At 52.7% G+C, this 56,180-nt stretch carries 51 protein-coding genes, 17 tRNA genes and 2 rRNA genes (2 of these 70 cut by a window edge); 49 read left to right on the plus strand and 21 right to left on the minus strand.

The annotated features are described in order from the left end of the window. Positions 1 to 32, plus strand: the 3' portion of a protein-coding gene (locus tag AC2TF6_RS05605; RefSeq protein WP_370001321.1) for a Fur family transcriptional regulator. 403 nt of this gene lie to the left of the window's left edge; the window shows 32 of its 435 coding nt (coding positions 404–435); its start codon lies off the left edge, out of view; its stop codon occupies positions 30 to 32. Positions 33 to 142: 110 nt separating this feature from the next. Next, on the plus strand, positions 143 to 1,846 hold the full coding sequence (locus tag AC2TF6_RS05610; protein WP_491310265.1) for a glycosyl hydrolase family 18 protein: 1,704 nt from the start codon (positions 143 to 145) through the stop codon (positions 1,844 to 1,846). Between the two features lie 140 nt (positions 1,847 to 1,986). Here AC2TF6_RS05610 and AC2TF6_RS05615 read toward each other — a convergent pair whose 3' ends face one another. Continuing rightward, positions 1,987 to 2,400, minus strand: coding sequence for a DUF2614 family zinc ribbon-containing protein (locus tag AC2TF6_RS05615; RefSeq protein ID WP_491310266.1), 414 nt, complete (start codon positions 2,398 to 2,400; stop codon positions 1,987 to 1,989). Between the two features lie 411 nt (positions 2,401 to 2,811). Between AC2TF6_RS05615 and AC2TF6_RS05620 the strand changes: the two genes are divergently transcribed. The 20 genes from AC2TF6_RS05620 (at position 2,812) to AC2TF6_RS05715 (ending at position 10,310) form a co-directional block, all read left to right on the plus strand. Then, a complete protein-coding gene (locus AC2TF6_RS05620; protein WP_491310267.1) occupies positions 2,812 to 3,399 on the plus strand; it encodes a hypothetical protein in 588 nt (195 codons plus the stop codon). 461 nt (positions 3,400 to 3,860) lie between these two features. Beyond that, positions 3,861 to 5,414, plus strand: a 16S ribosomal RNA gene (locus tag AC2TF6_RS05625). A gap of 248 nt (positions 5,415 to 5,662) precedes the next feature. Beyond that, positions 5,663 to 8,579, plus strand: a 23S ribosomal RNA gene (locus AC2TF6_RS05630). Together the 16S and 23S rRNA genes with 17 tRNA genes alongside form the textbook arrangement of a ribosomal RNA operon. A gap of 153 nt (positions 8,580 to 8,732) precedes the next feature. Then, positions 8,733 to 8,808 (plus strand) — tRNA-Asn (locus tag AC2TF6_RS05635). Positions 8,809 to 8,811: 3 nt separating this feature from the next. Further along, positions 8,812 to 8,901 (plus strand) — tRNA-Ser (locus tag AC2TF6_RS05640). Between the two features lie 9 nt (positions 8,902 to 8,910). Next, positions 8,911 to 8,985, plus strand: a tRNA-Glu gene (locus tag AC2TF6_RS05645). A gap of 53 nt (positions 8,986 to 9,038) precedes the next feature. Next, positions 9,039 to 9,114 (plus strand) — tRNA-Val (locus AC2TF6_RS05650). Positions 9,115 to 9,130: 16 nt separating this feature from the next. Then, a tRNA-Met gene (locus AC2TF6_RS05655) sits at positions 9,131 to 9,204 on the plus strand. A gap of 5 nt (positions 9,205 to 9,209) precedes the next feature. Beyond that, a tRNA-Asp gene (locus tag AC2TF6_RS05660) sits at positions 9,210 to 9,286 on the plus strand. A gap of 41 nt (positions 9,287 to 9,327) precedes the next feature. Then, a tRNA-Phe gene (locus tag AC2TF6_RS05665) sits at positions 9,328 to 9,403 on the plus strand. A gap of 15 nt (positions 9,404 to 9,418) precedes the next feature. Next, a tRNA-Thr gene (locus AC2TF6_RS05670) sits at positions 9,419 to 9,494 on the plus strand. A gap of 5 nt (positions 9,495 to 9,499) precedes the next feature. After that, positions 9,500 to 9,585, plus strand: a tRNA-Tyr gene (locus tag AC2TF6_RS05675). Between the two features lie 5 nt (positions 9,586 to 9,590). Beyond that, a tRNA-Trp gene (locus tag AC2TF6_RS05680) sits at positions 9,591 to 9,664 on the plus strand. A gap of 22 nt (positions 9,665 to 9,686) precedes the next feature. Next, a tRNA-His gene (locus tag AC2TF6_RS05685) sits at positions 9,687 to 9,762 on the plus strand. Between the two features lie 29 nt (positions 9,763 to 9,791). Continuing rightward, a tRNA-Gln gene (locus AC2TF6_RS05690) sits at positions 9,792 to 9,863 on the plus strand. A gap of 8 nt (positions 9,864 to 9,871) precedes the next feature. Next, positions 9,872 to 9,946: transfer RNA gene (locus AC2TF6_RS05695), tRNA-Gly, on the plus strand. A gap of 9 nt (positions 9,947 to 9,955) precedes the next feature. Next, a tRNA-Cys gene (locus tag AC2TF6_RS05700) sits at positions 9,956 to 10,029 on the plus strand. 9 nt (positions 10,030 to 10,038) lie between these two features. After that, positions 10,039 to 10,127 (plus strand) — tRNA-Leu (locus AC2TF6_RS05705). An 18-nt stretch (positions 10,128 to 10,145) separates the two neighbouring features. Then, positions 10,146 to 10,222 (plus strand) — tRNA-Arg (locus tag AC2TF6_RS05710). A gap of 5 nt (positions 10,223 to 10,227) precedes the next feature. Further along, a tRNA-Leu gene (locus AC2TF6_RS05715) sits at positions 10,228 to 10,310 on the plus strand. A gap of 144 nt (positions 10,311 to 10,454) precedes the next feature. Here AC2TF6_RS05715 and AC2TF6_RS05720 read toward each other — a convergent pair. Further along, positions 10,455 to 11,240: an alpha/beta fold hydrolase gene (locus AC2TF6_RS05720; protein WP_491310268.1), complete on the minus strand. Its 786-nt coding sequence runs from the start codon at positions 11,238 to 11,240 to the stop codon at positions 10,455 to 10,457. 1,028 nt (positions 11,241 to 12,268) lie between these two features. On the opposite strand from AC2TF6_RS05720, the gene AC2TF6_RS05725 reads away from it, so the two are divergent. The 5 genes from AC2TF6_RS05725 (at position 12,269) to AC2TF6_RS05745 (ending at position 16,958) form a co-directional block, all read left to right on the plus strand. Continuing rightward, positions 12,269 to 13,219, plus strand: coding sequence for a fumarylacetoacetate hydrolase family protein (locus AC2TF6_RS05725; protein ID WP_491310269.1), 951 nt, complete (start codon positions 12,269 to 12,271; stop codon positions 13,217 to 13,219). Positions 13,220 to 13,525: 306 nt separating this feature from the next. Continuing rightward, entirely contained in the window at positions 13,526 to 13,897 is a 372-nt protein-coding gene (locus AC2TF6_RS05730; RefSeq protein WP_016423567.1) for a hypothetical protein, read from the plus strand. A 118-nt stretch (positions 13,898 to 14,015) separates the two neighbouring features. After that, on the plus strand, positions 14,016 to 14,702 hold the full coding sequence (locus AC2TF6_RS05735) for an MOSC domain-containing protein (protein WP_491310270.1): 687 nt from the start codon (positions 14,016 to 14,018) through the stop codon (positions 14,700 to 14,702). Next, entirely contained in the window at positions 14,699 to 15,709 is a 1,011-nt protein-coding gene (moaA, locus tag AC2TF6_RS05740; protein ID WP_491310271.1) for a GTP 3',8-cyclase MoaA, read from the plus strand. The genes AC2TF6_RS05735 and moaA overlap by 4 nt, the downstream gene beginning before the upstream one ends. 49 nt (positions 15,710 to 15,758) lie before the next feature. Then, positions 15,759 to 16,958: a GNAT family N-acetyltransferase gene (locus AC2TF6_RS05745; protein ID WP_491310272.1), complete on the plus strand. Its 1,200-nt coding sequence runs from the start codon at positions 15,759 to 15,761 to the stop codon at positions 16,956 to 16,958. A 228-nt stretch (positions 16,959 to 17,186) separates the two neighbouring features. Here the strand turns inward: AC2TF6_RS05745 and AC2TF6_RS05750 are convergent, their stop codons facing one another. Both AC2TF6_RS05750 and AC2TF6_RS05755 read right to left on the minus strand, forming a co-directional pair. Then, positions 17,187 to 18,125, minus strand: a complete 939-nt coding sequence (locus AC2TF6_RS05750; RefSeq protein ID WP_491310273.1) for a hypothetical protein — start codon at positions 18,123 to 18,125, stop codon at positions 17,187 to 17,189. Between the two features lie 132 nt (positions 18,126 to 18,257). Continuing rightward, positions 18,258 to 18,875, minus strand: a complete 618-nt coding sequence (locus tag AC2TF6_RS05755; protein ID WP_491310274.1) for a hypothetical protein — start codon at positions 18,873 to 18,875, stop codon at positions 18,258 to 18,260. Positions 18,876 to 19,189: 314 nt separating this feature from the next. Between AC2TF6_RS05755 and liaF the strand changes: the two genes are divergently transcribed. Genes liaF through AC2TF6_RS05770 form a run of 3 tightly spaced genes read left to right on the plus strand, consistent with a single transcriptional unit; the run spans position 19,190 to position 21,590 of the window. Then, complete coding sequence (liaF, locus tag AC2TF6_RS05760; RefSeq protein ID WP_491310275.1) at positions 19,190 to 19,852, plus strand: cell wall-active antibiotics response protein LiaF; 663 nt, start codon at positions 19,190 to 19,192, stop codon at positions 19,850 to 19,852. Positions 19,853 to 19,890: 38 nt separating this feature from the next. After that, complete coding sequence (locus AC2TF6_RS05765; protein WP_491310276.1) at positions 19,891 to 20,949, plus strand: sensor histidine kinase; 1,059 nt, start codon at positions 19,891 to 19,893, stop codon at positions 20,947 to 20,949. Positions 20,950 to 20,954: 5 nt separating this feature from the next. Then, complete coding sequence (locus AC2TF6_RS05770; protein WP_036739861.1) at positions 20,955 to 21,590, plus strand: response regulator; 636 nt, start codon at positions 20,955 to 20,957, stop codon at positions 21,588 to 21,590. A gap of 49 nt (positions 21,591 to 21,639) precedes the next feature. Here AC2TF6_RS05770 and AC2TF6_RS05775 read toward each other — a convergent pair whose 3' ends face one another. After that, positions 21,640 to 22,098: a hypothetical protein gene (locus tag AC2TF6_RS05775; RefSeq protein WP_491310277.1), complete on the minus strand. Its 459-nt coding sequence runs from the start codon at positions 22,096 to 22,098 to the stop codon at positions 21,640 to 21,642. 453 nt (positions 22,099 to 22,551) lie between these two features. Here AC2TF6_RS05775 and AC2TF6_RS05780 point away from each other — a divergent pair, with 453 nt between their 5' ends. Continuing rightward, positions 22,552 to 22,989, plus strand: a complete 438-nt coding sequence (locus AC2TF6_RS05780) for a GNAT family N-acetyltransferase (protein WP_491310278.1) — start codon at positions 22,552 to 22,554, stop codon at positions 22,987 to 22,989. Between the two features lie 87 nt (positions 22,990 to 23,076). Here the strand turns inward: AC2TF6_RS05780 and AC2TF6_RS05785 are convergent, their stop codons facing one another. Further along, a complete protein-coding gene (locus AC2TF6_RS05785; protein ID WP_491310279.1) occupies positions 23,077 to 23,397 on the minus strand; it encodes an LSm family protein in 321 nt (106 codons plus the stop codon). A gap of 159 nt (positions 23,398 to 23,556) precedes the next feature. On the opposite strand from AC2TF6_RS05785, the gene zwf reads away from it, so the two are divergent. From zwf to AC2TF6_RS05815, 6 genes are all read left to right on the plus strand, one after another. After that, a complete protein-coding gene (gene zwf / locus AC2TF6_RS05790) occupies positions 23,557 to 25,074 on the plus strand; it encodes a glucose-6-phosphate dehydrogenase (RefSeq protein ID WP_491310280.1) in 1,518 nt (505 codons plus the stop codon). A 138-nt stretch (positions 25,075 to 25,212) separates the two neighbouring features. Then, positions 25,213 to 25,923, plus strand: a complete 711-nt coding sequence (locus AC2TF6_RS05795) for a response regulator transcription factor (RefSeq protein ID WP_491310281.1) — start codon at positions 25,213 to 25,215, stop codon at positions 25,921 to 25,923. Then, entirely contained in the window at positions 25,916 to 27,028 is a 1,113-nt protein-coding gene (locus AC2TF6_RS05800) for a sensor histidine kinase (RefSeq protein ID WP_491310282.1), read from the plus strand. Before AC2TF6_RS05795 ends, AC2TF6_RS05800 begins: the two co-directional genes overlap by 8 nt. Positions 27,029 to 27,142: 114 nt before the next feature. Further along, on the plus strand, positions 27,143 to 27,919 hold the full coding sequence (locus tag AC2TF6_RS05805; protein ID WP_009673076.1) for an ABC transporter ATP-binding protein: 777 nt from the start codon (positions 27,143 to 27,145) through the stop codon (positions 27,917 to 27,919). Further along, on the plus strand, positions 27,894 to 29,831 hold the full coding sequence (locus AC2TF6_RS05810; protein WP_491310283.1) for an ABC transporter permease: 1,938 nt from the start codon (positions 27,894 to 27,896) through the stop codon (positions 29,829 to 29,831). Before AC2TF6_RS05805 ends, AC2TF6_RS05810 begins: the two co-directional genes overlap by 26 nt. 193 nt (positions 29,832 to 30,024) lie before the next feature. Continuing rightward, positions 30,025 to 30,588, plus strand: coding sequence for a GNAT family N-acetyltransferase (locus tag AC2TF6_RS05815; RefSeq protein WP_491310284.1), 564 nt, complete (start codon positions 30,025 to 30,027; stop codon positions 30,586 to 30,588). Between the two features lie 47 nt (positions 30,589 to 30,635). On the opposite strand, the gene AC2TF6_RS05820 is transcribed toward AC2TF6_RS05815, so the two are convergent. Further along, positions 30,636 to 32,102, minus strand: a complete 1,467-nt coding sequence (locus AC2TF6_RS05820) for a methyl-accepting chemotaxis protein (RefSeq protein WP_491310285.1) — start codon at positions 32,100 to 32,102, stop codon at positions 30,636 to 30,638. A 190-nt stretch (positions 32,103 to 32,292) separates the two neighbouring features. Between AC2TF6_RS05820 and AC2TF6_RS05825 the strand changes: the two genes are divergently transcribed. Beyond that, complete coding sequence (locus tag AC2TF6_RS05825; protein WP_491310286.1) at positions 32,293 to 33,375, plus strand: metallophosphoesterase family protein; 1,083 nt, start codon at positions 32,293 to 32,295, stop codon at positions 33,373 to 33,375. 67 nt (positions 33,376 to 33,442) lie between these two features. Beyond that, positions 33,443 to 35,032 carry a peptide chain release factor 3 gene (locus tag AC2TF6_RS05830; RefSeq protein WP_491310287.1) on the plus strand — a complete coding sequence of 530 codons (1,590 nt, stop codon included), beginning with the start codon at positions 33,443 to 33,445 and terminating at the stop codon, positions 35,030 to 35,032. Positions 35,033 to 35,131: 99 nt separating this feature from the next. Here AC2TF6_RS05830 and AC2TF6_RS05835 read toward each other — a convergent pair whose 3' ends face one another. Then, a complete protein-coding gene (locus AC2TF6_RS05835; protein ID WP_491310288.1) occupies positions 35,132 to 35,836 on the minus strand; it encodes a hypothetical protein in 705 nt (234 codons plus the stop codon). Positions 35,837 to 36,011: 175 nt separating this feature from the next. On the opposite strand from AC2TF6_RS05835, the gene AC2TF6_RS05840 reads away from it, so the two are divergent. Beyond that, positions 36,012 to 36,761 carry a YheC/YheD family protein gene (locus AC2TF6_RS05840; protein ID WP_491310289.1) on the plus strand — a complete coding sequence of 250 codons (750 nt, stop codon included), beginning with the start codon at positions 36,012 to 36,014 and terminating at the stop codon, positions 36,759 to 36,761. Between the two features lie 118 nt (positions 36,762 to 36,879). On the opposite strand, the gene AC2TF6_RS05845 is transcribed toward AC2TF6_RS05840, so the two are convergent. Together AC2TF6_RS05845 and AC2TF6_RS05850 are read right to left on the minus strand one after the other, a co-directional pair. Further along, complete coding sequence (locus tag AC2TF6_RS05845; RefSeq protein ID WP_491310290.1) at positions 36,880 to 38,370, minus strand: ATP-binding protein; 1,491 nt, start codon at positions 38,368 to 38,370, stop codon at positions 36,880 to 36,882. A gap of 1 nt (position 38,371) precedes the next feature. Next, positions 38,372 to 39,097 carry a winged helix-turn-helix domain-containing protein gene (locus AC2TF6_RS05850; protein ID WP_491310291.1) on the minus strand — a complete coding sequence of 242 codons (726 nt, stop codon included), beginning with the start codon at positions 39,095 to 39,097 and terminating at the stop codon, positions 38,372 to 38,374. Between the two features lie 359 nt (positions 39,098 to 39,456). Here AC2TF6_RS05850 and AC2TF6_RS05855 point away from each other — a divergent pair, with 359 nt between their 5' ends. Together AC2TF6_RS05855 and AC2TF6_RS05860 are read left to right on the plus strand one after the other, a co-directional pair. Further along, entirely contained in the window at positions 39,457 to 40,500 is a 1,044-nt protein-coding gene (locus tag AC2TF6_RS05855; protein ID WP_491310292.1) for a LacI family DNA-binding transcriptional regulator, read from the plus strand. Between the two features lie 213 nt (positions 40,501 to 40,713). Next, complete coding sequence (locus AC2TF6_RS05860; protein WP_491310293.1) at positions 40,714 to 41,436, plus strand: MtnX-like HAD-IB family phosphatase; 723 nt, start codon at positions 40,714 to 40,716, stop codon at positions 41,434 to 41,436. Between the two features lie 111 nt (positions 41,437 to 41,547). On the opposite strand, the gene sspI is transcribed toward AC2TF6_RS05860, so the two are convergent. Further along, positions 41,548 to 41,751 (minus strand): small acid-soluble spore protein SspI, encoded by a 204-nt coding sequence (sspI, locus tag AC2TF6_RS05865; RefSeq protein ID WP_491310294.1) that lies wholly within the window; start codon positions 41,749 to 41,751, stop codon positions 41,548 to 41,550. A 114-nt stretch (positions 41,752 to 41,865) separates the two neighbouring features. Here sspI and AC2TF6_RS05870 point away from each other — a divergent pair, with 114 nt between their 5' ends. Together AC2TF6_RS05870 and AC2TF6_RS05875 are read left to right on the plus strand one after the other, a co-directional pair. Further along, entirely contained in the window at positions 41,866 to 42,525 is a 660-nt protein-coding gene (locus AC2TF6_RS05870; RefSeq protein WP_009673141.1) for a potassium channel family protein, read from the plus strand. 7 nt (positions 42,526 to 42,532) lie between these two features. Then, a complete protein-coding gene (locus AC2TF6_RS05875) occupies positions 42,533 to 43,354 on the plus strand; it encodes a TrmH family RNA methyltransferase (protein WP_491311597.1) in 822 nt (273 codons plus the stop codon). Positions 43,355 to 43,456: 102 nt separating this feature from the next. Here AC2TF6_RS05875 and AC2TF6_RS05880 read toward each other — a convergent pair whose 3' ends face one another. Continuing rightward, positions 43,457 to 43,945 (minus strand): hypothetical protein, encoded by a 489-nt coding sequence (locus AC2TF6_RS05880; protein WP_491310295.1) that lies wholly within the window; start codon positions 43,943 to 43,945, stop codon positions 43,457 to 43,459. A gap of 145 nt (positions 43,946 to 44,090) precedes the next feature. Between AC2TF6_RS05880 and yunB the strand changes: the two genes are divergently transcribed. Continuing rightward, positions 44,091 to 44,903, plus strand: a complete 813-nt coding sequence (yunB, locus tag AC2TF6_RS05885; RefSeq protein WP_491310296.1) for a sporulation protein YunB — start codon at positions 44,091 to 44,093, stop codon at positions 44,901 to 44,903. 274 nt (positions 44,904 to 45,177) lie between these two features. Here the strand turns inward: yunB and AC2TF6_RS05890 are convergent, their stop codons facing one another. Beyond that, complete coding sequence (locus AC2TF6_RS05890; RefSeq protein ID WP_491310297.1) at positions 45,178 to 46,215, minus strand: M23 family metallopeptidase; 1,038 nt, start codon at positions 46,213 to 46,215, stop codon at positions 45,178 to 45,180. Positions 46,216 to 46,472: 257 nt separating this feature from the next. On the opposite strand from AC2TF6_RS05890, the gene lipA reads away from it, so the two are divergent. Further along, positions 46,473 to 47,357, plus strand: coding sequence for a lipoyl synthase (gene lipA, locus AC2TF6_RS05895; protein WP_491310298.1), 885 nt, complete (start codon positions 46,473 to 46,475; stop codon positions 47,355 to 47,357). 32 nt (positions 47,358 to 47,389) lie between these two features. Then, complete coding sequence (locus tag AC2TF6_RS05900) at positions 47,390 to 48,142, plus strand: YutD family protein (protein WP_491310299.1); 753 nt, start codon at positions 47,390 to 47,392, stop codon at positions 48,140 to 48,142. A 112-nt stretch (positions 48,143 to 48,254) separates the two neighbouring features. Here the strand turns inward: AC2TF6_RS05900 and AC2TF6_RS05905 are convergent, their stop codons facing one another. The 5 genes from AC2TF6_RS05905 to ylbJ all read right to left on the minus strand — a co-directional run bounded on the left by AC2TF6_RS05905 (position 48,255) and on the right by ylbJ (position 53,272). After that, on the minus strand, positions 48,255 to 48,608 hold the full coding sequence (locus AC2TF6_RS05905) for a DUF3243 domain-containing protein (RefSeq protein WP_491310300.1): 354 nt from the start codon (positions 48,606 to 48,608) through the stop codon (positions 48,255 to 48,257). Positions 48,609 to 49,070: 462 nt separating this feature from the next. Beyond that, positions 49,071 to 49,934 carry a CPBP family glutamic-type intramembrane protease gene (locus AC2TF6_RS05910; protein WP_491310301.1) on the minus strand — a complete coding sequence of 288 codons (864 nt, stop codon included), beginning with the start codon at positions 49,932 to 49,934 and terminating at the stop codon, positions 49,071 to 49,073. Positions 49,935 to 50,254: 320 nt separating this feature from the next. After that, positions 50,255 to 51,067 (minus strand): NAD kinase, encoded by an 813-nt coding sequence (locus AC2TF6_RS05915; protein ID WP_491310302.1) that lies wholly within the window; start codon positions 51,065 to 51,067, stop codon positions 50,255 to 50,257. A gap of 11 nt (positions 51,068 to 51,078) precedes the next feature. Then, a complete protein-coding gene (locus tag AC2TF6_RS05920) occupies positions 51,079 to 51,759 on the minus strand; it encodes a PilZ domain-containing protein (protein ID WP_491310303.1) in 681 nt (226 codons plus the stop codon). A 286-nt stretch (positions 51,760 to 52,045) separates the two neighbouring features. Continuing rightward, positions 52,046 to 53,272: a sporulation integral membrane protein YlbJ gene (gene ylbJ / locus AC2TF6_RS05925; RefSeq protein ID WP_491310304.1), complete on the minus strand. Its 1,227-nt coding sequence runs from the start codon at positions 53,270 to 53,272 to the stop codon at positions 52,046 to 52,048. A gap of 345 nt (positions 53,273 to 53,617) precedes the next feature. Here ylbJ and AC2TF6_RS05930 point away from each other — a divergent pair, with 345 nt between their 5' ends. Next, entirely contained in the window at positions 53,618 to 54,004 is a 387-nt protein-coding gene (locus AC2TF6_RS05930) for a globin domain-containing protein (RefSeq protein ID WP_491310305.1), read from the plus strand. Between the two features lie 92 nt (positions 54,005 to 54,096). On the opposite strand, the gene AC2TF6_RS05935 is transcribed toward AC2TF6_RS05930, so the two are convergent. The 3 genes from AC2TF6_RS05935 to AC2TF6_RS05945 are packed head-to-tail and all read right to left on the minus strand — an operon-like array spanning position 54,097 to position 55,668. Next, entirely contained in the window at positions 54,097 to 55,212 is a 1,116-nt protein-coding gene (locus tag AC2TF6_RS05935; protein WP_491310306.1) for a GGDEF domain-containing protein, read from the minus strand. Between the two features lie 38 nt (positions 55,213 to 55,250). Continuing rightward, positions 55,251 to 55,487: a hypothetical protein gene (locus tag AC2TF6_RS05940; RefSeq protein WP_231392066.1), complete on the minus strand. Its 237-nt coding sequence runs from the start codon at positions 55,485 to 55,487 to the stop codon at positions 55,251 to 55,253. A 4-nt stretch (positions 55,488 to 55,491) separates the two neighbouring features. Continuing rightward, on the minus strand, positions 55,492 to 55,668 hold the full coding sequence (locus tag AC2TF6_RS05945) for a YycC family protein (RefSeq protein WP_491310307.1): 177 nt from the start codon (positions 55,666 to 55,668) through the stop codon (positions 55,492 to 55,494). Positions 55,669 to 55,896: 228 nt separating this feature from the next. Here AC2TF6_RS05945 and AC2TF6_RS05950 point away from each other — a divergent pair, with 228 nt between their 5' ends. Next, positions 55,897 to 56,180: the beginning of a M3 family oligoendopeptidase gene (locus AC2TF6_RS05950; protein WP_491310308.1), read on the plus strand. Its footprint extends 1,519 nt past the window's final position; 284 of the gene's 1,803 nt are visible here — the first part of the coding sequence; its start codon is at positions 55,897 to 55,899; the stop codon falls past the right edge of the window.

The raw sequence follows: 56,180 nt of genomic DNA on the forward strand, positions 1-56,180 counted from the left end.
GTCCGGATTGTGCAGGAAAGGCGACGCATTGATTCGTCGTTTTCCAACTTCCATACACGTTATCACGCGAACGTATTAGCCGCTCTTCGTTATCGGGCGTGCCGATACGTTTTTCTTTTTCTGAAAGGATGTGCAGAAGCTTTTGAAGCAGCCCTACATGCGCGGCTCGAAGCGCAAAAAGAGCCGGTTCCGTTCTTTTATACTCTTGCTTATCGTATTGGCGGCCATCGCTTACCTGGTCATGAACCGGCTGCCCAATAACAATCATCTAACGCCATTTTACGCTAAACTGGACAAGCCGGTCTTCTATCAGGGGGAAGCTTACGAAAGCTCCGCCTTGGGGTCCAAAGAGGCCATGAAACTCCCCTTGGGACTCATAGCCGAGTGGATCGACCCGGCTGTCCGCAGCGAGGCTTCCGGCAATTCCGTTATTTTGACGACGGAACAGGTCGTAGTGCGGCTTCAGGCCGACAAAGCCACCGCGTCCCGGAACCTCAAAGAAATCCCCCTTGTATCGCCCATGACAAAGCAGGAAAAAGAGTTCTACGTACCCGTTTCCGTCCTTAAGGAGCTGTACGGTATACAACTCAGGGAGGATGAGGTAACCGGCGCCGTATCGCTTTTTAATCCCGGGGAGAAGATACGCTGGGGGACTTTTCGCGGAAAAGAAGGAGGCGAACTGCGCAGCGGCAGCTCGATTCGTAATCCGATCACGGGCAGCTTGGGGGATGGCGAGCGTGTCATGATTTGGGGCGAACAGAACGGCTGGTACAAAGTTCAGCAGACCGGCGGACGTGCCGGTTTCGTTAAGGCCTCTCTTGTGACGGAAGAAAAAGGAGAGGTGATTCCCGAGTTTCAGCCTCCCGCCGCGAAGCCGCGATGGAAACCCCAAGGCAAGCTCAATATGACATGGGAACATGTCGTCACGGCAACGCCCAAAACGGCCTCCATTCCTGAGATGCCCGGCCTCAATGTCGTGAGTCCTACCTGGTTTCATCTCGCTGACGAGAAGGGGACCATCAAGAATCAGGCCGACCCCGATTACATCAAATGGGCGCACGGCCGCAATTACCAGATCTGGGCCCTTTTCGACAACTCTTTTGAACCGAAAATGACGGGCAAGGCGCTGGAAAGCTACGAAACCCGGCTGAACATGATCAACCAGCTTCTGTCTTTTGCTAAGCAGTATAATTTGCAGGGCATCAACATTGATTTTGAGAACATGAACAAATCGGACGGGCCTAATCTGGTCCAATTCGTGAGAGAAATGGCTCCGCTGCTCCATGAGCGGGGATTGATTCTGTCCATCGATGTGACGGCAAAATCGGGCAGCGATGCCTGGAGCCGCGTATATGACCGGCCCGCTCTGGCCGCTGCCGTGGACTACATGATGCTCATGGCCTATGACGAGCACTGGGCATCGAGTCCGAAGTCGGGCTCAGTCGCGTCTCTCCCATGGGTGGAGCGTTCTCTCAAGCAGATTCTGGATGAAGACAAAATACCGCCTTCCAAACTTGTGTTGGGCATTCCTTTTTATACGCGCATATGGACCGAGGAACAGAAGGATGACGGTACGAAAGTCAGCTCTAAGGCTGTATTTATGGAGAAACCCCGCAAGATTATACAGGAGAAAGGCCTGACTCCCGAATTCCGTGAAGACACCGGGCAAAATTACGTCGAGTACAAAGAAGACGGAAAACTCAACCGGATCTGGCTGGAGGACGAAACGTCCGTCAAAGCCCGTCTGGAGATTGTGAGTAAATACAAATTGGCGGGGGTCGCTTCCTGGCGGCGCGGTTTTGAAGAACCGGCCATATGGAAGGTCATAGCCGATGCCCTGCAGTAGGATTAGGCCGCTCAGCCTTATCTTGGGAAAGACTGAATCCAGGTAAGTTTAAAATTTCTGCTTGCTGGCCGCACCGCCCGAAATCATTAAATTTCTACAAAAAAAAGCTGTCATCCGTAATGGATGGCAGCTTTTTTACATTAATTTTTAGATGAGTCGATTGCGGACGGGGTGGAGCCGGTTTCCGGCTTGCGGATATTTCCTTCTTCCGCGATTTCGGCTTCCGCGGGTGCCATCGAAGGGTCGACCGTCAAAATCGTTTTGCAGAACATGCAGCGGTCCGTTTTACCGATCATCTTTGTTCTTTTGCCGCACTCAGGGCAATCGAGCGCCACGGCGGAGGTTGACATCATGCCCGCCCAGAAGTAAATGGCCATACTTCCGAGCATGCTGATCATCCCGAGAATCAAGAAGATAACGGCAATAATTCGCCCGACGGCGCCCCAGTCGAACACGACTCCGGCCAGGCCGATGATCATAATAAGCATGCCGCCCATGGTCAGCAGCAGACCCCATAAGCGAAATTCATTGATTTTGCTTGATTTTAAAAGCAACGGTGTTCCCCTCTTTCTACAGGCATTTTCGGAATTAAAACACAATTCGTTCTCATGTAAGCAGGAAACGGCTAAGGAAAGTAGAATTACTTTTCTAACGAACGAATGATGGCTTCGGAGACCCTGCGAATACTCTTGCGAGGAGGCTATCTTAGCGTGTATTTCCCGGACTCCGTTACAGCGTGGTAATTCGTTTCGCTATCCGCAGCAGGTTGCTTTCATCACAGAAGGATGTGCGATCCTTCTGCTGGTTTACTACCAATCATCCGGACACTTACAACTCCATACATCATTATATAGAAGACAATCATCGTATACAAGGAAGATGGTTGAATTCGTCCGTACTTGAACAGGGCTGCTGCAGCGATTAGATCGAATATCGTTAACGGTCTTTTGAAAGGGGAGATCCAATTGGATCGTCAATTGTACTTGGAAGACTCTCGGGAGCGTACGCATTCTCTGCCGGAAGAGCTGCGCGACCGTCAGCTGCTGTCGGAATTCTCGCTTTTTCTGAACAAGTATTTGAAGAGCAAATCCTACATACTCGAGGAACACCTGCTCGACGCTTACCAGAACGTGCTGGAAGCTTTGAAACACTGGGCGCGCATTGTCATCATCGAAGAAGGGGAAACTGTCCAGGAAGCGGTCTGGAATCAAGTCCGTCCAATAAACAGCGGCGTATACAAATTGTATGAAGAGCTGACCACGAGCAAGGAAACGCTGAAACAAAGAATCCAGCTTGTCCTTCTGGCATGCGAATTTTCGGTCATGTCCAAAATGGAGCGCTGCTGCAAGCCGCTCATCCAGCGTCTGGACTCGAGGCCGGAGCCGTGGAGTGCAGATGAACTTCTGGAGCAGCCCGAGATTAAAATTCTGGGAAACAATCTTCAGCAGCTTCTTAATAAACTCGTCAAAAAAACATTGGTCAAAGAAGTGGCTGTTCCTGCGGACGCGGAATGTTCACAGCTCTTGCTACGGTATACGTTGTTCAAAAATTAACTTCAACCGAAACGGGTTGAGGAAGTCAGGCGGCCCTTAAAGGCTGTCTTTTTCTTTTTTGAAGCTTCAAAACCCTTGATAAATAAGGCGATAGGATCAGTAATGTTTTTCCAATGTGCAAAAGGGTTGACTTCATAATAGGTTTCATGGTAAATTAATTTTCGCCCCTTCGGAAGGCAAGTTGCTAACAAAGGACAAGCCGCTAACAACGAACGGAGCGCTTGAAAAAAAGTACTTGCATTACTAAGTCCAAATGTGGTATAGTAGTCAAGTCGCCGCCAAACGAGGCAAAGCGACAAAGTACGATAGAAACTTACAAATTGTCCTTTGAAAACTGAACAACGAGTGATTGAAGCGTCTCAAGTAATTGAGACATTAAATGAGAAGAAATTCTCGTCAGCAACGAATTTTTGAGCTTAATCAGCTTGAGATAAACCGCTGGCCTTAGGGTCGGCACAACTTTATCGGAGAGTTTGATCCTGGCTCAGGACGAACGCTGGCGGCGTGCCTAATACATGCAAGTCGAGCGGACTTGATGAGAAGCTTGCTTCTCTGAGAGTTAGCGGCGGACGGGTGAGTAACACGTAGGCAACCTGCCTGTAAGATCGGGATAACTACCGGAAACGGTAGCTAAGACCGGATAATCGGTTTCTCCGCATGGAGGGATCGTGAAACACGGAGCAATCTGTGGCTTACGGATGGGCCTGCGGCGCATTAGCTAGTTGGTGAGGTGACGGCTCACCAAGGCGACGATGCGTAGCCGACCTGAGAGGGTGAACGGCCACACTGGGACTGAGACACGGCCCAGACTCCTACGGGAGGCAGCAGTAGGGAATCTTCCGCAATGGACGCAAGTCTGACGGAGCAACGCCGCGTGAGTGATGAAGGTTTTCGGATCGTAAAGCTCTGTTGCCAGGGAAGAACGCCAAGGAGAGTAACTGCTCTTTGGGTGACGGTACCTGAGAAGAAAGCCCCGGCTAACTACGTGCCAGCAGCCGCGGTAATACGTAGGGGGCAAGCGTTGTCCGGAATTATTGGGCGTAAAGCGCGCGCAGGCGGTTTTTTAAGTCTGGTGTTTAATCCCGAGGCTCAACCTCGGTTCGCACCGGAAACTGGGAGACTGGAGTGCAGGAGAGGAAAGTGGAATTCCACGTGTAGCGGTGAAATGCGTAGAGATGTGGAGGAACACCAGTGGCGAAGGCGACTTTCTGGCCTGTAACTGACGCTGAGGCGCGAAAGCGTGGGGAGCAAACAGGATTAGATACCCTGGTAGTCCACGCCGTAAACGATGCATGCTAGGTGTTAGGGGTTTCGATACCCTTGGTGCCGAAGTTAACACAGTAAGCATGCCGCCTGGGGAGTACGCTCGCAAGAGTGAAACTCAAAGGAATTGACGGGGACCCGCACAAGCAGTGGAGTATGTGGTTTAATTCGAAGCAACGCGAAGAACCTTACCAGGTCTTGACATCCCTCTGATCGGCTTAGAGATAAGCCTTTCCTTCGGGACAGAGGTGACAGGTGGTGCATGGTTGTCGTCAGCTCGTGTCGTGAGATGTTGGGTTAAGTCCCGCAACGAGCGCAACCCTTGAACTTAGTTGCCAGCAGGTTAAGCTGGGCACTCTAAGTTGACTGCCGGTGACAAACCGGAGGAAGGCGGGGATGACGTCAAATCATCATGCCCCTTATGACCTGGGCTACACACGTACTACAATGGCCGGTACAACGGGAAGCGAAGGAGCGATCTGGAGCCAATCCTAGAAAAGCCGGTCTCAGTTCGGATTGCAGGCTGCAACTCGCCTGCATGAAGTCGGAATTGCTAGTAATCGCGGATCAGCATGCCGCGGTGAATACGTTCCCGGGTCTTGTACACACCGCCCGTCACACCACGAGAGTTTACAACACCCGAAGTCGGTGAGGTAACCGCAAGGGGCCAGCCGCCGAAGGTGGGGTAGATGATTGGGGTGAAGTCGTAACAAGGTAGCCGTATCGGAAGGTGCGGCTGGATCACCTCCTTTCTATGGAGACTCGGGTCCTGAAACGGACCCAGTCAAGAAGGCATAGCCTTCAACCTTCAATCACTCGTTGTCAGTTTTGAAAGGAGAATTTCCTTCTCTTTTCAAACGTTGATCCTTGAAAACTAGATAGCGAAACATGTAACTAGAATCATCCAAAACCTTTTGGTTTGATGTAAAGCGAAGTTATATGGCGGATGAGCGATTTGGCAAGCTTGCTTGCTAGCGCGAATCGGCATATGACAAGCACTGGTCAAGCTAATAAGGGCACACGGAGGATGCCTAGGCGCTAGGAGCCGAAGAAGGACGTGGCGAACGACGAAATGCCTCGGGGAGCCGTAAGCAGGCTTTGATCCGGGGATGTCCGAATGGGGGAACCCAGCTGTGGTAATGCGCAGTTACCATGCAGTGAATACATAGCTGCATTGGAGGCACACCCAGGGAACTGAAACATCTAAGTACCTGGAGGAAAAGAAAACAATAGTGATTCCGTCAGTAGCGGCGAGCGAACGCGGATTAGCCCAAACCAAGGAGCTTGCTCCTTGGGGTTGTAGGACGTCAATGTGGCAAAAGTTCATTAGGTGAAGTGATCTGGAAAGGTCCGCTGGAAGAGGTAACAGCCCTGTAGCCGAAAGTGAACGTATGCCTAGACGGATCCTGAGTACGGCGGGACACGTGAAACCCCGTCGGAATCCGGCAGGACCATCTGCCAAGGCTAAATACTCCCTAGCGACCGATAGTGAAGCAGTACCGTGAGGGAAAGGTGAAAAGCACCCCGGGAGGGGAGTGAAAAAGAACCTGAAACCGTGTGCCTACAAGAAGTCAGAGCCCGTTAATGGGTGATGGCGTGCCTTTTGTAGAATGAACCGGCGAGTTACGTTTGCATGCGAGGTTAAGCTGAAGAGGCGGAGCCGCAGCGAAAGCGAGTCTGAATAGGGCGAATGAGTATGCAGGCGTAGACCCGAAACCGTGTGATCTACCCCTGTCCAGGGTGAAGGTGCGGTAACACGCACTGGAGGCCCGAACCCACGAATGTTGAAAAATTCGGGGATGAGGTGGGGGTAGCGGAGAAATTCCAATCGAACTCGGAGATAGCTGGTTCTCCCCGAAATAGCTTTAGGGCTAGCCTCGGGGGATGTGTCGTGGAGGTAAAGCACTGATTGGGTGCGGGGCCCGCCAAGGGTTACCAAGTCCAGTCAAACTCTGAATGCCACAGACATTACCCCGGGAGTCAGACAGTGAGTGCTAAGATCCATTGTCAAGAGGGAAACAGCCCAGATCATCAGCTAAGGTCCCCAAGTGTGTGTTAAGTGGGAAAGGATGTGGAGTTGCACAGACAACCAGGATGTTGGCTTAGAAGCAGCCACCATTTAAAGAGTGCGTAATAGCTCACTGGTCGAGTGACTCTGCGCCGAAAATGTAACGGGGCTAAACACACCACCGAAGCTATGACTTGCACCTTGTGTGCATGGGTAGGGGAGCGTTCTGTACGGAGTGAAGGTAGATCGTGAGGACTGCTGGACTGTACAGAAGTGAGAATGCCGGTATGAGTAACGAAAAGATCAGTGAGAATCTGATCCGCCGAAAGCCTAAGGGTTCCTGAGGAAGGTTCGTCCGCTCAGGGTAAGTCGGGACCTAAGGCGAGGCCGAAAGGCGTAGTCGAAGGACAACAGGTTGAAATTCCTGTACCACCGTAAGCCGTTACGAGCAATGGAGTGACGCAGCAGGGTAGGGACGCGGACTGATGGATGTCCGTCCAAGCAGTGAGGCTGATGTGTAGGCAAATCCGCACATCGTGAAGGCTGGGCTGTGATGGGGAGCGAAAATTACAGTAGCGAAGGTCTTGATCTCACACTGCCGAGAAAAGCTTCTAGCCAGGCGAAGGTGCCCGTACCGCAAACCGACACAGGTGGGCGAGAAGAGAATTCTAAGGCGCGCGGAAGAACTCTCGTTAAGGAACTCGGCAAAATGACCCCGTAACTTCGGGAGAAGGGGTGCCCCGGTAGTGTGAATAGCACGAGGGGGCCGCAGTGAAAAGGCCCAAGCGACTGTTTAGCAAAAACACAGGTCTATGCGAAGCCGCAAGGCGAAGTATATGGGCTGACGCCTGCCCGGTGCTGGAAGGTTAAGGGGAGCGGTTAGGAGCAATCCGAAGCTGTGAACCGAAGCCCCAGTAAACGGCGGCCGTAACTATAACGGTCCTAAGGTAGCGAAATTCCTTGTCAGGTAAATTCTGACCCGCACGAATGGCGTAACGACTTGGGCGCTGTCTCAACGAGAGATCCGGTGAAATTTTAATACCTGTGAAGATGCAGGTTACCCGCGACAAGACGGAAAGACCCCATGGAGCTTTACTGCAGCTTGATATTGGACTTTGGTACGATCTGTACAGGATAGGTGGGAGCCTTTGAAGCCTGAGCGCCAGCTTGGGTGGAGGCGCCGTTGGGATACCACCCTGATCGTATCGGAGTTCTAACCTACTACCGTTAACCGGTAGAGGGACCGTGTCAGGTGGGCAGTTTGACTGGGGCGGTCGCCTCCTAAAGAGTAACGGAGGCGCCCCAAGGTTCCCTCAGAATGGTTGGAAATCATTCGAAGAGTGCAAAGGCATAAGGGAGCTTGACTGCGAGACATACAGGTCGAGCAGGGACGAAAGTCGGGCTTAGTGATCCGGTGGTACCGCATGGAAGGGCCATCGCTCAACGGATAAAAGCTACCCTGGGGATAACAGGCTTATCTCCCCCAAGAGTCCACATCGACGGGGAGGTTTGGCACCTCGATGTCGGCTCATCGCATCCTGGGGCTGAAGTAGGTCCCAAGGGTTGGGCTGTTCGCCCATTAAAGCGGTACGCGAGCTGGGTTCAGAACGTCGTGAGACAGTTCGGTCCCTATCTGTCGCGGGCGCAGGAAATTTGAGAGGAGCTGTCCTTAGTACGAGAGGACCGGGATGGACGTACCGCTGGTGTACCAGTTGTCTCGCCAGAGGCATAGCTGGGTAGCTATGTACGGAAGGGATAAGCGCTGAAAGCATCTAAGCGTGAAGCCCCCCTCAAGATGAGATTTCCCAATTAGTAAGACCCCTTGAAGACGACGAGGTAGATAGGTTGGAGGTGGAAGCACAGCAATGTGTGGAGCTGACCAATACTAATCGGTCGAGGGCTTGACCACAAGGCTTTTCCGACAGGAAAGGCCGCATCGAAAGCATACGCGACGAGCACACGTTAGTGTCTGACATCGGAAGCATATGCACCACAAGATCTTTGGATGGATCGACTGCACGTTTCGCTGCTAGTTTTCAGGGAGCAACCCTGATAGTTTTATTCCCTGATAGCTCAGTTGGTAGAGCACTCGACTGTTAATCGAGTTGTCACAGGTTCGAGTCCTGTTCGGGGAGCCATATGGAGAGGTGTCCGAGTGGTCGAAGGAGCACGATTGGAAATCGTGTAGGCGAGAAATCGTCTCGAGGGTTCGAATCCCTCTCTCTCCGCCATCTATATATGGCCCGTTGGTCAAGGGGTTAAGACACCTCCCTTTCACGGAGGTAACAGGGGTTCGAATCCCCTACGGGTCACCATCATAATTTTACCTTTGACAAGATTAATAATTATGATTATAATGTAAATCTATGGACGCTTAGCTCAGCTGGGAGAGCATCTGCCTTACAAGCAGAGGGTCGGCGGTTCGATCCCGTCAGCGTCCACCATATAAGTTTTTACTGACGCGGGGTGGAGCAGCCCGGTAGCTCGTCGGGCTCATAACCCGAAGGCCGCAGGTTCAAATCCTGCCCCCGCAATACTTGGAGCTGTGGTGTAGAGGCCTAACATGCCTGCCTGTCACGCAGGAGACCGCGGGTTCGAATCCCGTCAGCTCCGCCATTTTTATCTCTGTATACAAATGGATTTTAAGAACATAATAAGGCTCGGTAGCTCAGTCGGTAGAGCAGAGGACTGAAAATCCTCGTGTCGGCGGTTCGATTCCGTCCCGAGCCACCATTGATAATTACATATGCCGTTGTAGCTCAATTGGTAGAGCAACTGACTTGTAATCAGTAGGTTGGGGGTTCAAGTCCTCTCGACGGCACCATTCCTGGAGGCTTAGCGAAGTGGCCAAACGCAGCAGACTGTAAATCTGTTCTCTTACGAGTTCGGTGGTTCGAATCCATCAGCCTCCACCAGTTTTAGGGGCATAGTTTAAAGGTAGAACAGCGGTCTCCAAAACCGTTAGTGTGGGTTCAATTCCTGCTGCCCCTGCCAATTAGCTTTAAAACCTTATATGGCGGTCGTGGCGAAGTGGTTAACGCATCGGTTTGTGGATCCGACATTCGGGGGTTCAATTCCCCTCGTCCGCCCCACTTAATACTCACTGACAATTGCAAGATGTTGGGGGTTAGCCAAGCGGTAAGGCAACGGACTTTGACTCCGTCATGCATAGGTTCAAATCCTATACCCCCAGTATGATATGCGGAAGTGGCTCAGCGGTAGAGCATCGCCTTGCCAAGGCGAGGGTCGCGGGTTCGATTCCCGTCTTCCGCTCCATTATAATAAGGCGCCATAGCCAAGTGGTAAGGCAGAGCTCTGCAAAAGCTTTACCCCCAGTTCGAGTCTGGGTGGCGCCTCCACCATTCTTTGCCGGAGTGGCGGAATCGGCAGACGCACAGGACTTAAAATCCTGCGGTAGGTGACTACCGTACCAGTTCAAGTCTGGTCTTCGGCACCAAAAGTGCTAAATAAATTTGTGCCCTTAGCTCAGCTGGATAGAGCGTTTGACTACGAATCAAAAGGTCAGGAGTTCGAATCTCTTAGGGCACGCCATACAAGCCGGTGTGGCGGAATGGCAGACGCGACGGACTCAAAATCCGTTTCTCGCAAGGGAGTGGGGGTTCAAGTCCCTTCACCGGCATCATAAAAGCCTGGTTCCAGTTTTACTGGAGTCGGGCTTTTTCCTTTCATAATATAGAATTTATGTAAAGGTTTAAATACAGAAAGAAAAGACAGAGGGCTTTTGTACAGTTATGTACAGTAGGCTCCCTGTCTTTCTTCGTTGTTAAGAATGAAGATGGCTTAAGTAATCCGTAATCGCTTTGTTTACTTGATCCGGATGTTCCCGAACGGTAAGATGAGCGGAATTTTTAATTTCGGTATAGGTTGCATTCGGAATGGAATCGGCCATTTTTTTCATGATCGCCGGGGGTGTGATCGAATCCTTTTCACCACCGATGACAAGGGTAGGGGCTTGTATGGTAGGCAGAAGCTCCGTAGAGTCTTTCCTGAAAGCCATGGCTAAAGATGCGTGGACAAGTCCCAATGGATTCATTCCGTCAATCTGATCTTGTAGTTCGCCGGCTAGTGCGGAGCCTTCTCCTTCGGATAGAAGTTTAGGGATCATGGCTTTTGATGCTGCTTGGGGACCCTGTTCAAGAAGGGAAGCCGCCATTTTCATCCGGTTGATTTGTCCTTCCAGAGGGTCGGCATCCGGGCGTGTATTCGCCAGTATAAGTCCATTGAAACGATCCGGTGCTTTTCGAAGGAGATTAAACGCTACATACCCGCCCATGGAGAAACCGGCAAGAACCGCTTTTTCCACTTGGAGTTGGTCCAGAAGAAGCAGAAGTTCATCTGCCATATGCTCCAGCGTAATCAGGTCCTTGTGAGGCTCTGATTGGCCAAAACCTCTAAGGTCGGGAGCAATGACCCTGTAGTTCGATTCTAACGCCGCAATCTGTTCCTGCCACATCCGATGGTCCAGAGGGAAGCCATGAAGAAGTAAGACGGCCGGACCGCTTCCCCGTTCTTCATAAAAAGTTTTCAAGCCATGGATAGTTGTAAACATAACGCATCTCTCCTTAGTTAGTAGAATTCTTTATATGTATGAAAAAAATGCTGATGCACGCAAGTTGGAACAGTTAAGCAGCTGTTCTAAGTATTGATACTCCTTAAATACAAAAAAGTTTGTTTTAAACAAGGAACATCATTCAGCAAATGGTACGGACTTGGCTTCAGAACGGCCAGAACATGCAAACAGCTTCTTAACAAAAGTTGAGGCCTAATTGCAAGGAATGAGCAGTTGGTTGTATGACAGGCGTCTAGAGTTTATTGCCGGATGGGTGATCCCTACGGAAAGGAAATGTCTTATTGCTATCTTGCTCTTTAATTTCCTCTTTAGTCATCCTTGAGGATAACGACAAATGCTTAGAAGATTTAGTAATAAATTTTAAGCCGCAGAGAGCCTCGGAATGTCTCGAAATTTCTTGTGCATTTGATGTCTTCCGGCGAAGAAATCATACCAAAGAGAAAAAATGGTTCAGTTTTGGTGTTTTAAAAAAAGACTCTGAAGAGTCTTATAATCGGAAAGGTTGTATATGATTCTCATAGTCCGCTTAGTCTGGAAGGCAGGGGAGTTAAAAGGGATCTCCCCCCTAGATCACTTTGTCATATCCCTAAATTATTTCCCCGGAAATTTTTGACATATTACCATGTAATTTAAGAAAATCACGCGAATCATGCAAAAACGCCCATCTAAGATAATACCCGTTTAACGATGGAATGAAACTCCTCGACAAGATATTTTAAAATGAATTTTCTTCATCGTTTTTTAGCCAGGAAGAGCACACGTATAGGTAATAGAAAAGACTTGGTAAGAGAGATAAAACCCTATGCACCATTAAAGCAAAAGCGGTTGTGGGCCAGTGATGGCGGCTGGAATAAGGATAATAAGCCACGCATACGAATTGTTCCGACTTGCTTATAGGCTTCGGCAATGTTTGTGGAAATTTGGGGAGGGGTAATAAAGAGGATAGCGAATAATGTTTAAGACAGATTCGATAACAAACAAGTGTGCTTATAGGAGGAGGATTATCCATGAAACTGCTTACTTTTCTAGGGGAACATGGACCGAGGCTAGGCATCAGACTGGAACAAGGTGTTCTGGACGTTGCCGAAGCATTAAAAAATATGAAGGGTTACGAGGAAGGCAGTGTGCCTACCCATATGGGTCAAGTTATTAAGGGAGGGCCGGAGGCGATTCAGTCTTTGCAAAAGCTTATCGGTGATCTTCCGGGCACTTCCGAAAATGAGCCTTATCTGTTAGAGGAGTCTCCCTTAGTGTTCGCGCCCTGCGTAACGGAGCCTGGTAAAATCATTTGTGTAGGTTTGAACTATCAGAAGCATGCGGAAGAGACAAAATCTCCGGTTCCGGAGCACCCCGTGCTGTTTAATAAATTCAATAATGCTCTGACCGGGCATAAATGCGATGTTTCCCTGCCTAACGTAACTTCCGAGCTGGATTACGAAGCTGAGCTGGTGATCGTCATCGGTCAAAAAGCGAAAGATGTGTCGAAGGAAGAGGCAGCGAAATATATCTTCGGCTACACCTGCGGAAACGACTTGTCTGCGCGAGATTTACAAAGAAGGACCAACCAGTGGCTGCTGGGTAAATCTTGCGATGGTTTTCTTCCGTTAGGCCCGTACATCGTCACGGGAGATGAGATCGGGAACCCGAACGAGCTGAAGATCCGCTCTCTCGTCAATGGAGAGCAGCGTCAAAGCTCGACGACAGCGGATATGATTTTCAAGGTGGAGGAACTGGTCAGTTACATTTCGCGGCATATGACGCTTTTGCCTGGTGATATCATTCTTACCGGGACGCCTGAAGGGGTGATAATAGGCTATCCGCGGGAAAAGCGTATCTATCTGAAGGACGGGGATCAACTGAGTGTCGAAATCGAAAAAATAGGCACTTTGTCTAATAAAGTAGTCGCGGAAGCTAAAGTCGAAGAAGGCAAACCGGTTGGGCGTACGCTGGGTGTCTAAACACTTGTCATTAATGATGGAGAAATTGTTAAGAAAATTTATTGAAATTAAATGGTGCTATTTGGAAAATTGTTTAAAGTTGTAAAAGAAGCTTTTCATTTATTTGAAAAGCTTCTTTTTTTATAACTAAAAAAGGCTTATATAATAGAGATTTCTGCCACATTTTTACTTACTTCGAATGTCTTTTTCCTTTTAAGGGGGCAGCATTACATTTTCCTAAAACTTCTTTAACAATTTATTGCTATCCTTTAGTTACCGGAACGTTGGTCACAACGAATACGACAAATGAACGGGGATGATGTGTGTATGGCGAAAAAATCTTGGTCGACACAGGAGATGGAAAGACTCTGTATGCTTTCCAAAGAATGCCCTCCATCGGTAATTGCCAAGGAACTTGCCCGCCCGGTTACCTCCGTACGGAAGAAGCTGCGTGAGATCGGCGTCACGTATGTAAAGGGAGACGAGTGGAAGCGGAAGCAGGTTCAAATGCTGATCTCTGACGAAGCACGCGGTGAACTTCCACGCCGAAACAAGCAAGAGTTGACCGAGGAAGCACAAGTTTTGAATGAGTTTTGGACAACGCTGCTGTCCATGGCCAGCGTAGCCAAGAAAAAAGGAAAAAGAGTGGACGTTTTGTCCTTTATAGATACGTACCGTAAAATTAAGCTAGGCGGTTGAATAAGCATCTCTTGCGGAACCTTTTGAGGTTTTTGCAGGAGATTTTTTTATGGGGAGAAGACTTCCTCCGTCATTCTTTGGTATAGTGGATAAAAAAAGAAGGGAGAGGAGTGTTCCCGTGACGCCTCGGATCGTTTCCATAAACGTAGGAAAACCGAAGAAAATCGTGTATCAGGGAAAAGAAGTGGAAACTGGTATTTACAAAGAGCCGGTTAATCAGCCCTTGTTTTTGTCGAAAACACAGCTTGAGGGAGACGGCCAAGCGGATCTGAAAGTCCACGGAGGCCCCGACAAAGCGCTTTGCGTATACAGTGCGGACCATTATGATTACTGGGAAAAGGAACTGGGGCAACCTCTTTCTTTCGGAGCATTCGGAGAAAATATCACGGTAAGCGGTCTTAAAGAAGAAGAGATATGTATCGGGGATATTTATGAGTTGGGAGAAGCCTTGGTTCAGGTTTCGCAGCCGAGACGTCCTTGTTTTAAGCTTAGTGTCCGTTATTCGGATGTAAAACTCCCCGTAAAGCTGCAGGATACGGGCTATACCGGCTTCTACTTCCGTGTGCTGAAAGAAGGCATTATTCCCGAAAACCCTGTCTTTAGACTGGTGACGAAACATGCTCAGGGTTTAACGGTTGAGTTTGTAAATACATGCAAATATCACGATAAGAACAATATTCCCGGTATCCGGATAATTTTGGCGAACGAAGCGCTCGCGGAAAGCTGGAGAGGATCTTTTGAGAAAAAGCTTGCTGAAGCGGAGGATTTGACGGATCCTACGCAAAGCGGCGGGGTGAAGGAATGACATCTTCCGGTATACTAAAAGATAAATTTAACCGCATTCACGATTACTTGCGCATTTCGGTTACCGACCGCTGCAATTTGCGCTGTGTCTACTGCATGCCGGAGGAAGGGATGACCTTCGAACCGGATGAGCGTCTGCTGAATTATGACGAGATTACGGAAGTTGTCCGGGTATTGGCGGGGATGGGAGTGCGCAAACTGAGGATTACGGGCGGCGAGCCGCTTGTCCGAAGAGATTTGTATGTGCTGATCCGGCAGCTGGCGGCTGTCCCGGGCATCGAAGATATCGCTTTGACGACGAATGCCGTTTTTTTCGCCCAGCAGGCCGAGCGGTTAAGAGAAGCCGGACTGACGCGGATTAATATCAGTCTCGATTCTCTTCGTCCGGACCGTTTTAAGCTTATTACAAGGGGCGGAGACGTTACCCGTGTGATGGCGGGAATAGAGGCTGCCCAGCGGGTCGGGCTGTATCCCGTAAAGCTGAATGTCGTACTTATGCAGGGACTGAACGACGACGAAATCGACGATTTCCTGCAAATGACGGTCGATAAGGACATACAGGTGCGTTTTATCGAATATATGCCGATAGGGCATCAGGATGATACCTGGAAACTCCGGTATGTTCCTCTTTCGTCCGTGTTGGACAGGTGTTCCGAACGCGGGTGGAAAGTGGAAGAGATACAGTCCGTAAAAGGGAACGGTCCTTCTCAAAATTACCGGATCGCGGGAGCTAAAGGGTCATTCGGCCTCATACATCCGGTGAGCGACCATTTCTGCGCTTCCTGCAACCGGCTGCGGCTGACGGCGGACGGTAACATCAAGCCGTGCTTGTACTGGTCCCACGAGTTTAACGTGAGGCCGCTGATCGGGGATGACCAGGCTATCAGGGAGTTATTTTATAAAGCATTGGATGTAAAGCCCGAAAGCCATGAAATGGCGAAAGCGCTCCAGGGGGACGAACCGTCCCATCTGCCAACCGTGAGACGTATGTCTCAAATTGGGGGCTAAAGCCGGAGACGCGCCGCGTTATTTTTTAGCTTTAGAAGGAGGTCAACCTATGAGTGAAATAAGAAGACTGCGCCGGGAAGAACTCCGGGACAGCTTGGATTTGTCGATGTATGCTTTTCAATACGAGCTGCAGGAGGAAGAGCTTGTCGAAAGACTCGCAATCATGAATCCCGAGGAAACCTGGGGATATTTTATCGATGGGAAACTGGCCTCGAAATTAACCCTCCTGGATTTTACAACTTGGATAAACGGGAAAAAGCTGAAAATGGGCGGGATCGCCGGCGTTGCAAGCTGGCCGGAAAATCGCAGACAGGGAATGGTGGGACAGCTGCTGTCGAAAGCGCTGGAAGTGATGAAAGAGAACGGGCAGACCCTTTCGTATCTCCATCCGTTTTCATTCGCGTTTTACCGGAAGTATGGTTGGGAGCTGGCCATGACGTTCAAAAAAATCGAACTTCAAACCTCACAGCTTCCCAAGCTAGGCGCTGCGGCAGGGCGAATCATACGGACGGCTCCCAGTGCGGCCGCGCTTAATCCGATCTATGATGTGTACGCGGCCAAATTCAACGGACCGATTACGCGTTCTGAGGAATGGTGGGAAACCCGTCTCCTTAAAAAGAAAGGGCACATGGCGGTGTATCTGAATGCGGCCGGGGAGCCCAGAGGATATGTGCATTATTGGATCGAAAACCATGAGTGCAAGATTCATCAGCTGGTTTATCTCGATCAGGATGCGAAGCGGGGGTTGTGGAAGTTTATCGGCGATCACGATTCCATGTTCGACAAGCTCATTATGCAGGCTCCTCCAGACGAGGATTTGGCCTTTGAGATGGATGACCCGCGGATTAAACAGGAGCTGGTTTCGTATTTTTCGGCCCGGATTGTCGATGTGGAGGGACTCTTGGGCCAACTGCAGCTGCGGCATACGGGGCTGCCGCAGGAGGCGTCTCTCCGCCTGCACGTAACGGACGGGCAGGCGTCGTGGAACCACGGCACGTTCGAGCTTAGGCTGAACGCGCCGGAAGGCTCCGCGGTCGTCGTGAAGACCGCGGATGAGCCGGCCGGCGGCAGCGGAGCCGCAGCGGACGGATTAGCGTGCGATATCCGCACGCTGTCCGTCCTGCTGCTCGGCGCCAAGAGCGCCGGCGAGCTGCACCGGATCGGTCGTCTGCAAGGCGACGAACGATCGGTAGAGCTGCTTGCGGCGGTCCTGCCGCGCCGCACCTGCTACCTGCCGGACTTTTTCTAGTCCGGCAGAAGAAAAGCCGTACAGCCCGGGATTTCGGGGCTGTACGGCTTTTTGGCGCGGGGCGAACCGCGCGCCCCCGCGAGGGCCATTCGACAAACCGCCGGTTGGAGGGGGATTGTCGAAGAACGTGCCTATGAACGCTCAATGAGCAGATCTGATTCGCGGTCCGCCCGGCAAAAGCCATTCGACATCCGCAAGTCGGCGCGGGCGGAAGGGGCGGCGGTTAGCTTATGAACGCTCAATAAGCAGATGAATGTCCCGGGTCAATCCGGCTTCGTCCGTTAAGCGAGCTTCATACTTTTGCTGGAGCGCATGCAGCAACTGCCGGAGCCGGTCGATATTTTCGGACACCGCATCTTTGAGATCGGAGATACGGCCCTGGACAATCCAGTCGAAAATAAAACCGTCCATAAAATAATCGGCAAACCCCAGAAAACCGTTATAATCCAGGTTCATCTCGGCAGTGCCCCCGACGTCCTCCAGCTCGCGCTTGAAACGGCTCATCAGACCCTGAGCGTACTCGATCTGTTCCATCGCTTCATTGGCTTTGCTGCGTTTGAGATGGGTGGCGATCACGCCTCCGCCGAACATATCGTAAGTTCCCCAGCTTTTGGCCGACCTCAGCAGGTTTTCAGCTTCTTCGAGAGATTCGACGAGCTCGTATCCCGCCTGGAGCGCTTCATCCAGCTCTTTGATCTCGGAGAGAGCCAGTCTTTTGGCTTCGTAGAGCCGATTCAACTGCAGGCGGAAATCTTCGCTCCGGCCGCGCAGCCATTCTTCTTTTTCCTGAAGCAAAGATGCGGCTTCTTCCTCCCAGCCGAGCAGAGAGGAGCGGCGCTGTTCAAGTTCCGCTGTCATCCGGGCTAACTCATCTTCCGCCAGCCTTGTTTCCTCCGCACGGATGCGGGCTTGAATCGCTTCGGCTTCTTCTTTTTCCAGTTTTTCGACTTTCCTTCCCAGAACGGTATAAAACAAATTGGTAAGAGACGCCTTCTCCAAACGCTCGACATCCCGCGTTTCACTCTTTAGAGCCTTCTCGGCTGCCGTTCGCTGCTCGCCGGCCTGCTTCAGCCGGACTTGAGCTTTTTCCAGTTGCTTATTTACCGTTTGCAGCAGGCTTTCTTTTTTCAACACCTCGTCGTACCGGTATTTCCAGTCTTCCCGCATTCGTTATCCCGCCTTCCTCAACCGATTTTGCTTCTTTCCCTTCCATACGTTCGGCGGAAAATAGGGTTGCGTTTGGACGCTTTTCACGGTTCGGAAAGATGAACGCTCAACCGGAAATACGGCATTTTCTGTTTACCCGGAGGCGGGAACGGGCTTCAAATAACGGAGCAGCCGTTCTTTTTCAAGGAAGGGCTTAACCTGGACGGAGGTTTTAAACAGAAACGGCTTTCCCGTCGTAGAGAAGACGAGGAGCAAAGGCTCGTTTAACCGCGACGGATCGAGAAACAGGAACAGTTCATTGGAGCTGCCCTGCATCCAGCGGTTATTTACGGCAAGGGGAGGATCCAGCGGAAGTTTCAGGACGACACCCTGTACATTGTCGATTTTCGTCTGAACGGCAATGTCTTTAATGCTTGCCAGCCAGCGGGAAGCTTCGATGCGAATTTCGTCCGTGACGACAAGAGTTTCAACTACCTTTTGTTTGTCTACATCGTAAAGCTGTGCGCGAATTTCCCGGGAAAAGGCTCCGGAAGACGGGGGGACGGCATGCGACGGCGTGGCCTGAAGCCTGGCTGTCCACGGGCCGTGGGGAAGGATGATGCCGGATGATCCGGCCCCGGACGTGTCGAAAGAGGACAAGCCGGTTCCGGCCGCTTGTGCGGAAATGGCCGATGCAGGAACGAAACCGGCTGCGGCCGTGCATAATAGGGCGATCAGAGCGGTACGCGCTCCAGCGTTAGGTTTAGTCATGGAAGTATCTCCTTGTGCCGTAGTTTGGTTGGACTTATTTTCTTATAAAGGCCCGTGAATTATTCCTTGCCGGAAGCGGAAAAACGCCTTCCCCGACCTTGGTCCAGGGGATTAGACCGCCAATAGGCGGTGTCGGATGCGCAGCGGATTCGCTACAATAAAAGCATCATTTCTTATCTTGGAGAGGATAGGCGATTGTGATATGCTATGTAAGGATTCGCGGCTCTAAATGACGGTACGGAACGGCAAGAGTCAGGCGATACGACGGACGGAAAAGATTTCAGGCAGACTGCAGCCCGCAAAGGAGGTGCCCCATGGAACAACAAATGAAAAATAACCGCCACCGGAACACGGCTATGCTGTTGATCGCACTGGGGATTTTCCTCATTCTGGAACGGTGGGTCGGTATATTTGTGGTGATTGCCCTGCTGCTGATGTTTTTCGGCTTTTATAAAATCCGGTATGAGAACGAGAAGAAAGGCGTTGCCTTTATGGGGGTTGGAGCCGTCATTCTGCTGGGCAACAATTTCTCGCTGGTGCTGGCGATTATCTTGATCTCGCTCGGGATTTTCTATATTAAGTCCAAGAAGGTACAGCCCGGAGACGATTTTATCCAGAAGCAGACCCTGATTGACAGCATCCGTCCCGGCAAAGAGCCCTGGGTGCTTAAAGACAGCAGCATCTGGTTCATTATCGGAGAAGCTCACCTGGACCTGTCTTACGCGATTCTGGAGAAAAAAGAAACGACGCTCGTTCTGCAGGGGATTATCGGAGATGTGCGGCTGATTGTGCCCGAAGAAATAGGCGTATCTATCGAAGCTTCGGTTACGGTCGGACAGATCAGTTCGCCTCTGGAAAAAGAATCCGGAATTATCAATAAGCTTAATTGGATATCTCCTAATTACGAGACGAGAGAACATCAGGTGAAACTAATCGTCTCTTATATCGTAGGGGATATAGACGTTCGCATGCTTTAGAACGAAACCGTCTACTGACAAGAGAGGAGAATGGTGCCGTGGACAGCTACAAAAAAAGACTGACTAATATGATCTGGCGAAGCATGGCGGAATCCATTGTTCTTTGTCTGGCGGTGCTTACTTTTATCGTCTATGTGCTTTATACCGCTAAATTTATAACACCGCCCGAGATGTGGGCCCAAGGGATCAAAATCGGTGCCATGCTCGTCGGCGGCTCGATCATTCTGGGGGCGGCTTACGGGTATTGGAGCAGCAACCGCACGACGCGGCGGCTGGAGCTGCTGATGGAAACGATGCAGATGCTGGAGATCGGCAGCATTTCCCGCTCGACCCTGCCTCCGCTGGGCGAGGATGAGATCGGGCGTTTGGGCGAACAGCTTGGCCGCATCCTGAAAAAGTGGGAGGAGCAGGTCGCTTCTCTCCAGCGTTTGTCGAACAATAACGCCCAGCTTGCGGAGAAGGCACGTGTTTCCGCCATCATTGAGGAGCGGCAGCGTCTGGCGCGGGAACTGCATGATGCGGTTAGCCAGCAACTGTTCGCGATCTCGATGACGGCTACGGCGGCGCTCCGCACGCTGGACAAGGACTTCGAGAAAGCCCAACGGCAGATTCACCTCATTGAGGAAATGTCCTCTGTGGCCCAATCCGAAATGAGGGCGCTGCTGCTTCACCTGCGTCCGGTTCACCTGGAAGGCAAACAGCTTTCCGAAGGGCTGATCCGGCTGCTGCAGGAATTGAAAGCGAAAGTTCCCATGGACATTATATGGGAAGTGGACGATGAAATTGCCCTGTCCAAAGGAATCGAGGATCATCTGTTCCGGATTGTCCAGGAAGCCATGTCGAATGCCCTGCGGCATTCGAAAGCGACCCGGCTGGAGCTGCGGATGCAGCAAAAATCGGGCTGGGTCCGTCTGCTTATCCGCGATAACGGGGTAGGTTTCGATCTGGACGAGGAAAAACAGACATCTTACGGTTTATCCACGATGCGGGAACGGGTGAACGAGATCGGAGGATCTCTTCAACTGGTTACGGCTCCGGGAAGCGGAACCCGTATCGAAATCCGGGTACCGATAATGACGGAAGGAGAGGAAGCATAGTGGACATGGTTAAAGTGCTGCTGGTGGACGACCACGAGATGGTCCGGATCGGGCTGGCGGCTGTTCTTGGTACGGAAGAGGGAATCGAGGTGGTCGGCGAAGCCAGCAACGGGGAAGACGGGATTCGCCTGGCACAGGAATACAAACCGGACGTCGTGCTGATGGACCTGGTCATGGAGGGCATGGACGGCATAGAAACGACGCGCAAGCTGCTCCAGCTTTACCCGGACTGCAAAGTTATCGTGTTAACGAGCTTTCTCGATGACGAGAAGATGTATCCGGTTCTGGAAGCGGGAGCGTTCAGCTATCTGCTCAAAACTTCCCGCGCCACGGAAATCGCCCAGGCTATCCGCGCGGCTGCGAAAGGGCAATCCATTCTGGAGTCGCAGGTAGCGTCGAAGCTGATGAACCGGTTCCGGCAGCCAAAGCCCGCCGCTGCTCCTCATGAAGATTTGACCGAGCGCGAAATGGAAGTGCTCCGGCTCATTGCCGCGGGCAAATCGAATCAGGAAGTGGCCGATGATTTATTCATCGGAATTAAAACCGTTAAATTCCATGTAACGAATGTCTTGGCCAAGCTGGGCGTGGAAGACCGCACACAAGCGGCCATTTATGCGTTTAAGCATGGTCTGGCGGAATAAAGCGCAACCTAAAAAGCCCGTACCGCGGAATGGCGGTGCGGGCTTCCCTTTATACAGCGGATTCTAGGGCAATCTGCTTCCGGACGAACGGGCGGTAGGCTTGCAGAGCTTTATTTAGCTTCATCTGCTGCATAGCTGCGTGCGTCTGAACAAGCGATTCCTCCGCTTCCTCAGATTGCTCCGCCGGACGGGAACGGTCATCATCTTTGGGCCGTTTCCACTCGTTTGTTTCTCCCAGCCTGCGAAGCATTGCGGGCATACCGGATTGCCGCTGAGCTTCTTTGCCGGAAGCGGCGTCCCGCTGCTCAGCAGGTAGCCCGCTCGTTTGGCCTTGCTCCGCCGGGCCTGCCTTGCCGCTCCGATCCTGCCGGGTATAGAGCATCTCGGGAAAGGGTCCGCGCGGGCTTACAGGGCCCAGCCCGTTCATACGGCGGATGGCCTGAATCCGAAATAAATGGGAATGACTGCGGTACGTCTCATTGACGTACTGGGGTGTAACTATATACATAACCGTCCGCCACCTTTCATGAACGTGCTTTTAAGAATTCCTTCTTTTTTCGATTTCCATATAGTTACAATCATATTACCACGTTTTTATCGTTTTGAAAGCATGAAGTTAGACAACTTTATAAAATTTTTTTATCGCCTAACGATGGAACTACGAACGCTGAGCGCCGATAAGAGGGGTAAGGACAGGAAGACGGTTTGACGCTTCTCTTCCGGCGACTTACAATGAAGGCATATGAGATAGGGAAAAATAAAGGGGATTTGACAGTGAACGGGTCAACGATATTGGTCATCATCGGCTTTCTTGTCCTATGCGTGGTCTTTATGTGGGGCATGTCCAAAAAGTATAAGAAATAAACGGTAAAATCTTGGAGGATAAACACCTGTTTACGGAGCAAAGCCTGCCATTTCGCATACGATGCAGTATCTGCAAACCATGTGGAGGCGATGTTTCTTGATCCGCAAACGAATTCCGGCCAAGGATGACAGGATACTGGTGCGTCTGACTGAAAAGGAGCTCTTGCCCTACACAAGAATGACTGTGCCGGAGGCGGACGTTAACCTTTCGGAAATGAAGAAGAGATTCAAGCTGGGAGAAACCTTCGTGGCTGACGAAGGGGCGCAAGCCGCCGGTTTTGTCAGCGTTCAGGTGTCGGATGACAGCTTGTTTGTCGATATGCTGGCGGTCGATTCGCGCTTTCAAGGACGGGGGCTGGGGACTTCGTTGATGGAGCACGCCGAAAGATACGGCCGTAAATTGAAATGCAGGGCTTCGCGGCTGTATGTGGATTCGGTAAATGAGAAGGCCATTTCCTTCTATCTGTCGAAAGGATACAGCGTCAAAAGTTATGTGCCCCAGCTTCGTCTTCATTTAATGGAAAAAGAGCTTTAAAAAAATGTTCTCCGCTCCGGCAAAAGAATAAACCAGGAATGTGTCCATTCCTGGTTTTGGGGGATAGTAAAGTGAATGGCCCGCTTTCTATTGAAGTACAATGAGAGCGACAATAAAATTTCGGTCCAGCACGATGGGGGTATACCCCGCAGGACGGGCTATGACGGGCTGACTTTTTTCGGCAGCAAGTCTGACCGATTTTTTGCCGCCTTTCTTGGCCACTTTTAATTTTTTGGTTGTTTTGGGAGAAAGATTTTTTACACCTGGTTCTTCGTTTAGAATCAGATTTCCTTGATCGAGCCGGCTAAGTATACCGAAAATTTCCGCGCCGTCTCTTAAGTAAACGAGAACGGGTCTGCCGATATGGGGCCGGATTTGTTCACTCTTTGCAGGATCGATTCGCTGCACCGTGCTGCACCTCCATGGGGAGAATTCTGATAACAGCCTATGGCGGGAAGGCGGAAACGGATTGGACAGATGCCCGGTTTGTGAAAAAAAGTTGAATCCCTTATGCAATTTCGGTATGCTTATTCTAATCTAAAACCACAGAGAAAGAATGATGCGACGATGAATGGTGCTGTTTTTCTGATTTTCGGAGCTACAGGAGATTTGGCCAAGAGAAAATTGTTTCCCGCCTTTTACAGCTTATACCGTGAAGGCAAGCTGAATGAACATTTCGCCGTAATCGGACTTGCGCGCCGTTCCAGGACGAACGAGCAGTTCCGTGAAGATTTGCGTGATTCCATTAACGAATTCGCCCGTCATCATGTGCAGGACGACGAGGACTGGGCTAAATTTGCGGAACATTTCGAATATTTGCCGCTCGACATTAACAATGTGGACGGGTTCCGCCAATTGAACACGCTGACGCAGCAGCTGGACGTCAAATTCCAGACCAACGGCAACCGTTTGTTCTATCTGGCGCTTGCTCCCGAGCTGTTCGGCAACGTGTCTTATAATCTCCGCGAAGGCGGTCTGCTTGAAACTACCGGTTGGCATCGTCTCGTGATCGAGAAGCCGTTCGGCTACGATCTTGAATCGGCAGGCAAGCTGAACCAGCAGCTCCGTCAAGTGTTCGAGGAGAAAGATATTTACCGCATTGACCATTACCTGGGTAAAGAGATGGTCCAAAACATTGAAGTGGTCCGTTTTGCGAACGCCTTTTTCGAGCCGCTGTGGAATAACAAGTACATAGCCAACATTCAGATCACGTTGGGCGAAACCGTCGGCGTCGAAGACCGCGGCGGTTATTACGACCATTCGGGGGCTCTGCGCGATATGGCGCAGAACCATATGCTCCAGATGCTTGCCATGATGGCCATGGAGCCGCCGAGCCGTCTTCATCCGGAAGATATCCGGGATGAGAAGGTAAAGGTGCTGCGTTCCCTGCGTCCTTTCGAGTCCGCCGAAGAGGTCAATAAGAATGTCGTGCGCGGCCAGTATACGGCCGGACAGCTGAACGGCAAGGAAATGCCGGCTTACCGCAGCGAAGAGAGCGTCAATCCCGAATCAAACACGGAAACGTATTTGGCGGCACGTGTTTTTGTGGACAACTTCCGCTGGGCGGGAGTTCCGTTCTACATCCGTACCGGCAAGCGTCTGCCCGTGAAATCCACGGAGGTTGTCGTGGAGTTCAAGAACGTGCCGGACAACGTTTACCTGGCTAACAAGCATGACCTGCAGCCGAACCTGCTCGTATTCCGCGTGAACCCGATGGAAGGCATTTATCTGCAAATGAATGCCAAAAAACCGGGCGCCGAGGGAGTCATTATCCCGATCGCGATGGATTTCTGCCAAAGCTGCCAGGTGGGGCTTAACACGCCGGAAGCATACGAGCGTCTGATCTTCGACGCTATGCGCGGAGATTCCACCTACTTCACTCGCTGGGACGAAGTGGCGCACGCGTGGCAGTACGTGGATGCCATCGCTCAGGCGTGGAGAGAAAACGACGGAGACCTTGCCCATTATCCGGCAGGCTCCTGGGGCCCGGACGCAGCCAACGAGCTGCTCGCCGCGGACGGATTCAAGTGGTGGCCGGTGAACGGCCAGCATGAAGGCGAAGTTATCTGGGCGAGCCAGTCCTAAACCGGCCGTTCCGGTTTCACAAACAAGAGGTTCACGGGAGCACCCTGCGGCTTAGGCTAACGGGTGCTCCTTTTGTTGGTTGCATAATTGAATGAGAAAAAATGTGGGTCCGTATTAGGGGAACACCGGGAGGTAAGCATGTACCGCATTCTGATTGTCGAGGACGATGATAAAATCGCCCACATTTTGAAAGATACTTTAATCAAATATGAATACGAGGTTTTCCGCGCGGTGCGGTTTCACGATATTAAGGGAGAGGCCGCCGAACTGGAGCCGGATCTGATTCTGCTGGATATTAACCTTCCCCGCTACGACGGGTTCTACTGGTGCCGTCAAATCCGCACGTTCTCCAATGTGCCGATTATTTTCCTGTCGGCGCGGACGGGGGAGATGGACCAGGTGATGGCGATCGAAAACGGCGGTGACGACTATTTGACGAAGCCGTTTAATCTCGACGTCGTGCTGGCCAAGGTCAAGGGCGCGCTACGGCGCGCATACGGAGAATACGCCCAGGCGCAGCCGTCCAGAGACGAATGGGAGCTGAACGGCCTGAAGCTGGACCGGATGAAGAACAGTCTGGAATTCGCCGGGAAACGGATGGAATTGACGAAAAACGAGCTGCTGCTGTTCGACTGCCTGGCCCAGAAGGCCGGAAGTATTGCAAGCAGGGAGGAGCTGCTGGAGGCCCTTTGGGACGATGTCCATTTCGTCGATGACAACACGCTGACGGTGAATGTCACGCGGGTAAGGCGAAAGCTGGAAGAAATCGGCCTGCCGGGAATTATCGAAACGGTCCGGGGCCAGGGTTACCGTCTTCAGACGGAATGGGGGAACACCGGCGATGCATGACAAAGCCTGGACGTGGAAGCGATTTTTGTTCGACCGGCTTTTGTACACGGCGGCCTTCTTTTTCGCTATCCTGCTTATTCTGGTCGTGTTGTGGCTGGACCGTATGGAGGCGGGGCTGCCCGTTAAACCGGACAATCTGGTGTACTTGTTCCTGCTGGCCGGAGCCGTGTGGACGGCGGTACTGATTTATGATTATGTCCGGCAGGCCGGTTACGCAAGCGCGCTGAACAAGAGGCTCGGCGAATCCGCCCAAAGCTCGCTGGACAATGCTTTATTCCTGCCGTCCCGGACGCAGGAGCAGCAGGCGGTCAACGAGCTGCTGCAGAAGCAGCACCGGGCTTATTTGTCCACGCTGTCTTCTTATCGGGCGGCTCAGGAGCAGCATCTGCATTTTACGAACCAGTGGGTCCACCAGCTCAAAACACCAGTTTCCGTCATCGACCTGCTTATCCAGCAGTCGGAAGGAGCGCCGGGACCGCGGGACCGGATGAAAGAGCTTCTCTCGAGCATTCAGGAGGAGAACGAGAAAATTGCCTCGGGTCTCCAGATGATGCTCTACACGGCCAGGCTCGAAAAATTCGAGCTGGATGTCCATCCGCGGCGGATTGAGCTTACGGCCGTAGCCCGGCGGAACGTGAACGACTATAAGAAAGCCTGTATCCGGGCGTCTATCTTTCCGAAGATCGAGTCGTCCGCCCCGGATATTTATGTGGAAACCGACGAGAAGTGGCTCTCGTTCGTGCTTCACCAGCTTATCGGCAATGCGATCAAGTACTCCCGGAAGCGGGAAGGGAACAAGCCGCTCCTTATCCGGATCGAAGAGCAGTCATACGGGACCCGGCTCACGGTTCAAGACAGCGGAATCGGAATCACTCCGGAAGATTTGCCGCGGGTCTTTGACGCTTTTTTCACGGGAGAGAACGGAAGGGGCGTCGTTACGGAGTCGACGGGGATGGGGCTGTATCTCGTCAAGCAGGTGATGTCCCGGCTGGGACACCGGGTCGACATACAATCCGAGCCCGGCCAAGGAACGACGGTGATCCTGATGTTTCAGAGCCAGGGTCTCCACCGGTTCGGAGAGCGGGATGGAGCGGGCGGAGAATAGCCCGGGTGACGAAAATGTAAGGTTGGCCCGCCGCATTGAAAGGCAAATCAATAGGTAGCTTCTCCTCAGAGGTCTATACTAGGAACATAGACACGATCAATGGAGGGATACCGAATGGCCGTTTTAAAAGCCGAGCAGGTAACGAAAATATACGGGACGAAAAGCAATTTGACCTATAAAGCATTGGAGAACATCGGCCTCGAGATCGGCGAAGGGGAATTCGTCGGCGTCATGGGGCCTTCGGGAAGCGGCAAGACGACGCTGCTGAACATACTGGCTACGATAGACAAACCGACGAGCGGCCATATCGAGATCAACGGAACGGACCCCGCGGCTTTATCGGGGAAACAGCTCGCCTTGTTCCGGCGGCGTGAATTGGGATTTATTTTCCAGGATTTCAATCTTCTCGACACCTTGTCGATCCGGGAAAATATAATTTTGCCGCTTGCCCTGGACAAAAAGCCGGTGGCGGAAATCGAGAGCCGGCTTAAGCCGTGCGCCGAGCTGCTCGGAATCACGGCGATCCTGGACAAACGGACTTACGAAGTGTCCGGCGGGCAGAAGCAGAGGGCGGCCATCGCCCGGGCCATTATCCATAGGCCGTCCATCCTGCTTGCGGACGAGCTGACGGGCAACCTGGATTCCAAAGCCGCCAAGGATGTGATGGAATCGCTGAAGGAGCTGAACGAGCAGCTGGGCGCCACCATTATGATGGTAACGCACGATCCTTTTGCGGCGAGCTACTGCAAGCGGATTGTGTTCATCAAGGACGGGAAGCTGTTCTCCGAACTGAGACGGGGAGCGAACCGGCAGGCCTTTTTCCAGCAGATTCTCGATTCGTTAAGTGTGCTTGGGGGGAATTTCGATGAATTTTCGACAGCTCGCCCTTAAAAATATCCGCGGCAATTGGCACCAGTACGGCGCTTTTTTCTGGAGCAGCGTGTTCTCCGTTACGATTTTTTATATTTATTCCGCGTTTATTCTGCATCCGGACGTCATAAACGGTTCGATGCCGGCGGCATCTAAGATCCGGGAAATGATGATCGCCTGCGATTATATCATTATCATTTTCTCTTTCTTCTTTATCCTTTACTCGATGTCGGCCTTTTTCAAATCACGGAAAAAAGAATTCGGCCTGCTGACGCTGTTCGGCATGACCAAAGGACAGATCCGCTGGATGGTGCTGCTGGAGAATGTGATTATCTCCATTCTTGCCGTCGCCTGCGGCATCGGAATCGGTTCGCTGTTCAGCAAGCTGTTCTTTATGGGGCTGGCCCGGCTGCTTGACGTCGATTCCCCGATCCGGTTCGTCATTCCTTTAAAGGCGGTTCTGCTCACGGTTATCGGGTTTCTGCTGTTGTTTCTGACCATTACCCTGTTGACCCTTTATCAGGTGGGACGCGCGGAAATTATCGATCTGCTCCGGGCCTCCAAACAGCCGAAAAAGATGCCGGCTTTCTCGATCTGGCTCGTGCTCCTCTCGGCCGTCTGTCTGATCGCGGGGTACACGCTGGCTTATCAGATCACGGTTATGAATTTTATTCTGTATTTCATGCCGGTCGTCTTTCTTACGGTGCTGGGAACGTATTTTTTGTTCACCCAGGGCAGTGTGTTTATTCTCCGGAGACTCCAGCGCCGGACTTCGCTTTACTACAATCAGACGAATCTGATTACGATTTCGCAGCTGACGTTCAAGCTGAAAGATAATGCGCGGATGCTTTTTATGGTGTCTATCCTGTCGGCTGTCATTTTGTCCGCATCCGGTACGGTATATGTGATCCTTAAAGATACCCGCAACCAGCTCATGGACCATTATCCTCAATCCATCGCTTTTGCGGAAAAAGGGCTGGACAGTCACCGCGTACTGGATCCGGATGTATTGAAAAACACCCTGAAACAAAACGGGGTGGAGCTGGATTATGAGGTGCGGATGGCGGGTATTCCGGTCCGGGTCCCCGTCGAACTGGGGGGCAGAGTCCGGGAGCAGCAGCTGTTCATCGTCTCGGAGGAGGACTACAACACCCAGGCCAGACGGCTGAGCAGGCCGGAGCTGCGGGTGGAGCGGGGTCATGCCTCGTACATTTACCCGTATAAGGAGCAGCAGCGCAAGTCTTTCACCCCCGGTCAAAACCTGGAAGCGAAGCTGAAAACGGGAACCCGAACCTTTACGCTGGACGAACAAATTAACGGGTCCGTTTTTCCCACTCAGTTCGATATCTCGACTTTGCTCGTGACGGATGCGTCGGAGTTCAAGGAAATGATGGACGCCACCCCGAACGAGGACAAAAACGTCTTATACGGCTACGAGATCAAAAATTGGGAGGAAGCCTCTTCGACCGTGCATCAGATCGAAAAGATGGTGCCCGAGCAGGAGAAGCAGAATTTCGGGACTCGTGTCAATCAGTACCTGGAAACGAAACAATTGATGTCGCTGATGCTATTCATCGGAATTTTCGTCAGTTTTCTTTTCTTTATCGCTTCGGGCAGCATGATTTATTTCAAGCTGTTTACCGAGATCGAAGAGGACCAGGCCCAATTCCGAGCTCTCACCCGGATAGGGATCACGGATCAGGAAATCAGGCGGACGGTTTCCAAGCAGGTCGGGATGATCTTTTTTATCCCCCTTGTGGTCGGACTTGTCCATACGTCCTTTGCGATGAAGGCGCTCGGTAATATGCTGATCTCGAACATATGGCCTTATGCGGCGGTGGTGTTCGTTATTTTCGCTCTGATGCAGACGCTTTATTTCCTGGCCGCCAGACGCTCGTACATGAAGAGAATTTTAGCGCATTCGGTTCGTTAATTCAGGTTGTTAGGCTGTTAGATCAAAAGGCTTTTCTATCCCGCTGTCGGTCGGCGGGTCGGAAAGGCCTTTTTCTTTTTGACCTGTAAATTGCTTTATATGTAAAATATTATGTATATTGACGATAAAAGTAAAGAAAAGATGTATAACTAAATTGTAAATCTATGGAATTTTAAGATGGGAGAGAAGAGAGATGTATAGAAAAGGGGACAGTCTGGACGACTTCATTTTATTTGACCGTATTTGGACCCGGGTCTGGCAGCAGCAGGGCTTTGAGCTGGAATTTACCGGCCGGGACGCGGATTGCTATCTGATAATCTCTGATGACGATGAAGCGGCCGGGACGGTTGAGTTCAAACGCTATGACCCCGGCCGTCATCTGCTCGACGCTCTCGCTCCGTTCTCTGAACATCCCGCGCTTGCGCCGGGCAAGGCTGTGGAGGTCGACAAGGTGGCACTCCTTCCGGAGTACCGGGGCCGCAACCTGGACAAGCTCATTTCGCTCATCGTACATTACTGTGAAAACCGTGGCTGCACGCATATCGTGGCGCTGATGGAACCCAAACTGTGCAAGGCTCTGCGCATGGCGTTCCGGATCAAGCTTGAGCGTATTGCGGAGCCTTTCCACTACAAGGGAGGGATGGTCGTACCCGTCGTATGCGACGTAAGCCGCCTCTACCTGAATAAACCCGCTTACGGCTGGCTGCTTCCGAATCCGGAACAGCCGGAAATCGTCCTGCCTGCCGTCGGCTCTTGAAAAAAAGAAAACAGGAACACCCTCGTGCCGGGGTGTTCCTGTTTTCTTTAACCGTGGGTCATGGCCTGCAAATTCGTGATGAGGCTGTCCAGGCGCTGGTAGCTCGTTACGATATCTTTAATGCGGGCATCGTGATTCTCAAGTCCCGCCATAATCTCTTCGAAGGAAGCCATGTTCTGTTCCGTGCTTCCCGCTATGGCGACGATTTCGTGAGAAATTTTGCGGTACTCTTCCTGCAGCAGCGCAACGGATTCTTCCACCTGATCGGACTGGTTTTTGACGAGCCCGGTGTTGTCGGCTACCCGCCGGATGATGCTCTCGACCTGTTCGGTGGCGTCGCGTCCCGCCGTAATCGCCTGCTTCCCGAGATTCACCTGTTTGGTCACCTCGATGCTCGTGCGGCGGATGCCCTGGAGAATGTCGTTGATCTCTTCCGTGGAGCGGCGGGAGTTCTCGGCGAGCTTGCGGACTTCGTCGGATACGACGGCAAAGCCTTTGCCGTGCTCTCCGGCCCGGGCGGCCTCGATTGCCGCGTTGAGCGCAAGCAGGTTGATCTGAGATGTGATGTCGTTGATTAGCCCGACCATGCTGCCGATGCGTACGCCTTGTTCGTTCAGATCATTCATCATTTGGACGGTCCGGTGAATGATGGTGTAGACGGTTCCGATTTCCGCGCTGAGGGCATGAACCTGTTCGCTTCCCTGATTCGTCAGGCTGATATTCTCCGTAGACAGCCGCTGGAGCGTACCGGAGCCATCGGCTACGCTGGAGACGACCCGTTCGACTTCCTGGACGTAACCGCTGATATCCACCACAATTTGAGTCTGATGCTCGACGCTGGTCGAGACTTCGCCGAACGTGGCGGTGACCTCTTGCGAAATTTTGCCGGCTGTAGCCACATTCGTTTTGAGCGTGGCGTTGAATTCATTTAACACATGCACCGTAGAGCCGACCTGTTCCAGCAGCGAGTCCGTCTGAGCCTTCGCTCCCAGGGTCTCCGCCTGTTTTTCCAGTACTTCTGTTTGCAGTTTCTCCGAGAATCGTGCGGAAGCGGCGGAAGCCGCGGTAATCATGGCGACATAGAGCAGCAGGTTGGCGAGGGATTCTTTGGGGAACATGGCTTCGTAAAAACGCGGTTGGATGAATAAAAAGGCCGTTAATGCCCCTCCAAGTATGCCGGAGAATACGATAGGCCGATAATTGGAGTAGAGGGTCATCAACGCGATGTTGACAAAAATGAGGTAATACGTGCTCGTCAGCGGTTCGGCGTAAATCAGCAGGGTGGTCAAAACGGTTACGTTCACCGGGACAATATACATAACGAGCTGAGGCGCTATGTGTTTAACCGACATCAGGGTGCTGATTCCGCAAATCACTATACCGACAACGGCAAGCACAAGAACAACCTCTAAGCTTGCCGTCATAAGATCGATTACGATACCCAGGGCGAGCATTATCCACAGAATGCGGTTGAGCAGTTTGTTCCTCTTAAAAAGCAGATGGTTGGATTCCATGATTTCCCTCATTTCTTAATAATTGTTTACTTTCACCTAATCGGTTATTTACCGTAAAAAGTTTATATATTTCACTAATAATGTTAGTTTATTTTATGATTTTTTTTCGGAAGGGACTTGAAGAATCCGCGTGCAGTGCGGCAAAAAACGGGTTATAATAGGGGGAAGCTTAGCCGGAAGGAGCTGGCAGATGGACAGGCGCTCGTTTCTCAAATGGCTGACCGCATTTTTCGCCATTCTGCTAGGAGCCGGTGCGGGAACCGTATTAAGCGGATTAAGGCGGAAATCCGGTCTTTCGGACCGTGAGTCTGCCGTAGTCAAGGCGGAAGAAGCCGAAGAGCTCCCGGCCGGAGAGGATCTTCAGCTTCCGGATGATCCGCAGGCGGGGAAGGCGCTCGCCACTTTCGCGATTATGAGCGATATCCACGCTTCGCCCGACGATCCGCTGACTTTGGAGCATTTTAAGTCCGCTTTGAGCGATATGACGGCCATGAAGCAGCCGGTGGATGTTCTCCTTCTGACCGGCGATTGTACGGACTACGGGAGAGAGCGGGATTACAAGGAGCTAGGCCGGCTTATGAAGGCGTACAAGCTTCCGCCCGTGCACGCCAATATGGGGAATCACGAATATTACGATCTTTGGCTGGACAAAGCCGGCAAGTTTAACCGGGAGGGCATGCCCAACGGCAAAACCGACGCGATGGCCAGGGAAAGATTTTTAACATTTTTCGGGTACAAACAGCCGTATAACCGGATGGATCTGGAGGGCTGCACCATTCTGCTGCTTTCACAGGAAGGCTATATGCAGGAGAAGCCCGAGGCGGGTGAAGGCGCCTGGTACACGGACGCGCAGATGGAGTGGTTTAAAGCCCAACTGGCGGGACTGGACAAAACGGCGCGGATCTTCATTATGATCCACCAGCCTCTGCCGATGCAGGGACGCAGCGGAGGAAGCCACCAGATCGTCCGCGGCAAGGAAATCCGAGAGCTGATCGCCCCGTACAAGAACGTTTTCGTCTTCTGCGGGCACCGGCATCAGGATTTCCAGAACGGATCGGCCCACTATTTGCAGGAGCCGTTTCATTATTTTCACAACTCATCGGTCGGCCGGACATTGAACAAGGCTCTGCCGGATGCCCGAAAATCGAAGACGCAAGGTCTTTACGTCCAGGTTTTCGAGAATAAGGTCGTGGTTCGCGGCCGCGAATACGCCCAGCGTAGATGGCTGAAGGAAGCGCACTGGACGATCGCATTAAACAAGAAGAGCGTGTGACGCCGCAGGCACCGGAAGCGGGCCGCGGCATAAGATGAACTATAAAGAAAGCAGGAAGGATCCAACCATGAGTACACCTTTACAAAAAGAGCTTCAAACCGAGGCGGCCAAGCGCCGCACGTTCGCCATTATTTCCCATCCCGATGCGGGTAAAACTACACTGACGGAAAAGCTGCTGCTCTTCGGAGGCGCGATCCGTCTCGCTGGAACGGTTAAAGGCCGCAAAGTCGGCAAATATGCGACTTCCGACTGGATGGAGATCGAGAAGCAGCGGGGGATCTCCGTTACGTCGTCCGTTATGCAGTTCGATTATCTCGGACACAAGATCAATATTCTGGATACCCCGGGTCACCAGGATTTCAGTGAAGATACGTACCGTACCCTGACCGCCGCAGACAGCGCGGTGATGCTGATCGACGTTGCGAAGGGTGTCGAGGCTCAGACGATCAAGCTGTTCCAGGTATGCCGCATGAGAGGCATTCCGATTTTCACGTTTATCAACAAACTCGACCGTGAAGGTCGTGATCCGTTCGAGCTGCTGGAAGAATTGGAGCAGGTTCTCGGTATCCGTTCATACCCCATGAACTGGCCGATCGGCATGGGCAAGCGGTTCTGCGGCGTATACGACCGCCAGCGGACCCAATTGGAGCTGTTCCAGGGCGACGATCATAAGCAGGTTGCCGTCCGCAAGGTAGAAGGCTACGAGGACCCGGTTATCAAGGAAATCGCGGGCGAGCATATGTACGAGCAGCTCGGACAAGAGCTGGAGCTTCTGGACGTTGCCGGCGACCCGTTTGATTACGAGAAAGTGATGAAAGGCGAGCTGACGCCGGTATTTTTTGGCAGCGCCGTCAACAACTTCGGCGTCCAGACGTTCCTGGAAAACTTCCTGGAACTGGCACCGGCTCCCGAGCCGCGTAAAAACACGCAGGGCGAAATGGTAGAACCGACCAAAGAGAACTTCTCGGGGTATGTGTTCAAGATCCAGGCCAACATGAATCCGGCCCACCGGGACCGTATCGCGTTCCTGCGGATCGTGTCGGGCAAATTCCAGAGAGGCATGTCTGTGAAGCATGTGCGTGCCGGGAAGGAAATTAAGCTTTCTCAGCCGCAGCAGTTTCTGGCACAGGACCGCGACATTGTGGAGGAGGCGTATCCGGGAGATATCATCGGGTTGTTCGACCCGGGTATTTTCAGAATCGGGGACTCTCTCAGCCAGAAGGAAGAAATCGTGTTCGATGAGCTGCCTACGTTCTCGCCGGAAATTTTCAGCAAAGTAACCGTCAAGAACGCCTTGAAGCACAAACAGTATCAGAAGGGAATCGACCAGCTTACGGAGGAAGGAACCATCCAGGTGTTCCGGACTACCGGAGCGTTTGACGATACGATTCTCGGGGTAGTCGGCCAGCTTCAGTTCGAAGTGTTCGAGCACCGGATGAAGGCCGAGTACGGGGTAGATATCCAGCTTCTGCGTCTGGGCTTCCAGTTCGCGAGATGGATTGTCGACGAGAAGATCGACCCGTCCCGCTTCCGCATCAACTCGCAGCTTGTCACGGACAAGAAAGGCAACTATGTTGCCCTGTTCGAGAGCGAGTACGCCCTGCGGTCCGCCATGGAGAAAAATCCGAATGCGCAGTTCCTGACAAACGCGCCTTAAATAAACAAGGAGGACCGGGGATTATTTTCCGGTCCTCCGTTATAAATGAAAGCCGTTCCGCCGATTTGGGCGGGGCGGCTTTTTTTGAATGCTTCGGCGCTAGTCCGGGTCGTGGCTGTCCCGCTCCGTTTGTTGTTTGCGGGCCCGTTTTTCGGCTGCAAAGGCGGTTATGGTGCCGGCTGCCAGACCTGCGGCCAGGAATAGAGGCCCGTACCACTCCGAGAGAATAAAAGGTTCCGCGGGCTTTCTTTTCTCCCAGGGACCCGGGGCCGCCCGTTCGGCCGGCCGCACCCCGACCGAAACGGATTCGGGTAACGGAGAGACGTTTCCCGGCGAGGGCGAAGAAGTTACGGCCGAGGAGGATTCCTTGATCTTTGCGCCCAGTTTGTCCAGCAGGGCCGTAACTTCTTCCGGTTTGTAAAACCGGGAGAAAGGCTTCCCGCCGGAAAGCTGGATAAAGCCTTGATGCACCCCGTTCACGATAAACGGGTTTCCGGCTTTGAGGAGAAGCAGGTAACGTTTGCCCGGAAACATTTTGCCCTCATCGGCGAATTGAAGCACTCTTATCCGGATGAGCTCCTTGACATCCATATCGCCCTTAAGGATTTGATCGGGTTGAAGCGTGTAATGGTTGTTAGAATCCGATTTCTCTTCCCGGAGTACCGTTCCCGTCACAATAACGTCGGAATCCTCCGCGAGTTCTTTAAGCGGAATAAACGCATAATCGAGCGCATTCGCGTGATAAGGATTTATCATCATGCCGATCAAGATCATCAAGACGACGGACACGTACTTTCTTCTCACGGGGTTCACCTCGCTTCTTTTTCTTACTAACGGAAAATTGGCCCTTAAGGTTGCCTTTTCTCACCGGCAGGCGTTTGTCCGTGACGATCCTTGGCCCGGCCTCATAAGCTAATGGCAGGTTTGAAAAATCTGATTCTAGCAGGTACGTCTGCGGATGGATAGGAGGAGGCACAGGATGAGAAGATATGTCCTGAGCAAGTGGGTAAAAACAGAGGCTGTCCTGCACAGCACGGCCGTACGTCCTCATATACCGCCGACACGGATCCTGTCGGAAAAATCGCTACGTGATATGTTGGACAAATATCGCATGGTGTACGTAAAACCCGACTGCGGGACGTTCGGTAGGGGCGTAATGCGGGTGGATTACAACGAAAAAGACGCCAAGCCTTACCGGTATCGGCACTTGAAGACGACCCGAAGCTTTAAAACTTACAAGGACCTGTATCAATCGCTGAAGACGGCAACGAGCGGACGCAAATATTTGGCTCAAAAGGGCATTCACATGCTGAAGCATGACAAGAACGTGTTCGATTTACGGGTCATGGTGCAGAGCAATCCGGGGGGGCAATGGGAAGTAAGCGGAATGATCGGCAGAGTGTCCCAAACCGGCAAGGTGGTTACGAACTACCACAGCGGAGGAACGCTGCGTTCCGTTGAGACCTTACTCGGCCCCTATTTTGGCGCCAAAGAGTTGAAGCGCTTCAAAGCCAAGCTTAAACGGCTGGCTCACAGCACTGCTCTTGCTCTCCATTCGAAGTATCCGGGTATCCGGGAAATCGGGCTGGATGTCGCTGTCGATCAGGAGCTTAAGCCGTGGGTGTTGGAAGTGAATACGAAGCCGGACCCGTATATTTTTAAAGTCCTGCAGGATAAGCGGATCTACGCGAAGGTACTGCGGTACTACAAGTACAACAAACGCAGATGAAAAAGAAACGGCCGGGCGGTGTCAGCCGGGCCGTTTTGGTTGGAGGAGCATCGTAAGAAGCGGGAAGAACGAGCGGCGGAAAAGAAAGGTCAAGCGCCGAAAGCCGCCGCTCTTAGACTTATCCTCCTCCCGGCAACTCTCCCGTATGAGCCGCTTCTCCCGGCTTGACGGGAAAAAGCAGGCGGAACGTGGTGCCTTGGCCGGGCACGCTCGACACGCGTATTTCGGCGTCGTGCGCCTCCATGAGCCGCTTCACGATCGAAAGCCCGAGGCCGGTCTCGCTCCGGTCTTTGGAGCGGGAAGGATCGGCCTTGTAGAAACGATCCCAGATCTGCTCCATCTCCTCGGCGGTCATCCCCCGTCCCGTGTCCGAGATGCTCAGCTCGGTGGCGGTCTCCGTCTGTCTCGCCGTCATACGGATGGTGCCGTGAGACGTGAACTGGATGCTGTTTTTAATCAGATTAATCAAAATTTGCGTTAAACGGTCATAATCGCCGTAAATCAACGTGTCCGGAGGGCAGTCGATTTCCAGATGAAGGTCTTTGTCCCCGATCAGGAATTCGAAGGATTCTTTCAGCACTTCAAGCAAATCATTCAACGGATAATATTCGCGGCGCAGCGTGATGAGACCGTTCTGTATTTTCTCCATATCCAGCAGTTCGTTGATGAGACGGATAAGCCGGAGCGTTTCCTGCTCAATGATGCCGTAGTATTTGACCTGCTCTTCGTGTCCGGTGATGTACTCGCTTTTCAGACCTTCGACAATCCCCCGGATCGAGGTGAGCGGCGTTCTCAGTTCGTGCGTCACATCGGTAATAAAACGCCTCCGCTTGATTTCGATACGCTCCAGCTTGTGGGAAGTGAACTCCAGCTGTTCCGCCATCCGGTTGAAATCCCGGGAGAGATCCCCTAGCTCGTCCGTCCGCGCGAGATCGCAGCGCGTATCGTACCGCCCGTCGGCGATGCGCCGGGTGGCCTGCCGGATCGAAAGGACGGCCCGGCTCATATTGCGCGAAACGATAAGCGCGACGATCATGGCGAGCACAAAAACCACGATACCGGCGAGCACGACCATTTCGTAAACGCGGGAGAGCGTTTGCGTCATTCCTTTGACCGGAGACATGACAAACAAATAATTTTTGCCGTCGGAATGCTTTAATTTAAGCTCGTACGGATATACCAGATAGGGGTCCGGTCCGCTTTCTTCCACGATCAGGGCTTTGCCGCTCTGAAGCTTGGGGATCTGGGCGAGCAGGCTGTCCATGAACGTTTTGGACCGGAACGTCGGAGGAGTGGTGCGCTGGTCTTTAAAATAAAGCTGCCCTTTCGCATTCATGGCGATAAAGGAAATGCCGCGCTCCCTCAGAACCGTGCGGTAGGCGCTCAGCGTCAATTCGGGCACGACTTCCTCCCGGAGGATCAGCCGCGAAATCGTGTCACCGGCGCTCTCGAGCTCTTCCGTTTTCTCGTCGTAAATGTGGATCTTGAACAAATAGACGAAAATAAAACTGACGAGCACCAGCACAAGCAGAGACAGGAAAAGCAGCGAGACAAACTGTCTCTGGAAAAACGTGAAACGGTGCCGGGTCGGAATCAGCCTGAACTTCATCTTATTCCTCCAATTTGTAGCCGACTCCCCAGACCGTGGCGATCAACGGCCTCTCGGCGCTGCCGATTTTGGTGCGGAGTCTCTTGATGTGGACGTCGACCGTGCGTTCATCCCCGTAAAAGTCGTACCCCCACACAGATTCGAGAAGCTGCTCCCGGGTAAACACGCGTTTGGGATAGCGGACGAGCAGGGAGATCAGATCGAATTCCCGGGGCGTCAGGTTCGTGAATTTATCCGGGCCGACGTAGACCTCGCGCGTGCTCGTATCGACTTTGATATCTTTGTGGACGAGCCGCTCCCCGTTGTCTTCGACAAGATCCTCCGGGAACGCGGACTCCGCAGCACCGTTGTCGGCCATACTGCCGGGCCCGCTGTGATAGCGGCGCATAATCGCTTTGATGCGTGCGAGAAGCTCCAGCGGACTGAACGGCTTCGTGATATAATCGTCCGCGCCGGATTCCAGTCCGAGTACCCGGTCGCCTTCTTCTCCGCGGGCCGTCAGCAGAATAACGGGGGTGTCCTGTGTCGTGCGGATCATCCGGCACAGCTCGATCCCGCTGCGGTTCGGAAGCATCCAGTCCAGGATAATCAGGTTCCAGGAGGCTTCACGGATCAGGGATTCGGCTTCGGAGCCCGTATGCACGAACGTAACGGTCCCTTCGCGTTCCAGAAAAGGGCGGAGCATTTCGCACACCGACCGGTCGTCTTCCACGACGAGCAGTTTCATTTTCGCTCAACTCCTTATATGACAAGCGGTTGTCCTGGCGGGCTTTGGTCGCAACCGTGATTGTTGTTCGATGCTGCACGCGCAGCTTGTTTTAGGGCGCTTTCATAATCTTAGCATAGTCGGTCGGATAGGCGAGCGCAAGTAGGGCCGGAGCAGACGGAAAGCACCTGCCGCCGATTGACGGAAAGCCGCTGGACATGAGAAAATGAACACGCGTTCATTTATTTTATCCGAAAAATTTCTTACAATAAACGATAACGATCTTATCGAATCGAACGATTATGATCCAACTAAGTATATTTCCATTGAAATATCCATAGAAACCGGGCGGTAAGGAACGCCAGCTAAGGGGTAGCGGCATGGTAACTAGAAAAGATGTGGCAAAGATGGCGGGTGTATCCGAAGCGACGGTTTCCCGCGTTTTTAACAATGTAGGGCCTATGAAGGAAAGCACGAAGCAGAAAGTACTGGCGGCCGCCAAGGAGCTGAACTATCATCCCAATGCGGTGGCCCGCAGCTTCGCTCTGGGGAAAAGCGGTCATATCGGACTGATTCTGCCGTATGTGCCGAAGGTGCATCTGTTTTCGACGTATTATTTCTCGGAAATATTGAGCGGAATCGGCGAAGGGGTCCGCAGGCACGGCTGCGATATGCTGGTCATGTTCCGTTCTCCCCACGAATCCGTGGATTACACGGAGCCTTACCGTTCCCGCAAAGTGGACGGGTGTATTTTTCTGGGGGCGCTGGACGTGCCCGCACAGCGGGAAGGGTTCCGGGAACTCGATCGTCAGGAAATGCCGTTCGTGCTGATCAATCAGCACTACGAAGGGGAGACCTACAGCGTTGTGGACGCCGACCATGAGCAGGGCTGCTACGAGGCGGTCAAGCACTTGCTGGAAGGCGGGTACCGGCGGATCGCGTTTCTGAACGGGTCGCCGCAGTATTCGAACAGCGCGGACCGCCTGCGGGGCTATTACCGGGCCTTGAACGAAGCGGGTCTGGCGCCGGAGCCCGAGCTGATTCTGGAAGGCAACTACAGCCGGACAAGCGGCTATGCGGCGGCGGCACGAATTGCCGAACTCGGCAGCCGTGTCGATGCGGTATTCTCATCGAACGACCGGATGGCGGTCGGCCTCATGCAGGGCCTGAAAGAACGGGGCATCTTCCCGGGAGAAGATCTTGCCATCGTCGGATATGACGATTCCGAAGCCGCCAAGCTCAGCGATCCGCCGCTGACCTCCGTCTATGTCCCGTTCTTCGAGATGGGACTTCTCGCGGCCGATGCCCTGCTGAAGCGGATTAACGCTTCCCCGGAAGAGGGTGAGCTTCCCGCTTCGTTCCATGAACGGCTTTCCACGAAGCTCGTCGTCCGCGCTTCCTCCAACCCGCGGCCGGGGAATTAAGAGATCCGGCAGAAGCAGCAGCCCGCTTTTTGCGGGACTCGGTTCGGTTCCGGTTCATCTGCTCTAAATTCCGGTATGCTATAATAGAGAAAAAAAGACCCGTTCTCAGGTTGATTTGCTTGAGCGGAAACAACGGAGGCAGCCGGGACAACCTTCTGCCCGCACGGCAGGTTTAACGGAGGATAGAGGGGTCTGCAAGGGAGCGGATATCGATTGGAGAAGGGACAACTGGTCGTTGTGACCGATTTTGACGGTACTTTGATGGAGCAGGATGTAGGGGCGACCCTGATGAAGGAACTTGGCGTGGAGGACCGTCCGGATGTCCGGGGGAAGCTGGAGCGTTTTTTGAACAAAGAAATCGGTTCACGGGAATGGATCCACACGTCCTACGGCTTGCTGGGGGACCGGCAGGAGGAAGTGAACGCCATCGCCGACCGCATGAATTTGAGAGACGGAGCCGAGGAATTTCTGGCGTATTGTAAAACCAAAAGCATTCCCGTGACCATTCTCAGCGACGGAATGAAATATTATATCGACCGCATCATGGCCGCCAATCACGTCACCGTTGACACCGTTATTTCCAATCCGATTCAATACGGGGAGGACGGCGCGTACACGTTGGGGACGCAAAACATGAACCCGGCCTGCTCCTGGTGCGGCTGCTGCAAATCCGGGGTTGTGCGCCAACTGAAAGAAGAAGGCTGCCGGGTCATTTATATAGGTGACGGCAGCAGCGATATTTACGGCTCGGCCTATGCCGACTGGGTTTTTGCCCGCAGCAGTCTGGCCCGTTATTTGACGCGGGAGGAAATCTCTTTTTTTCCGTTTGCCACATTTCATGATATTTTGAAGGTGGTTCGGGAGCGGGAAGAGCATTTTCTGACCGGCAGCCCGGAGCGCAGGGAACCGGCGGGACACAGCTTTTGTAAATTCTGATCCGGTTATAAAAAAAGTTAAAAAGGCGGCAGCCGGCTGGCGAACAGCGGGCTGCCGCCTTTCGGTTGACGACCGCCCGGGCGGGAATAGATCGGCGATGATAAGCCGGGTTTAAGTCAAATGATCGTGCAATGCCGAAACAAGCTCGGACTGCTTCTCGGAATCGATATTTTTCCAAATCACTTCGAATAAAACACCGAGTCCCGGAAGTGCCTGCTCTTGGCCGTCAATGGAATCGTCGATGATTTCTTTCAGCTCGTCATTGGACTTTCCTTCGACCCGTTGAAAAATCGCTTGCCGCAAACTGAGGATCATGCCTTATACGCCTCGCTTCCGTGTGGTTTCGTCTTTAATATGCTCGAAAACGGAAGCAATCATGCTATAATAAACTTCAGAATCAGGTATCCTAAAGCGTAAGGATGGAATGCCATGAAAAAACAGTTTGCGGTCATCGGAATGGGCCGTTTCGGATCGTCGGTAGCCAAAAACTTGACGGGACTCGGATTCGAGGTTCTGGCGCTGGATCACAGCGAAGAGCGCATCCAGGAAATATCCACGGTTGTCACGCATTCCGTACAAGTGGATTGCACCGACGAAGAGGCCTTGAGAGCGCTCGGTATACGCAATTTCGACGTTGTCGTCGTGGCAATCGGTGAAAATATACAGGCCAGCATTTTGGCTACGCTTCTCCTGAAAGACATCGGGATTCCGACCATCGTCGTTAAAGCGGCTAACGATCTTCACGGCAAGGTGCTGCGCAAGATAGGCGCGGATAAAATCATTTATCCCGAGCGGGATATGGGGCAAAGGGTTGCCCATCATCTCATATCGCCCAATATTCTGGATTATATCGAGTTGTCGAGCGAACACAGCATTCTGGAAATGAAGGCCAACGACCGGATGGTCGGTAAAAATTTGCGAGATCTCGATCTTCGCGCGAAATTTCAGTGCAACGTGATCGCCATCAAGCGGCAGGAGCAGCTGATTATTCCTCCGCCCGTCGAAACGCCTATCCAGCCCGGGGAAATTCTGATCGTGCTCGGCAACAACAAAGATTTAAAACGTTTTGAAGTCGAATATTCGGAGTAAATCAACCATGACACAAGCATACAATCAGCCGGACATCACGTCCGTGCAGAACAATAGAGTGAAAGAATGGGCCGGGCTGCTGGACCGCAAAGGCCGGCAGAAAGCGGGCGCGTTCCTCATCGAGGGGATTCATCTCGTCGAAGAGGCCGTCCGCGCCGGCGCTCCTGTCCGCACCCTCGTGTACGAGGCGGACAAGGGCCTGCCCGGCACGCTGGCGGACCATGCCGAGGCGGCCGGGATAGAGACCGTGTCGGTGACGCGCCCGATCATGGAGCGCTGCACCGACACGGAGACACCGCAGGGAATCTTCGCGGTGGTGGACAAGCCGGCGGAGCCGGCCGAGACGCTGCTGGCGGATACAGGCAGCGATCTCGTAGTCGTGGTCGACGGGGTCCAGGACCCCGGGAACCTGGGCACGATTATCCGCAGCGCCTCTGCGGTCGGCGCCTCTGCGGTCGTGCTCGGACGGGGGACCGTCGACCTGTACAACCCCAAAGCGATCCGCTCGACGATGGGATCGCTGTTTCATCTGCCGATCGTGGAGGCGGATCTGCAGGAGCTTCTGCCGGCCGCGCGCGAAGCGGGCCGGCAGATCGTCGTCACGAGCCTACAGGCGGATTCGAGCTGCTATGCGCTCGATATGACCCGCCCGACCTGGCTCGTGGTGGGCAACGAAGGCCGCGGAGTGTCCGCGGCGGCCGGGGAGCTTGCCACGCATCGGGTGATTATCCCGATGCAGGGGCAGGCGGAGTCGCTCAACGTGGCGATGGCGACGACGGTGCTGCTTTTCGAGGCGTCACGGCAGCGGCTTGCCGGCTCATCCGTTTAGCCTCGCCGATTGAATTTCATGACACAAGAAGAAGAGCCTCCTTTTGAAGAAGAGGCTCTTCTTTTTAATTTAGCGCCGCCGGTCGTTTACGGCTGGGTGCCCTCACTTCTTACGCGCAAAGCCTTCCTCTTCCAGATACTCCACCGCTTCTTCGTAGCTTTCAAAAACGGAATCCAGGTTCAGTCCCGCATGAATAAACCACATGTCATCTTCCGGCTTGACCGTCAGCACGTGTCCGTCGGCGTTTTCCCAGGTTTGTTCGTCATACCCCGAAGAGCCGGTTATGTTATCTGCCGTGCCGGATGTTCCAGCGCCGGCGGTTAACGACCGGATCGCAGCGTCGGCGATATTTCGAAGCTGCTCTTCCGTGTAGTCCCGGATGTTGACGAGACCTTTGTCGTCCGTTTCGGCGCCCTTAATCTGCCCGGCATAAATGTACCCGTTTCCGTTCGGATGAAAATGGTAGCCGACCGTTTTTTTATCATAAGCGCTGTCTTCGTAATGAAAATTGACACGTCCGAGAGACACGTTTTTCCGCTGGAGTTCAGGGAAAGATTCCATAATGGCGATTTTTTGTTCAAAAGTGAGCATAGCTGCCTCCGTTATAGCTTCCATGATTTAATTGCTGATTGTATCATATCCTGTTGGAACGGGACAGACAACCGGGAAGAGCCTTCTTTTTTAAAACGAGCCTGCATAGGGTATTAGTAATGCCGCAGGACAGGGAGGAACACGGATGATCCGGCAAAGATGGAAGAGCAGGCCGACCCGCAAACAAGGCTGGAAAAAAAGGCTGTTCATCGTGCTGCTCATTTTTATGCTTGTCTCGCTGCAGTCATTTATTATGATCGAGCGGAATTTGAAGCCCCCGCTGATGAATCTGGCGAAAGTGCGGGTTAAGCAGATCGCCACCGAATCCATCAATGAAGCGATTTCCGATAGGATTTCCAGAGGAACGGACTTCGAGAAGCTGATCGACTGGAAAACGGACAGCAGCGGCAAAGTATCCGGCTTTATGCTTAATTATTCCGAGCATATGCGGATTACCGCCGAAACCCGCGGGGCCGTTCAAAGCCAGCTGAACCGGCTGACGGCGATTCCCGAGCATATCCCTCTCGGGCAGGCGATGGGAAGCGCCATTCTCGCTTCTTTCGGTCCGAATATCCCGATCCGGATTACGCCGGCAGGGGCCGTTAAGGTGGATCTCAGTACCCGTCATGAAAACGCGGGCATCAACATGATTCTCGTCGAAGTCTATATCCGGATCGTCGCCGAGGTCTCTGTCATCATCCCGTTCGATTCCGAACCCGAAATCGTCGAAACCGAAATTCCGATTTCCTATTCGCTTGTTGTCGGCGACGTGCCTATGTATTATTTCGACAACAAAGGGAATCCCGTCGGGTCGAGCAAGGATGCGGTTCCCCCGAGCATTTCGCTGCCCAATCTCAAAGGACAGCCGACAGCGGGAAGCGGCGAAAAGCAGCAGCCCGGCGCTCATACGGAAGGAGTAACCAAGCCCGAGGGGGCGGTCGAGAAAAAGGCGGAGTAATCCGGGCGGACAGCCGTTTGAAGGAGGTTGCCCTAAGCTGCCTAAGCCCGCCTCTTTTCGCCTTATTACGGGCAGCTGTGGTTGACCGCCGTCATGCGGCGGCAAACACCGCGTGCCGGGAGCTTCGCGCGGTGCGAATAGCTGTGCGGTAAGCTTCTGTCGGGCTCGGCCCGTCTTTGCCGGCAAGGAACGCCGGGAACAGAACAGGCCCTCTCTTCAGAGAAGGCCTGTTTGTTGACTCATAGGGGCCGGCGGATGCGGAAGAGGGAGGGGGTCATTTCCCCGCCGCTCTTTTTTTAAATTCCTCGCGCTCCCATTTCTTCAGCGACGGGTAAGGGTCGAAGGGCCAGTCCGCCAGGCCCCTGTCCCGGTACATGCCGAAATGAAGGTGAGGCGGAAATTTACCGGAGGTACCGGGCTTTCCGTACCCCGAGCTGCCGACCCAGCCGACGACTTGTCCGGGCGCTACGACGTCGCCTTCCTTGATTTTTTTATCGAATCCGGAAAGGTGCGCGTAATAATGATAAATATTATCGAGATCGCGTATACCGATCCGCCAGCCTCCGTAAGGGTTCCAGCCCTTTACTTCTATGATGCCGTAGCTGGTGCTGCGCACCGGAACTCCGTATCCGGCGAACAAGTCCGTTCCCTCGTGGATACGAAAACCGCCCCAGCCCCGCCTCGCTCCCCATGTGCTGCGGTAGGAATATTCCGCCTTGACCGGAAAGGGGAAAGCATGCTCGTGAAGACTGAGTGTCCCGAATTTTTCGTAGATATCCGCAAATTGTTCAATGCGTTCGACGCTGCGCGTATTGGAATAATGCTCCCACAAGGCAATGCGGATATCTTCGGGATCGTTTCCGTGACGCAGCATCAGCCTGGCCATCGAGGCCAGACGATCAAGGTCGTTGCCGCGGTCGGCCAGACCGTCGCCCGACCCGTCCACTCCGACGCCGCCGAAAAAGGAGATGCTCCCCTGGTCGGTGTCTTCATGGTCGGGGTTAAGCATGCCGACCCAGGTGAGTTCGGGAAAGTCGATGTCGATAAGCCTTTCGGGAGTGTCTTTTTTGCGGCTTTTGTTCATCGTATATTCATAGCGGTTCACAGCTGCAAGCAGGGGCCACGGTATCCCTGTAATTTCACTTACCTTCTGCAGGAGCTCTTTGCGTTCGGCATCCGGCGGCTGCTGCGGTTTGGCGGCCGGAGGAGGCACCTTGACCGGCTCGGCTGCCGTCGCCGTGAGGGGGCCTGCCGCGAGGCACGCCGTTAATAAGCCCGCAAGCAGCCTTTTGGACGGCAGTATTCCTTTCATGCAATCACCTCTTCTTGGTGCTGATGACATTAGGATGTACAGGCTTGGTGGATTTATCCCGCAGAGGCCCAATTAAATGCCCGGCCGGAAGTGAAGAAAAGCGGCGTGGATTGTTTGTACATTCGTGCTATAATAAAAAAAGCCCGGCTTCTGTCAGGTTTCTTGCCTTGAATGAATTGGCGAGTATTCGGATCGGGAACGTTACAAGAAAAAACGCAAGGCCTTACAACCCTTGCGAACAAAAGGTGGAGCAAGCAATGGCAACTAAACCGTTACAGCGTAAGCCGGAATGGCTGAAAATAAAACTGAACACCGACGATAACTTTAAAGATTTGAAAAACATGATGCGTTCCAAAACGCTCCATACGGTATGTGAAGAAGCGAAATGCCCCAACATTCACGAATGCTGGGCGAATCGTACGGCCACTTTCATGATCCTCGGGGACATTTGTACCCGCGCCTGCCGTTTTTGCGCCGTTAAAACCGGCCTGCCGACCGAGCTCGACCTTCAAGAGCCGGAACGCGTAGCCGACGCCGCCGCTCAGATGGGGCTCAAACACTGCGTCGTAACGTCCGTTGCGCGCGATGATCTGAAAGACGGCGGCGCGACGATTTTCGCCGAGACGATCCGCGCCGTGCGGAGTAAAGTGCCGTTCTGCAGCATGGAAGTGCTGATTCCCGATTTTATGGGCGATGAAGCTTCCCTGCAGATCGTGATGGACGCGAAACCCGACATTCTGAACCACAACATCGAAACCGTTGAGCGCATGTCCGATCACGTCCGGGCCAAAGCCAAATACAGCCGCTCCCTTGAGCTGCTGGCGCGGGCGAAGAAGATGAACCCGGACATTCCGACGAAGTCCAGCATTATGATCGGGGTGGGCGAGGAGTGGGATGAAATCCTGCGGACCATGGACGATTTGCGCCGTCACGACTGCGACATTATGACGATCGGACAATACTTGCAGCCGACCAGAAAACATTTGGCCGTAGAAAAATATTATACGCCGGAGCAGTTCGCTCTGTTGAAGGAAGAAGGAATGAAGCGCGGATTCAAGCATGTGGAATCCGGCCCGCTCGTCCGCAGCTCGTACCATGCACATGAGCAGGTTCGATCGGCCTCACAGACGTCCGCTCCGTAACCGACGCCGGGATACAGGGGAGGAATTGGGACATGATTCATATCGGAGGCAGAGGGTACGAGCTGGTCACCGAACACCGGAACGGTTGGAATCAGGAAGTTTTCCGGGACCGTTACAGCGAAGTGCTCGAACGTTACGATTATATAGTGGGTGACTGGGGCTATAATCAGCTGCGCCTCAGAGGATTTTTCCGTGAGAATCACAGCAAAGCGGGCAAGGAATCTTCGATTGTCTATCTTCAGGATTATTTGAACGAATACTGCAACTTCGGATGCGCTTATTTTATTCTTGAAAAGCTTCCGGGCAAGCATACCCCGCCCGAACAGACGGAGGAAGAAGCTGCGGCGGAGGGAACTCCCAAGCCTTCCAGACATCAGGGCCAGGGACAGGGTACTTCCAGAGCGGAGGCCAAGCAGGAGTCCCGTGAAGGCAAAAGCGATACCCGGGAGCCGCGTGCCGACCATAAGCAGGAGGCTAGAGAATCCCGGCAGGAGCAGAGAGGCTCTTCGAACCGCTCTCAGCGCCAGCAGGACGGTGGCCGTGCGGATGCCCAGGTTTCCCAGAAGCAGGGCAAACCGCGTCCGCCCAGACAGCCCCGCGGGGATCAGCAGCGCGGTGAGCGTTCGACCGACGGCAAGCCGCACAATCAGCGTCAGGGCGGCGGTCAGGGCCAGAACAACAACCAGAACAACAACCAGAACAACAACCAGAACAACAACCGTCCTAAGCCTTCCCAAGCGGCCGAAACTCCGGCTCCGCCAACCGGTCCGGAATCTTCCGAATAATTCAGATTGCCAAGCAAAAGCAAAACCCTCTGTTTGTCCTTATTTACGCATAAGGACAAACAGAGGGTTTTTATATGTGTGCCCTTCCGGCAAAGGGCATGTCCGGCAACAATCAGTTTGCTTTGTTCGCTTTTTGAGCCAGGCGGACCAGCATGTGAGCGAGCATATGACGCTCTTCGTCGCGGCCTACATTCCATAGCTCTCTGAGCAGATTTTCCTCCGCATTGCGGGGTTCCTCGTGAGCAGCCAGGTAGCCTGCTACTTTCTCGGCCGTTTTGGCGAGCTGCTCTTCACCCAGACCGAGGCTTTCACCCAGGTGGACGCGGCTTCCCAGGTAAGATTTGAACTTCTCGAAGTTTTTCAGAATCTGATCTTTCTCACCCGTATCCATGCGATTCATGACATCATTTACTTTACCTGTATCCAAAGTTCCGTTTTTGTCGACCATATGATTTTGTTCTGTCATCGTTAACGCCTCCTTGTATAAGGCTAGTATAATGTTACAAGTGATCCTTACCCTCAGGATTTTAGGTTGAATCGGTGCGGGCTTTTTTTGGGGCGGATATCGTATTGACTTGTCGTACGGCATTCCTGTGGATTAGTTAAGAACAGCGGAATCAGCCATCGCCCCAGGCGCCTATCCGGCTTTGAGTTTACTCTGTGCTTTCTTAAAAGCACAGCACGGTTTTTAGGTAGCTCCCGTAGCTGCCGGTTTATGAAAAGACGGAGAAAGAGCATGCTCATTCTCCGTCATTTTTTATTACCCATAAAAAAGAGATCGAGATTACTCATGAATCCAAACACGTTAAACGGCTGAATTACGATAAGCATTTACACGTTTTAGCCCTATACGTCCGAGGAGCTTTTTACAGACAGACTTCCACCTAAAAAACTGTACCTTCAATTGTTAGTACAATTGGGGTGCAGTTTACAACCGCCTCACGCTCATCGGTTTCCTCGAAATGAACCATGCCGCTGTTAGTAAGGCAAGAGCTACTAAAATCCCCGACTCTCCCGTCCAGAGCAGTACATTCTCACCTTTGGAGAATGAATCGAAGACGTCCTGGATCACGGCATTCCAGGAGGCATGCAGGAAGAACGCAGGCCATACACTGCCGGTTGTTAGCCGCAGACGCCCAAGAATGTAACTGAAGGAGGTGACCGAAATCATAAATAAAAAAACGGAGAGAGCGAGGTAGGGACCGGAATAATAATTCCCGGCAATCATCAAGGGAAGATGCCATATTCCCCAGATGATCCCGCTGGTCAGCATCGGGTAGGGAACGCGGGCGTCCATCAGCCGAGGGAGCATATAGCCCCGCCAGCCAAGCTCCTCTCCGACACTGCCGATGAGGCCTACGATTGTGCCGACAACCATTTGTGTGAGCAAAAGTCCCAGAAATATAACTACAGGTGGGGCCTTTATGTATGTGTCCGGTGTGACGTATTGTACCAGTCCCGTAATCCAAGCAATCCCGTACGCAACCAGGCCGATGGCTACCGGAAACAGCAGTATAAAAGGCAAAGTCTTCAGTGTACGCCGTCCTCCGACCCGCAGGGAAATATCCGCTATGCCTTCATGCAGCAGCAAACGGGTGAAGATGGAGGACAAGCCGGGTGTCCACATCAGGAACAGGACAAAGATCGGGTATTTCATAGTCAGCACATAGCCAAGCATGGAAAGAGGGATGAGTATTGCGAAGAAAACGAGAAGTCCCTTCCTGGCCAAACGAATACGCTCCTTCTCCTCTCCTGACTCTCTGGCGGGCGTGCTGTCAAAGTTACTTATCATGATTGCAGCTCCTTTTTCAAAATATGTATAACCATTTAGAAGTATAGCAATCGCTCCGCTCTGATCAGAACAAGCTCAAGTCCAGACTTTCTCCTAGGCTCCAGCCCAGTATGAATGAGAATACAGTAATGGACATATCGTTGAAAATTCAGCAAACGGCAGCCGAGGGAAATTCCTTGGTGGCGGAAAGCCAGACCGGACGTCGTAAATCATAAACCGAAACCAAGCACAAAAAAAACGGGACGTTCCGGCAGCGTAAGCTTGCCGGGAACGTCCCGTTCGCTATTTGCGGGAGCCGTCTGGGGCACCCGTGAAAAACATTATTGAAATTCTTGGCCGATGAACGCTTCGCGGACCCGGTTCCAGAACGGGAACGGGCGGTAGCGGGCGAATTTCACCTTCAGATTCGGGCTCACCCGGCACCGGATCGACTCCACATCGCTGCGCTGCACATATTGATAATCGAACGCCAGGTAAACCGGGTGCTTCGATTTGGGGTAAATGTCGCAGTGGTGATGCATCGGAAGCAGCATCGGCGAGCCGAGCGTCCGGTAGACGCGGTTGTTGATGGACGCAATCTCGGCAATCTGGATAGCGGCCAGAGACGGATGCACGATGGCGCCACCCAGACTTTTGTTGTAAGCGGTGCTGCCCGATGGAGTGGACACGCAAATGCCGTCTCCGCGGAACATCTCGAACATTTCATCGTTGATGTCGATTTGGGCGACAAGTGTGTTCTCGATTCCTTTTAACGTGAATTCATTTAAAGCCAGACGCTGCTCTACACCTTGGGAAGAATGAATTTCAATTTCCAGAATAGGGTATTGAACAATGCGCATGTCCTGATTGATTTCTCCGTTATGCATAAGCTCTACCAGGTAATCGAGCTGGTCGGGTTTCCAGTCGGCAAAAAAACCGAGATGCCCGGTATGAATGCCCACAAAAGAAATACGGTCCAGCTTATCCGCAAATTGGTGGAAGGCGATCAGCATGGTGCCGTCTCCGCCTATGGATACAACAACCTCGGGTTCCTGTTCGTCGAGCTCCATGCCGTATTGTCCGGCCAATTCGTGGAAACGGCGGGCCAGACCGGCGGATACATCATCCTGACGCTGCACTAAGAAATATTTCAACACGGTTCCTCCTAAGAAGATGTTTGTTCGCAATAGGTATCAATGAGATTCAATGACGAAATCGGAACGTCATGAAATTCAATGCCGACGCGATAAGAATCGCTGCTGAAGGGCGTGCTGCTCCGAACTTCGCCTGTCAGGAGAAGCGGAGCTTCAACTTCAGGCAAATGGAAGGATAATTCCAACATTAGGGATTCGATCATCCTGTGCGGAGTGATCATAGAAGTGCCGCTTCGGCTGATTTCCAGAAGCTGCCCAATAAAGGCGGGCGTTTCCTCGGCGGAACGCTGCCGGGCTCCGATCACACAGCATGTGGCGTTCGTGTGCGGAGGCAGAGGCTTCCTGCAGTGCCTGCGGTTTTGATAGGAGTACAGCTCCTGCGGAGAGACGAGCTTCAGCACGCAAGAGGAGACTCCCGGGTCAAGCTGTACAAGATCGACAAAAGAATAGTAATTGATCCCCTGATCCTGGAAGGAGAATTCGATAAAAGAAATCTGCTCCAGCTTATCAAGCGGATTGGCGAGATCAAAATATACATGCACCGAAAAAAAGTCCAAGCCGGCTTCGCGCAAAACCACGCGGGTTTCCAAGCAAAAGGGCTGACCATCGGCGGTTTCTCCGACAATGATCAGCTTGCATTCCGTTTTCGGTACGAGAATATGTTGGGTCAGCGCATACGTCCAATTCATCATTATCACCATGGTTCCGTGCGGCGGCATCCAGATTAGGTACACTCATTCATAACGAACCTTCTTTTCTCATAATAATCAATTACGGCCGATAACACAATGCTTAGACCCTGTAAAGCTTTACTGGAAAGAGCAGCGGCGGGGATGCTTATTTGCTCGGACGCCCATAATTCGCCGTTTCCGCGCCGAAGGCTGAGGTTTCTTACGATGCGGCAAGGCTGCCGAGGCTTCGGCTGACCGTTCACTTTTTGCAAGGCCGATTCATAAGATGAATTGACAGAATATTCTTTCAAACAGTTCGTTTCAGGAAGGAGTGAAGAAGATAAAGCGAGAATAAAATGAACAGGGAACCAGCGAAGACAACGAAAGAGAGCGGAAAAAGCGTCAGCCATCCGGTACCGCCGTCCGTTCCGAATTTTCCGGCAGGCAGGGTGTTCTCCAGAAGAACTCCGATGGGCCGCATCGGTTTCCACAGCACAAACACAAGCAGCGAAGCGAGTAAACTATGCAGAATGCGGGCCGTCAAAAATGGCGCGTAACGCATGTTCGTCTGGCTCAGGACGCTCACGATCTGGGCATGAACGGATAGCCCTCCCCAGGAAAGAATGAAGGCGGCCGCGGCTGTCTTGAATACGAGCAGGGTCGAATCACCCATGCTGCCTGCCGCTTTGGCGCCGAGCGTAACTTCGAACGTGCCCCCGATCAGCGCATCTGAGAGGGCCGGAGGAAGTTGAAGTACGCTTAGGAACATGCGCAGCAGCCCGGAGAGCATGTGAATGACACCGCTCAGGGTTAGCATTTCAAGTACGACGGAGAAAAAAACGACGAGGCTGCCCAGCAGAAAAATCAGGTTCAGCGAATTCCGAACCCCTTGGGCCAGCAAAGTGCCGAAAGGCCGTCCGTCTTCCAGCCGGGCCTTGTGCATCGCTTTGAAGGCGCGGGCCCAGACGGACGAACGATTGCCTGCGGCAGCACGCGGAGCGGGCGTTGAAGGAGCCCCTCTTCCATGGAACCGCATCAGAAAGCCGACAAGCAGGGCGCCCCCGTAATGGGCGGCCGCGAGCACGGCGGCGAGGGAAGCGTCATGGAAGAAGCCGACGCAGACGGCTCCGATGAGGAAGATGGGATCGGAGCTCGTCGTGAAGGCGACAAGGCGCTCGCCTTCCTCCCGGTTGACGAGCCTGTCCTTCCAGAGCTGCGAAGTCAGCTTCGCTCCGACCGGATAGCCGGAGGCGAAGCCCATGGCCACCACGAATCCGCCGATTCCGGGTATACGAAAAACGGGACGCATCATGGGATCGAAGATCATTCCGAAGAAATGGACGATTCCGAATCCGAGAAGCACCTCGGAAATAACGAAGAAAGGGAATAAGGCCGGAAAGAGCACGCCCCACCAGATGGCGACGCCGTGAAACGCAGCCGCAAGACTTTCACGGGGATAGGCAACCATAAGCGCAGCGATGCCGATGATCAGGACACACAAAGGAATAAGGGTAAAGACGGAACGCCTCGACATGGGGTTTGTACACCTCCTCCCTAACGTATATGTGCGCAGGGAGAGAAACATGTTTTTTGTAAGCGTATACTTATGTTTTTCGAAAACACTGGAAGTTGAACTTAAGTATGGTACAATGGTACTAAACCTGGTTTTTCATCCTGTAACCGTGGGAGTGAAACTTATGGCTGGAGTAATTTCTGGACTGCTGGTATGCTTTTTTGTTTACGTGATAAGGGAAGCCCTTATAAATGCGGCGGAAGACGATCTGGAAGGATATTGAGCCGAGCAGTCAGGTCTGTTTAGCGCCGGTGTCCTCAGGTTAATCTGCGCCGACGATTTTAGTTGCCAAAGGATGACCTCAGCATGAATATCAATGATTCAACGACAACGCTGTACGAGCGCATGGGCGGGGAGCCTGTCCTTCGCAGGCTGGTGGAAGCCTTCTATCCGAAAGTACAGGAGAATCCGCTGCTCGGTCCTCTGTTTCCGGAGGATATCCGTCCGGTGATGGAGAAACAAATTCAGTTTCTCACCCAATTTTTCGGAGGGCCCATGCTTTATACGATGGAGCACGGACATCCGATGATGCGGGCGCGCCATATGCCTTTTCCCGTTACGAGAGACAGGGCGGATGCCTGGCTGTCCTGCATGCGCGAGGCTGCCCGGGAAATCGGTCTTCCCGATGATTTGGCGGGGATCCTGCTTGCAAGATTGCAGGCGCCGGCCTATCATTTCGTGAATCAGGAATAAGGGGAAGAACACGTCCGGCAGGAATGCTCCTCTAGCCCTTTAAAATTTCAAAACGCTTATTGAAACACGCATGCTCTCTTTCGCATGGTACTTCAATAAGCGTTTTGTTGTTCCAGGAGCGCAGGCTCCGGAGATTCGCTGCACAGGGTAATCCTGTTTTTACCCGTATTTTTGGAGATATACAGGGCACGGTCCGCTTCATCGATCAGCAGCTGCAGATCCGCAGCGGCATCCGCGGCGGCAGAAATGCCGATCGAGACGGTGACGGGCGTCGTTTCCGCATGCTCGAACGGATAAGCCGCAACGGCAAGCCGGATTTTCTCGGCATATTCCCGCAGCTTGACGGGATCGGTCTCCGTGCTCATAAGGATGAATTCCTCGCCCCCGTAACGGGCGATGTAATCGTGCTCCGCGACCACATTCTTAAGCAGGCGTCCCGTTTCCCGGAGAAGCTGATCCCCGTGAAGGTGGCCCCAGCAGTCGTTATACTGCTTGAAATTGTCGATGTCGATCATAAAAATGGAAACCGCACGGAAGCCGAGCGTTCGTCCCGCTATTTCAAAAAAGCTCCTCAGATTCGGGAGCCCCGTAAGCAGATCCTGGCTTGCTTTCATCTCGAGTTTGCGCTGGGTCAGCCACTTGGCGTTTTCGTCGTTGCTCATCCCGATCAGGAGGCAGACGGAGGCAGCCGACACGACGGACATAAACAGCAGCGGGTACGATTCGCTCAGCGCGTGTCCTCCCGTATGCACGGCCGCGTAAATGACGACCTGGGTCAGGAACAGGAGCACGCTGATTTTCAACCCCGCCCGGATCGGGATCAGCTTGCTGCCGGTCCTGAATTCCGAACGATGAAAGCCCGAACTGAGAACAGCCGGGATAATCAAGCTTTGCAGCGTCTGCATCATCCACATGGAATCTTCCGCCGTCAGGAAGCCATAGATCGTGGGGAGCAGGGTGGAGAACAAGGCGTTGCCGAGCCCGTAGCGGAGCCCCGCCATGACGACGGGAAGGTAGCGCAGGTCTACGGCGCCCGTATCCAGCGAGAGCGGCTGCTGCATCAGCAAAATACAGGCCAGGCCGGTCAGTACGGGTGAAGCTATTTTTTCATAATTTTCAAAAAAATGCATGCGCTGTATTTTCAGCGCCAGATAGCTGAGGGTGACCAGGGTACAAGCAATGGTGAGGGCAACCAGATATTCACTCAAGCGGAACCACTCCTCGTTATTGCAATGGATGGCTCGTCTTACCGTTTTCTGAAAGGCCGGTCCGCAAGCAAATAATCCGTGTCCGTGTCCACCAGCGTCACTTTCTCACGGCAGCAGGGAAACACAAGAAGTCTTTTCTTGCCTTCATGGATCGGAAGTAAGTCTTTGGTCCTTAAAGGCAGGAGAACGTTAGATTGGCTGCAGAACGGGCATTCGGCTACATAAATATCTTTCAAAACGGTTTCATAAGGCCATGTATGACTAAAAGGAAGCATCATTTTACTTCGTTTCACTTTCGGAATCCGGTGCCGGATCTTTATCGGGCATGGACGAAGCGAGCTCGGCCAGCTTTTGCAGCAAAATATGCTGGGGCATGTGCATCAGGTGCTCGAGCGGTACGCCCAGGTGCTTGGCAAGCTTCACCGCCGTGTCCGGAGAAATGTTCAAGGGTTTCATTAGACCTATCCTTTCTTCGGGAAAAATGGTTCTTTTTATCTATTGATAGCATATTTCTTAGGAAGAAGCAATTGGGTGAATAAACGGTCCCTCTTCCATACTGTATCCTATCAGGGGTCCTCTCACAACAAGGCGGAAGACCCTTCTTTTGTTTGAAGGAGGTTTATGGTTTAATGTTACCGTAGGTCAATTTGCTCTTTACCCTCTAATCGGAAAGGTGGATTACACATGCATACACCGTTGAATCAGACTTGGGATCTGGACGTATTTTTCCCGGGCGGCAGCGAATCTCCCCAGTTTGCCTCGTTTCTGAACGACCTGGACGGCGATATCGCCGCATTCCGCGCCAGTCTCGAGAAAGCGTCGTCCCCTCAAACCGCCGGCGATTCGGCTGACTTTAAGGCGCTAATAGATCAGTATCAGGGCATCTTAAAACGGATTCGTGAAGCGGATTCATTCGTAGGCTGCCTCGCGGCCGATAATCAGAAGGATAAGAAAGCCGTCCAGCTCGG

The organism is Paenibacillus sp. JNUCC 35 (genome assembly GCF_058269095.1).

Coding starts and splice junctions, on each gene's coding strand:
- AC2TF6_RS05770 (WP_036739861.1), top strand. CDS start 20,955: ATGGTTAAAGTGCTGCTGGTGGACGACCACGAGATGGTCCGGATCGGG.
- AC2TF6_RS05945 (WP_491310307.1), bottom strand. CDS start 55,668: ATGAAACCCTTGAACATTTCTCCGGACACGGCGGTGAAGCTTGCCAAG.
- liaF (WP_491310275.1), top strand. CDS start 19,190: ATGGAACAACAAATGAAAAATAACCGCCACCGGAACACGGCTATGCTG.
- AC2TF6_RS05920 (WP_491310303.1), bottom strand. CDS start 51,759: ATGATGAATTGGACGTATGCGCTGACCCAACATATTCTCGTACCGAAA.
- AC2TF6_RS05725 (WP_491310269.1), top strand. CDS start 12,269: ATGAAACTGCTTACTTTTCTAGGGGAACATGGACCGAGGCTAGGCATC.
- sspI (WP_491310294.1), bottom strand. CDS start 41,751: ATGATCCTCAGTTTGCGGCAAGCGATTTTTCAACGGGTCGAAGGAAAG.
- AC2TF6_RS05820 (WP_491310285.1), bottom strand. CDS start 32,102: ATGGAATCCAACCATCTGCTTTTTAAGAGGAACAAACTGCTCAACCGC.
- AC2TF6_RS05755 (WP_491310274.1), bottom strand. CDS start 18,875: ATGACTAAACCTAACGCTGGAGCGCGTACCGCTCTGATCGCCCTATTA.
- zwf (WP_491310280.1), top strand. CDS start 23,557: ATGAATGGTGCTGTTTTTCTGATTTTCGGAGCTACAGGAGATTTGGCC.
- AC2TF6_RS05870 (WP_009673141.1), top strand. CDS start 41,866: ATGAAAAAACAGTTTGCGGTCATCGGAATGGGCCGTTTCGGATCGTCG.
- yunB (WP_491310296.1), top strand. CDS start 44,091: ATGATCCGGCAAAGATGGAAGAGCAGGCCGACCCGCAAACAAGGCTGG.
- AC2TF6_RS05805 (WP_009673076.1), top strand. CDS start 27,143: ATGGCCGTTTTAAAAGCCGAGCAGGTAACGAAAATATACGGGACGAAA.
- moaA (WP_491310271.1), top strand. CDS start 14,699: ATGACATCTTCCGGTATACTAAAAGATAAATTTAACCGCATTCACGAT.
- AC2TF6_RS05775 (WP_491310277.1), bottom strand. CDS start 22,098: ATGTATATAGTTACACCCCAGTACGTCAATGAGACGTACCGCAGTCAT.
- AC2TF6_RS05810 (WP_491310283.1), top strand. CDS start 27,894: ATGAATTTTCGACAGCTCGCCCTTAAAAATATCCGCGGCAATTGGCAC.
- AC2TF6_RS05830 (WP_491310287.1), top strand. CDS start 33,443: ATGAGTACACCTTTACAAAAAGAGCTTCAAACCGAGGCGGCCAAGCGC.
- lipA (WP_491310298.1), top strand. CDS start 46,473: ATGGCAACTAAACCGTTACAGCGTAAGCCGGAATGGCTGAAAATAAAA.
- AC2TF6_RS05745 (WP_491310272.1), top strand. CDS start 15,759: ATGAGTGAAATAAGAAGACTGCGCCGGGAAGAACTCCGGGACAGCTTG.
- AC2TF6_RS05800 (WP_491310282.1), top strand. CDS start 25,916: ATGCATGACAAAGCCTGGACGTGGAAGCGATTTTTGTTCGACCGGCTT.
- AC2TF6_RS05750 (WP_491310273.1), bottom strand. CDS start 18,125: ATGCGGGAAGACTGGAAATACCGGTACGACGAGGTGTTGAAAAAAGAA.
- AC2TF6_RS05825 (WP_491310286.1), top strand. CDS start 32,293: ATGGACAGGCGCTCGTTTCTCAAATGGCTGACCGCATTTTTCGCCATT.
- AC2TF6_RS05930 (WP_491310305.1), top strand. CDS start 53,618: ATGAATATCAATGATTCAACGACAACGCTGTACGAGCGCATGGGCGGG.
- AC2TF6_RS05940 (WP_231392066.1), bottom strand. CDS start 55,487: ATGCTTCCTTTTAGTCATACATGGCCTTATGAAACCGTTTTGAAAGAT.
- AC2TF6_RS05850 (WP_491310291.1), bottom strand. CDS start 39,097: ATGAAACTGCTCGTCGTGGAAGACGACCGGTCGGTGTGCGAAATGCTC.
- AC2TF6_RS05900 (WP_491310299.1), top strand. CDS start 47,390: ATGATTCATATCGGAGGCAGAGGGTACGAGCTGGTCACCGAACACCGG.
- AC2TF6_RS05890 (WP_491310297.1), bottom strand. CDS start 46,215: ATGAAAGGAATACTGCCGTCCAAAAGGCTGCTTGCGGGCTTATTAACG.
- AC2TF6_RS05840 (WP_491310289.1), top strand. CDS start 36,012: ATGAGAAGATATGTCCTGAGCAAGTGGGTAAAAACAGAGGCTGTCCTG.
- ylbJ (WP_491310304.1), bottom strand. CDS start 53,272: ATGTCGAGGCGTTCCGTCTTTACCCTTATTCCTTTGTGTGTCCTGATC.
- AC2TF6_RS05855 (WP_491310292.1), top strand. CDS start 39,457: ATGGTAACTAGAAAAGATGTGGCAAAGATGGCGGGTGTATCCGAAGCG.
- AC2TF6_RS05875 (WP_491311597.1), top strand. CDS start 42,533: ATGACACAAGCATACAATCAGCCGGACATCACGTCCGTGCAGAACAAT.
- AC2TF6_RS05910 (WP_491310301.1), bottom strand. CDS start 49,934: ATGATAAGTAACTTTGACAGCACGCCCGCCAGAGAGTCAGGAGAGGAG.
- AC2TF6_RS05815 (WP_491310284.1), top strand. CDS start 30,025: ATGTATAGAAAAGGGGACAGTCTGGACGACTTCATTTTATTTGACCGT.
- AC2TF6_RS05905 (WP_491310300.1), bottom strand. CDS start 48,608: ATGACAGAACAAAATCATATGGTCGACAAAAACGGAACTTTGGATACA.
- AC2TF6_RS05845 (WP_491310290.1), bottom strand. CDS start 38,370: ATGAAGTTCAGGCTGATTCCGACCCGGCACCGTTTCACGTTTTTCCAG.
- AC2TF6_RS05720 (WP_491310268.1), bottom strand. CDS start 11,240: ATGTTTACAACTATCCATGGCTTGAAAACTTTTTATGAAGAACGGGGA.
- AC2TF6_RS05880 (WP_491310295.1), bottom strand. CDS start 43,945: ATGCTCACTTTTGAACAAAAAATCGCCATTATGGAATCTTTCCCTGAA.
- AC2TF6_RS05795 (WP_491310281.1), top strand. CDS start 25,213: ATGTACCGCATTCTGATTGTCGAGGACGATGATAAAATCGCCCACATT.
- AC2TF6_RS05730 (WP_016423567.1), top strand. CDS start 13,526: ATGGCGAAAAAATCTTGGTCGACACAGGAGATGGAAAGACTCTGTATG.